50 protein-coding genes and 1 pseudogene are annotated in these 56,546 nt (G+C 72.0%); 21 read left to right on the plus strand and 30 right to left on the minus strand.

The annotated features are described in order from the left end of the window. Positions 1-141 precede the first annotated feature (141 nt). From ACGFYP_RS02985 to ACGFYP_RS03040, 12 genes are all read right to left on the minus strand, one after another. Positions 142-1,242, minus strand: a complete 1,101-nt coding sequence (locus ACGFYP_RS02985; RefSeq protein WP_393485691.1) for a polyprenyl synthetase family protein — start codon at positions 1,240-1,242, stop codon at positions 142-144. Next, on the minus strand, positions 1,239-2,639 hold the full coding sequence (hpnE, locus tag ACGFYP_RS02990) for a hydroxysqualene dehydroxylase HpnE (RefSeq protein WP_393485694.1): 1,401 nt from the start codon (positions 2,637-2,639) through the stop codon (positions 1,239-1,241). Before hpnE ends, ACGFYP_RS02985 begins: the two co-directional genes overlap by 4 nt. An 82-nt stretch (positions 2,640-2,721) precedes the next feature. Continuing rightward, a complete protein-coding gene (gene hpnD, locus ACGFYP_RS02995; protein WP_393485696.1) occupies positions 2,722-3,672 on the minus strand; it encodes a presqualene diphosphate synthase HpnD in 951 nt (316 codons plus the stop codon). Next, the gene (gene hpnC, locus ACGFYP_RS03000; protein WP_393485698.1) at positions 3,669-4,580 is read right to left on the minus strand and encodes a squalene synthase HpnC; all 912 of its coding nucleotides are present in this window, start codon (positions 4,578-4,580) and stop codon (positions 3,669-3,671) included. Before hpnC ends, hpnD begins: the two co-directional genes overlap by 4 nt. A gap of 299 nt (positions 4,581-4,879) precedes the next feature. Continuing rightward, positions 4,880-5,551: a TetR/AcrR family transcriptional regulator gene (locus ACGFYP_RS03005; protein WP_393485701.1), complete on the minus strand. Its 672-nt coding sequence runs from the start codon at positions 5,549-5,551 to the stop codon at positions 4,880-4,882. A 117-nt stretch (positions 5,552-5,668) separates the two neighbouring features. Further along, a complete protein-coding gene (locus tag ACGFYP_RS03010) occupies positions 5,669-6,454 on the minus strand; it encodes an ABC transporter ATP-binding protein (protein ID WP_361965894.1) in 786 nt (261 codons plus the stop codon). After that, on the minus strand, positions 6,447-7,376 hold the full coding sequence (locus ACGFYP_RS03015; RefSeq protein ID WP_361965892.1) for an ABC transporter permease: 930 nt from the start codon (positions 7,374-7,376) through the stop codon (positions 6,447-6,449). Before ACGFYP_RS03015 ends, ACGFYP_RS03010 begins: the two co-directional genes overlap by 8 nt. A 48-nt stretch (positions 7,377-7,424) precedes the next feature. Then, entirely contained in the window at positions 7,425-8,303 is an 879-nt protein-coding gene (locus ACGFYP_RS03020) for a glycosyltransferase (RefSeq protein ID WP_361965989.1), read from the minus strand. Positions 8,304-8,380: 77 nt separating this feature from the next. Beyond that, complete coding sequence (locus ACGFYP_RS03025) at positions 8,381-9,160, minus strand: CDP-alcohol phosphatidyltransferase family protein (protein ID WP_361965890.1); 780 nt, start codon at positions 9,158-9,160, stop codon at positions 8,381-8,383. After that, positions 9,138-10,199 carry an iron-containing alcohol dehydrogenase family protein gene (locus ACGFYP_RS03030; protein ID WP_393485704.1) on the minus strand — a complete coding sequence of 354 codons (1,062 nt, stop codon included), beginning with the start codon at positions 10,197-10,199 and terminating at the stop codon, positions 9,138-9,140. The genes ACGFYP_RS03025 and ACGFYP_RS03030 overlap by 23 nt, the downstream gene beginning before the upstream one ends. Continuing rightward, positions 10,187-10,924, minus strand: a complete 738-nt coding sequence (locus tag ACGFYP_RS03035; RefSeq protein ID WP_361965886.1) for a phosphocholine cytidylyltransferase family protein — start codon at positions 10,922-10,924, stop codon at positions 10,187-10,189. The genes ACGFYP_RS03030 and ACGFYP_RS03035 overlap by 13 nt, the downstream gene beginning before the upstream one ends. Beyond that, positions 10,921-12,747 (minus strand): DUF5941 domain-containing protein, encoded by a 1,827-nt coding sequence (locus tag ACGFYP_RS03040; protein WP_393486022.1) that lies wholly within the window; start codon positions 12,745-12,747, stop codon positions 10,921-10,923. Before ACGFYP_RS03040 ends, ACGFYP_RS03035 begins: the two co-directional genes overlap by 4 nt. Positions 12,748-13,174: 427 nt before the next feature. Between ACGFYP_RS03040 and ACGFYP_RS03045 the strand changes: the two genes are divergently transcribed. The 3 genes from ACGFYP_RS03045 to idi all read left to right on the plus strand — a co-directional run bounded on the left by ACGFYP_RS03045 (position 13,175) and on the right by idi (position 16,346). Then, positions 13,175-14,116 carry a cation diffusion facilitator family transporter gene (locus ACGFYP_RS03045; RefSeq protein WP_393485707.1) on the plus strand — a complete coding sequence of 314 codons (942 nt, stop codon included), beginning with the start codon at positions 13,175-13,177 and terminating at the stop codon, positions 14,114-14,116. A 225-nt stretch (positions 14,117-14,341) separates the two neighbouring features. Next, positions 14,342-15,595, plus strand: a complete 1,254-nt coding sequence (locus tag ACGFYP_RS03050) for a GNAT family N-acetyltransferase (RefSeq protein ID WP_393485709.1) — start codon at positions 14,342-14,344, stop codon at positions 15,593-15,595. A gap of 142 nt (positions 15,596-15,737) precedes the next feature. Next, complete coding sequence (idi, locus tag ACGFYP_RS03055; protein ID WP_361965877.1) at positions 15,738-16,346, plus strand: isopentenyl-diphosphate Delta-isomerase; 609 nt, start codon at positions 15,738-15,740, stop codon at positions 16,344-16,346. On the opposite strand, the gene ACGFYP_RS03060 is transcribed toward idi, so the two are convergent. Then, positions 16,312-16,848, minus strand: a complete 537-nt coding sequence (locus tag ACGFYP_RS03060) for an ATP-binding protein (RefSeq protein ID WP_361965875.1) — start codon at positions 16,846-16,848, stop codon at positions 16,312-16,314. The two genes, idi and ACGFYP_RS03060, sit on opposite strands and share 35 nt — an antisense overlap. Before the next feature lie 256 nt (positions 16,849-17,104). Between ACGFYP_RS03060 and ACGFYP_RS03065 the strand changes: the two genes are divergently transcribed. Continuing rightward, complete coding sequence (locus tag ACGFYP_RS03065) at positions 17,105-17,857, plus strand: enoyl-CoA hydratase/isomerase family protein (RefSeq protein WP_393485712.1); 753 nt, start codon at positions 17,105-17,107, stop codon at positions 17,855-17,857. Positions 17,858-17,884: 27 nt separating this feature from the next. Here the strand turns inward: ACGFYP_RS03065 and ACGFYP_RS03070 are convergent, their stop codons facing one another. Then, positions 17,885-18,523 carry a DJ-1/PfpI family protein gene (locus ACGFYP_RS03070; protein ID WP_393485714.1) on the minus strand — a complete coding sequence of 213 codons (639 nt, stop codon included), beginning with the start codon at positions 18,521-18,523 and terminating at the stop codon, positions 17,885-17,887. 16 nt (positions 18,524-18,539) lie between these two features. Continuing rightward, positions 18,540-19,535 carry a GlxA family transcriptional regulator gene (locus ACGFYP_RS03075; RefSeq protein WP_393485716.1) on the minus strand — a complete coding sequence of 332 codons (996 nt, stop codon included), beginning with the start codon at positions 19,533-19,535 and terminating at the stop codon, positions 18,540-18,542. 124 nt (positions 19,536-19,659) lie between these two features. On the opposite strand from ACGFYP_RS03075, the gene ACGFYP_RS03080 reads away from it, so the two are divergent. Then, on the plus strand, positions 19,660-20,523 hold the full coding sequence (locus ACGFYP_RS03080; RefSeq protein WP_393485718.1) for a hypothetical protein: 864 nt from the start codon (positions 19,660-19,662) through the stop codon (positions 20,521-20,523). Positions 20,524-20,631: 108 nt separating this feature from the next. Continuing rightward, positions 20,632-23,052 carry a Tex family protein gene (locus ACGFYP_RS03085; protein ID WP_393485720.1) on the plus strand — a complete coding sequence of 807 codons (2,421 nt, stop codon included), beginning with the start codon at positions 20,632-20,634 and terminating at the stop codon, positions 23,050-23,052. A 188-nt stretch (positions 23,053-23,240) separates the two neighbouring features. On the opposite strand, the gene ACGFYP_RS03090 is transcribed toward ACGFYP_RS03085, so the two are convergent. Both ACGFYP_RS03090 and ACGFYP_RS03095 read right to left on the minus strand, forming a co-directional pair. Further along, a complete protein-coding gene (locus ACGFYP_RS03090; protein WP_393485722.1) occupies positions 23,241-23,648 on the minus strand; it encodes a hypothetical protein in 408 nt (135 codons plus the stop codon). 115 nt (positions 23,649-23,763) lie between these two features. After that, positions 23,764-25,401 (minus strand): ABC-F family ATP-binding cassette domain-containing protein, encoded by a 1,638-nt coding sequence (locus ACGFYP_RS03095; RefSeq protein ID WP_393485724.1) that lies wholly within the window; start codon positions 25,399-25,401, stop codon positions 23,764-23,766. A gap of 73 nt (positions 25,402-25,474) precedes the next feature. On the opposite strand from ACGFYP_RS03095, the gene ACGFYP_RS03100 reads away from it, so the two are divergent. Continuing rightward, positions 25,475-26,431 (plus strand): NAD(P)/FAD-dependent oxidoreductase, encoded by a 957-nt coding sequence (locus ACGFYP_RS03100; RefSeq protein WP_393485727.1) that lies wholly within the window; start codon positions 25,475-25,477, stop codon positions 26,429-26,431. A 134-nt stretch (positions 26,432-26,565) separates the two neighbouring features. Here ACGFYP_RS03100 and ACGFYP_RS03105 read toward each other — a convergent pair whose 3' ends face one another. The 3 genes from ACGFYP_RS03105 to ACGFYP_RS03115 all read right to left on the minus strand — a co-directional run bounded on the left by ACGFYP_RS03105 (position 26,566) and on the right by ACGFYP_RS03115 (position 31,804). Then, positions 26,566-28,305 carry a BCCT family transporter gene (locus tag ACGFYP_RS03105; protein WP_393485729.1) on the minus strand — a complete coding sequence of 580 codons (1,740 nt, stop codon included), beginning with the start codon at positions 28,303-28,305 and terminating at the stop codon, positions 26,566-26,568. Between the two features lie 116 nt (positions 28,306-28,421). Then, positions 28,422-29,807, minus strand: coding sequence for a M14 family zinc carboxypeptidase (locus ACGFYP_RS03110; protein ID WP_393485731.1), 1,386 nt, complete (start codon positions 29,805-29,807; stop codon positions 28,422-28,424). Continuing rightward, positions 29,804-31,804, minus strand: coding sequence for a Xaa-Pro dipeptidyl-peptidase (locus ACGFYP_RS03115; protein ID WP_393485733.1), 2,001 nt, complete (start codon positions 31,802-31,804; stop codon positions 29,804-29,806). Before ACGFYP_RS03115 ends, ACGFYP_RS03110 begins: the two co-directional genes overlap by 4 nt. Positions 31,805-32,031: 227 nt before the next feature. Between ACGFYP_RS03115 and ACGFYP_RS03120 the strand changes: the two genes are divergently transcribed. The 7 genes from ACGFYP_RS03120 (at position 32,032) to ACGFYP_RS03150 (ending at position 40,779) form a co-directional block, all read left to right on the plus strand. Continuing rightward, entirely contained in the window at positions 32,032-33,624 is a 1,593-nt protein-coding gene (locus ACGFYP_RS03120) for a M1 family metallopeptidase (protein ID WP_393485735.1), read from the plus strand. A gap of 109 nt (positions 33,625-33,733) precedes the next feature. Next, positions 33,734-34,720 carry a hypothetical protein gene (locus tag ACGFYP_RS03125; protein WP_393485738.1) on the plus strand — a complete coding sequence of 329 codons (987 nt, stop codon included), beginning with the start codon at positions 33,734-33,736 and terminating at the stop codon, positions 34,718-34,720. A gap of 252 nt (positions 34,721-34,972) precedes the next feature. Next, positions 34,973-36,001 carry a LacI family DNA-binding transcriptional regulator gene (locus tag ACGFYP_RS03130; protein WP_393485740.1) on the plus strand — a complete coding sequence of 343 codons (1,029 nt, stop codon included), beginning with the start codon at positions 34,973-34,975 and terminating at the stop codon, positions 35,999-36,001. Positions 36,002-36,160: 159 nt separating this feature from the next. After that, positions 36,161-37,468 carry an ABC transporter substrate-binding protein gene (locus ACGFYP_RS03135; protein WP_393485743.1) on the plus strand — a complete coding sequence of 436 codons (1,308 nt, stop codon included), beginning with the start codon at positions 36,161-36,163 and terminating at the stop codon, positions 37,466-37,468. Positions 37,469-37,559: 91 nt separating this feature from the next. Beyond that, the gene (locus ACGFYP_RS03140; RefSeq protein WP_393485745.1) at positions 37,560-38,528 is read left to right on the plus strand and encodes a carbohydrate ABC transporter permease; all 969 of its coding nucleotides are present in this window, start codon (positions 37,560-37,562) and stop codon (positions 38,526-38,528) included. After that, positions 38,525-39,364 (plus strand): carbohydrate ABC transporter permease, encoded by an 840-nt coding sequence (locus ACGFYP_RS03145; RefSeq protein ID WP_361965845.1) that lies wholly within the window; start codon positions 38,525-38,527, stop codon positions 39,362-39,364. Before ACGFYP_RS03140 ends, ACGFYP_RS03145 begins: the two co-directional genes overlap by 4 nt. 47 nt (positions 39,365-39,411) lie before the next feature. Further along, positions 39,412-40,779, plus strand: a complete 1,368-nt coding sequence (locus ACGFYP_RS03150; RefSeq protein WP_393485747.1) for a GH1 family beta-glucosidase — start codon at positions 39,412-39,414, stop codon at positions 40,777-40,779. On the opposite strand, the gene ACGFYP_RS03155 is transcribed toward ACGFYP_RS03150, so the two are convergent. Together ACGFYP_RS03155 and ACGFYP_RS03160 are read right to left on the minus strand one after the other, a co-directional pair. Next, positions 40,754-41,641: an oxygenase MpaB family protein gene (locus tag ACGFYP_RS03155; RefSeq protein WP_393485749.1), complete on the minus strand. Its 888-nt coding sequence runs from the start codon at positions 41,639-41,641 to the stop codon at positions 40,754-40,756. The genes ACGFYP_RS03150 and ACGFYP_RS03155 overlap by 26 nt on opposite strands. A gap of 136 nt (positions 41,642-41,777) precedes the next feature. Continuing rightward, positions 41,778-42,266 carry a hypothetical protein gene (locus tag ACGFYP_RS03160; RefSeq protein ID WP_393485751.1) on the minus strand — a complete coding sequence of 163 codons (489 nt, stop codon included), beginning with the start codon at positions 42,264-42,266 and terminating at the stop codon, positions 41,778-41,780. 181 nt (positions 42,267-42,447) lie between these two features. On the opposite strand from ACGFYP_RS03160, the gene sph reads away from it, so the two are divergent. After that, positions 42,448-43,428 (plus strand): sphingomyelin phosphodiesterase, encoded by a 981-nt coding sequence (gene sph / locus ACGFYP_RS03165; RefSeq protein WP_393485753.1) that lies wholly within the window; start codon positions 42,448-42,450, stop codon positions 43,426-43,428. A gap of 86 nt (positions 43,429-43,514) precedes the next feature. Continuing rightward, a complete protein-coding gene (locus tag ACGFYP_RS03170; protein WP_393485755.1) occupies positions 43,515-43,898 on the plus strand; it encodes a VOC family protein in 384 nt (127 codons plus the stop codon). Between the two features lie 54 nt (positions 43,899-43,952). On the opposite strand, the gene ACGFYP_RS03175 is transcribed toward ACGFYP_RS03170, so the two are convergent. Continuing rightward, entirely contained in the window at positions 43,953-44,438 is a 486-nt protein-coding gene (locus tag ACGFYP_RS03175) for a hypothetical protein (protein WP_393485757.1), read from the minus strand. 287 nt (positions 44,439-44,725) lie between these two features. Here ACGFYP_RS03175 and ACGFYP_RS03180 point away from each other — a divergent pair, with 287 nt between their 5' ends. Further along, positions 44,726-45,472 (plus strand): MerR family transcriptional regulator, encoded by a 747-nt coding sequence (locus ACGFYP_RS03180; RefSeq protein ID WP_393485759.1) that lies wholly within the window; start codon positions 44,726-44,728, stop codon positions 45,470-45,472. A 158-nt stretch (positions 45,473-45,630) separates the two neighbouring features. Here the strand turns inward: ACGFYP_RS03180 and ACGFYP_RS03185 are convergent, their stop codons facing one another. Then, complete coding sequence (locus tag ACGFYP_RS03185) at positions 45,631-46,173, minus strand: GNAT family N-acetyltransferase (RefSeq protein ID WP_393485762.1); 543 nt, start codon at positions 46,171-46,173, stop codon at positions 45,631-45,633. A gap of 97 nt (positions 46,174-46,270) precedes the next feature. On the opposite strand from ACGFYP_RS03185, the gene ACGFYP_RS03190 reads away from it, so the two are divergent. Both ACGFYP_RS03190 and ACGFYP_RS03195 read left to right on the plus strand, forming a co-directional pair. Beyond that, entirely contained in the window at positions 46,271-46,408 is a 138-nt protein-coding gene (locus tag ACGFYP_RS03190; protein ID WP_361970060.1) for a hypothetical protein, read from the plus strand. Between the two features lie 194 nt (positions 46,409-46,602). Next, complete coding sequence (locus ACGFYP_RS03195) at positions 46,603-48,123, plus strand: UDP-N-acetylmuramoyl-L-alanyl-D-glutamate--2,6-diaminopimelate ligase (RefSeq protein ID WP_393485764.1); 1,521 nt, start codon at positions 46,603-46,605, stop codon at positions 48,121-48,123. 145 nt (positions 48,124-48,268) lie between these two features. Here the strand turns inward: ACGFYP_RS03195 and ACGFYP_RS03200 are convergent, their stop codons facing one another. From ACGFYP_RS03200 to ACGFYP_RS03215, 4 genes are all read right to left on the minus strand, one after another. Further along, positions 48,269-50,443 carry a 3-hydroxyacyl-CoA dehydrogenase NAD-binding domain-containing protein gene (locus ACGFYP_RS03200; protein WP_393485766.1) on the minus strand — a complete coding sequence of 725 codons (2,175 nt, stop codon included), beginning with the start codon at positions 50,441-50,443 and terminating at the stop codon, positions 48,269-48,271. A 62-nt stretch (positions 50,444-50,505) separates the two neighbouring features. Then, positions 50,506-51,723, minus strand: a complete 1,218-nt coding sequence (locus ACGFYP_RS03205) for an acetyl-CoA C-acetyltransferase (RefSeq protein WP_393485768.1) — start codon at positions 51,721-51,723, stop codon at positions 50,506-50,508. 81 nt (positions 51,724-51,804) lie between these two features. Beyond that, a complete protein-coding gene (locus ACGFYP_RS03210; RefSeq protein ID WP_393485770.1) occupies positions 51,805-52,947 on the minus strand; it encodes an acyl-CoA dehydrogenase family protein in 1,143 nt (380 codons plus the stop codon). Continuing rightward, the gene (locus tag ACGFYP_RS03215; protein ID WP_393486024.1) at positions 52,944-54,032 is read right to left on the minus strand and encodes a CaiB/BaiF CoA transferase family protein; all 1,089 of its coding nucleotides are present in this window, start codon (positions 54,030-54,032) and stop codon (positions 52,944-52,946) included. Before ACGFYP_RS03215 ends, ACGFYP_RS03210 begins: the two co-directional genes overlap by 4 nt. A 212-nt stretch (positions 54,033-54,244) precedes the next feature. On the opposite strand from ACGFYP_RS03215, the pseudogene ACGFYP_RS03220 reads away from it, so the two are divergent. After that, a pseudogene (locus tag ACGFYP_RS03220) lies at positions 54,245-54,436 on the plus strand (hypothetical protein); the annotation flags it as partial. Positions 54,437-54,527: 91 nt separating this feature from the next. Further along, positions 54,528-55,736 (plus strand): saccharopine dehydrogenase family protein, encoded by a 1,209-nt coding sequence (locus ACGFYP_RS03225; RefSeq protein ID WP_393485772.1) that lies wholly within the window; start codon positions 54,528-54,530, stop codon positions 55,734-55,736. 104 nt (positions 55,737-55,840) lie between these two features. On the opposite strand, the gene ACGFYP_RS03230 is transcribed toward ACGFYP_RS03225, so the two are convergent. Then, entirely contained in the window at positions 55,841-56,215 is a 375-nt protein-coding gene (locus tag ACGFYP_RS03230; RefSeq protein WP_361970079.1) for a VOC family protein, read from the minus strand. Continuing rightward, positions 56,212-56,346 (minus strand): morphogenic membrane protein MmpA, encoded by a 135-nt coding sequence (mmpA, locus tag ACGFYP_RS03235; protein WP_393485775.1) that lies wholly within the window; start codon positions 56,344-56,346, stop codon positions 56,212-56,214. The genes ACGFYP_RS03230 and mmpA overlap by 4 nt, the downstream gene beginning before the upstream one ends. Positions 56,347-56,546: the final 200 nt, after the last annotated feature.

A 56,546-nucleotide genomic window follows, 5' to 3' on the forward strand; every position in this document is an offset into this window, starting at 1 on the left:
GCGCCGCGGTGGCGGCGTCGCTCGAGCTGTTGACCTCACCCCTCTTATCAATTAATTTTCTTGCGGCCGCCGGGGGCGGGGGGGGCGGGGGCCGCCCCCCCCCCCCCCCGCGACCGCGCACTCATATCAGGGTGATGGTGATCATCTCTTCCGTACGACGACGAAGTCGGCGAGCGCGGTGAGCTGGGCCCGGACGCGCTCGGGCATGTCCACCTCGTGCAGGGCACGGACGGCGATGGCGTGCTGGCGGCGGGCCTCCTCCGAGGTCCACTCGCGCCCGCCCGCCTCCTCGATGAGGGCCGCGCGGGTGGCGAACTCCTCCTCGGAGAAGGTGTCGAAGTCGATGCTCTTGGCGTCGGCGGCGAGCAGCTCGCCGAGCCGCTCGGAGGCCGGGCCGCCGGCGGCGAGGGCGGCGACGACGGGCAGCGACTTCTTGCGCTGGCGCAGGTCGCTCCAGGTCTGCTTGCCGGTGGACTCCGGGTCGCCCCAGATGCCGAGCAGGTCGTCGATGGCCTGGAAGGCGAGGCCGAGGTGGTAGCCGTACTCCTCCAGCTTGTCGGCCGTGCGGTCGTCGGCGCCGCCGAGGACGGCTCCGATGGAGACGGCGCAGGCGAGCAGGGCGCCGGTCTTGTTGCCCTCCATCTCCAGGCACTCCTCGACGGTGACCCGCTCGCGGTGCTCGTAGGAGATGTCCTGGGCCTGCCCGTCGATGAGCTTGCGGGTGGCGGTGGTCAGGCGGCGGGTGGCACGGCCGGCCTCGACGGTCCCGAGTTCGAGCAGCAGCTCGTTGGCGAGCGCGAAGAGCGCGTCGCCGACGAGGATCGCCTGCGCGGGGCCGTGCACCTTCCAGACGGTGTCGCGGTGGCGCCGCTGCTCGTCGCCGTCCATCAGGTCGTCGTGCAGCAGCGAGAAGTTGTGGACCAACTCCACGGCGACGGCGCCGGGGACGCCGACCTCGGGGGCGACGCCCGCGGCCTCGGCGGAGAGCAGCGCGAGAGCGGGCCGTACGGCCTTGCCGCTGTCGCCCTCGGCGGGGTTGCCCTGGGCGTCGATCCAGCCGAAGTGGTAGGCGGCGACGGTGTCCATGGGCGGGGCGAGCCGGTCGACGGCCGCCCGCAGGACGGGGGTGGACAGGGCCCGCCCTCGCTCCAGCAGAGCGGTGACGTCCGCGGTGTCGACGGCCGGGTTCACCGGGGGCACAGTCGGCACGGTCTCTCCTCTTGTTCCAGTAGTCACACTCATGCCGCCTCCTGCAGCGGATGTTCATGGCGGCGGCCGAGGGCGGAGAGCGCGGCGCCCGCGGCGCTGAAACCACTGCGGACGGCACCCTCCATGGTCGCGGGCCAGCCGGTGGCGGTCCACGCGCCGGCCAGGTAGAGGCCGGGGGCGTGGGTGCGGGCGACGGGGCGGAGCCGGCCGACGCCCGGAGTGGGGGCGAACGTCGCTGTCCGCTCCCGCGTGACGAAGAAGTCGCGGATCCCGGCGCCGCGCGCGGCGGGCAGCAGGCGCTCCAGCTCCGGCAGGTACCGCTCCCGGAGGGCGGCGACGGGCGCGTCGATCTCGTCCTGGGCGGCGGACTGGGAGACGGCCAGGTACTGGCCGCCACCCTTGAGGCCTGAGGAGTCGGTGCGGTCGAAGACCCACTGCACCGGGGAGCCGAGCGCGGTGAAGAAGGGCTGCTTGAGCACCTTGCGGTCGTAGACGACGTGCACGTTGAGGATGGGCGCGGTGCCGATGTCGAGGAGCCGGTCGGGGTCGTCGAGGGCGCCGTCGGGGAGCAGTTCGCGGGTCTCGCGCTGCGGTACGGCGAGGACGACGGTGTCCGCCTCGATGGTCTCTCCCGGTACGTCGACGGCCCAGCGGCCGTCCTCGGTACGGGAGATCCGCTCGGCCTTGGTCCGCAGTTCGGTGCGGACGCCGAGGGAGTCGAGGGCCTTGCGGGCGAGGGTGTCGTGGAGTTCGCCGAGGGGGACGTGGGCCCAGCCGATGTCGGCGGCGCCGGGCTCGGAGAGCAGCCCGGTCTTGAAGACCATCGCGGCCAGGCCCATGGAGGCGTCGGGCGCGGTGGCGTTGAGGGTGGCGACGCCTACCAGGTCCCACAGGGCCTCGATGGCGCGCGGGGACTGGCCGTGGCGGCCGAGCCAGGTGGCGAAGTCGATGCCGTCGAGGGCCGGGTCGGCGGGGTCGAGGCGCTTGAGCGCGAGCGCGGCCCGGCCGACGCTCGCCCGCTCGGCGAGGGAGAGGTGCGGATAGGTCGCCAGGCTCTTGGCGAGGTGCAGCGGTACGGGCAGGTTGGTGCGGCGCAGCCGTCCGAGGCGGGGGCCCCGGGGGTGGGCGACGTCGAGGACGGGCACGTCGAGCCGGTTCTGGAGGGGCGCGAGGTGGGCGCCCTCGACCCGGTCGAGGAACCACCGGTAGGCGGTGCAGCAGCGCAGGTAGACGTGCTGGCCGTTGTCGACGGTGAGTTCGCCGCGGCGGAAGGAGAACGCGAGCCCGCCGAGCCTCGGCCGGCCTTCGAGGAGCGTCACGCGCAGCCCGGCGTCGGCGAGTTGGAGCGCGGCGGTGACGCCGGCGAGCCCGCCGCCGACCACGACCGCGTGCGAAGCGGCGCCGTCCCGGCCCGTCTCGCGCTCGTTCATGCCGTCTCCCCTCGGGTCGCCGCAGTCAGGGACGCCGTCGCGCGGCGTGGGGTTGCCCGGTGCCGGGCGGCGGACCGTCGCATCAGGCACGCCTCCTGACGGTCCGTCGGGAGATGTGGCGGGTGTCGAGGCCGGAGAGGCCGCGCACGGCGACGTACGCCTTCTCACGACCCGGGAGCGAGACGCGGCCGCGCAGCACCGCCTCCGGGTCGCGTTCGATCCGGTCGAGGAGGCGGCGGTAGATCCCGGCCATGGCGGCGACACACGCACCGCTGCGCCGGTCGAGCATGGGCAGGAGCCGGTACCCCTCGGCGAACAGGGCGCGGGCGCGGCGGACTTCGAAGTGGACGAGGCCGGTGAAGTCGGCTCCTGCGGGCGGGGTCTCGCTCCCGAAGCCGTCGCCGCAGCCGAACTTGGCGAGGTCGTCGGCGGGCAGGTAGGTGCGCCCGTTGCCGGTGTCCTCGCGGACGTCCCGGAGGATGTTGGTGAGCTGCAGGGCGAGGCCGAGCGTGTCGGCGTACTCCGAGGCGCGCTCCACTCCCTGCGCGCCCGGCTGTGTGCCGAACACGCCGAGCGAGAGCCTGCCGATGGCGCCGGCGACGCACCGGCAGTAGACCTTGAGGTCGTCCCAGGTCTCGTACGTCTCGCCGCGGACGTCCATGAGGACGCCGTCGATGAGCTCGTCGAGGCCGCCGAGCGGGATCGGGAAGCGCCGGGAGGCGTCGGCGAGGGCCACGGCGACGGGGTCGGTGTCGTCCTCGTCGACCTTGCCGTGCCTGACCCGGTCCAGGAGCGCGCGGGTGGCCTCAAGGCGCTCCCGCTTGGCCTCGACGGCGAGGGTGCCGTCGCCGATGTCGTCGACGCGTCGCGAGAACGCGTACAGCGCGGACATGGCCTGTCGCTTGTCGGTCGGCAGGAGCCGGATCCCGTAGGCGAAGTTGCGTGCCTGTTGTCCGGTGACGGCCTCGCAGTAGCTGTACGCGGCCTGTACCGGCGCGGACGTCTCCGTCTGTCCCTCCACGGTCCGGCTCACCTCTCTCTCCGCGCTCGCAGCAGGACCGTTCCCGCTTCACGCATCAGACTCGGTTTGGTGGGCTTGGGCGGCTTCGGCAGGACGTCGAACCCGGCGGCGGCGATCGCGTCGAGCGCGGCGAGGCCGCCGGCCGTGAAGCCGGCGAGGAGCAGACGCAGCCGGCCGCGCACACTGGCCACGAGCGGGGTGCCGTCGCCCAGCAGCGCGCGGGCGCGGTCGGCCTCGAAGGCGATCAGGGCGCGCACCGAGGCGTTCCCGGTCGGCCGGGCGAGGTCGTCCTCGGTGACGTGGAAGCGCTTCATGTCCTCGGCGGGCAGGTAGATCCGGTCCCGGCCGAGGTCCTCCGCGACGTCCTGGAGGTGCTCGACGATCTGCAGGGCGGTGCAGACCGCGTCGGAGCGGCGGACGCGCTCGGGGGTGGTGGTTCCGGTGATCCCGAGGACGAGCCTGCCGACGGGGTTGGCGGAGAGTTCGCAGTACGCGAGGAGGTCGTCGTACGTCTCGTAGCGGCGCACCAGCTGGTCCTGGCGGTTGGCGGCGATCAGGCCGAGGAAGGGCTCGGGGGTGAGCCCGCAACGCCGAACGGTCGGCTGGAGGGCGCAGAGCAGGGGGTGGCGGGGGGTTCCGTCGAAGACCCGCAGGAGGTCGGCCTCGAATGCGTCGAGCAGGGCGAGCCGGTCCTCGGCCCGTTCGGGGGCGACGCCGAGGTGGCGGGCGTCGGCTCCGCCGGGGGCGAGGTCGCCGTCGCCGATGTCGTCGACGAGCCGGGCGTAGCCGTAGACGGCCATGAGGTCGTCGCGCCAGGCGCGCGGCAGGAAGAAGGGGGCCACGGGGAAGTTCTCGTCCGCGGCCTTGTCGAGGGTGGTGCGCGAGGAGGCGTCGGGGCGCACCTGCCGGGTTCCCGTCACTGGCCGCTGCCCGACGCGGGGACGGCGACACCCTCGTGGAGCTGGAGATTTCGCGTCATGGCCGTCACATCTCCTGTTCTACACTGCCGATCCAATCCATCCTATTTCGGACACGCCACCGGTCCGCCCCGGAGGGCACACCGCCTGACGCCCGGGGATGCCTAGGGGTTATCGCCCCACTTGCCACGAATCAGCACCGGTACAGCTTACGTTGTACAACGCCGAGTGCCTCGTCGGGGTGCCGGGCGCCGCGCGAAAACCTCACCCGGTTCGTCAACCCTCCACAGGGGAGCGGAAGTTCAGCTTCCCGCCGACGCCCGGTCGGCGCGGACTCCGGAGACCACCAGGGCGAGGGTGGACTCGACGACGTCGGCCCGACGCTGCTCCGGGAGGCCGCCCAGGGGCCCGTCGAGGAGCAGAAGTGACAGTCCGTGCACGGCCGACCACGTGGCGGCCTCGGCGGCCGGCCGGGCGCGCCGCGGGATGCGGCCGGCCCCGGCCAGGGCGTTCAGGGCGTCCGTGAGCAGGGCGAACGCACGGAACTCGGGTTCGGGTTCGGCGGGGCGGCCGGGCGGCATCCAGGCGTCGCCGCAGGCCGCGCGCGGGGTGCAGAAGGCCGCCCGGTAGAGGCCGGGGTGGTCAAGGGCGAAGCCGACGTAGCCCCGGCCGAGGGCGGCGAGGCGCAGCTCGGCGGCGACGGTGGGGTCGTCCGCGCCGGGGACCCGCTCGGCGGCGCGCTCCATGGAGTCGGCGAGCGCCCGCTGGGCGTGCGTCTTGACGGCTCTGAGCAGCTCGCCCCGGCCGTCGAAGTGCCGGTAGGCGGCGGTGGGCGAGACACCGACCCGGCGGGCCGCCTCGCGCAGCACGACGCGTTCGGGACCGCCCTCGGTGGCGAGGTCGACGGCGGCACAGATCAGCGCGTTGCGCAGATCGCCGTGGTGGTAGGTCTTTCCCCCGGAGATCGCTGCCATGGGCTCATCCTGCCCGATGTTGACCGCATGAACATTCCAGGTGGCGGGCGCCGGTCCTGGCGCGGAACGCGAAGGCCCCCGCCGGCTCGGCGGGGGCCTTCGTACACGGCTCGGGAGCTACCTCGCGGTCTCGCGCTCGTACGCCCGCAGGACTTCCTCCGTGGGGCCGTCCATCAGGAGCTCGCCCTTCTCCAGCCACAGGACGCGGTCACAGGTGTCCCTGATCGACTTGTTGCTGTGGCTGACCAGGAAGACCGTGCCGGCCTCCTTGCGGAGCTCGCGGATGCGCTCCTCGGAGCGGATCTGGAACCTGCGGTCACCGGTGGCCAGGGCCTCGTCGATCATGAGGACGTCGTGGTTCTTGGCGGCCGCGATGGCGAAGCGGAGCCGGGCGCCCATGCCGGAGGAGTACGTGCGCATGGGGAGGCTGATGAAGTCGCCCTTCTCGTTGATGCCCGAGAAGTCGACGATGCCTTCGTAGCGCTCGCGGATCTCTTCCTTGCTCATGCCCATGGCGAGGCCGCCGAGGATGACGTTGCGCTCGCCGGTGAGGTCGTTCATGAGCGCCGCGTTGACGCCGAGCAGCGAGGGCTGGCCGTCGGTGTAGACCTTGCCGCTCTCGGTGGGGAGCAGGCCGGCGATGGCGCGCAGCAGGGTGGACTTGCCGGAGCCGTTGCTGCCGATGAGGCCGATGGCCTCGCCCCGGTAGGCGGTGAAGGTGACCCCGCGTACGGCGTGCACCTTGCGGACGCCGCGGGTGACCTCGGCCTTGCCCTTGCCGAGGATCCGGCTGAGGGCCGCGGTGGCGCTGCCCTTGCCGCCGCCACCGGTGTTGACCCGGTAGACGATGTGGACTTCGTCGGCGATGACGGTGGGAACGCGTCCCTGGGTGGTCTCAGCCACGGCCGTACCTCTCCTCGGCCTTCCAGAAGTAGACGAAGCCGCCGATGCCGGCCGCGAGGGCCCAGCCGAGGGCGGTCGCCCAGACGTGCGTGGGCAGGTTCTCGGCGCCGTAACCGTCGATCAGCGAGAAGCGGATCAGGTCCATGTAGACGGCGGCCGGGTTGTACATGAGCACATCGGCGATCCAGGCCGGCTTGTCCTCCAGCATGACCGGGATGGAGAACATGACGCCGGACGCGTACATCCAGGTGCGCATGATGAACGGCATCAGCTGGGCGAGGTCGGGCGTCTTGGAGCCCATCCTCGCCATGATCATGGCCAGTCCGACGTTGAACACGAACTGCAGGAAGAGCGCGGGGATCAGCAGCAGCCAGCTCAGCGAGGGGTAGCTGCCGAAGGCGATCACGATGGCGGCCAGCACGATCATGGAGTACAGCAGCTGCTGGAGCTGCTGGAGCGCGAACGAGATGGGCAGCGTGGCGCGCGGGAAGTGCAGCGCCCGGACGAGCCCGAGGTTGCCGGAGATCGCCCGCACACCCGCCATGACCGAGCTCTGGGTGAAGGTGAAGACGAAGATCCCGGTCACCAGGAAGGGGATGTAGACCTCGGTGGTCATGCCCCGGCCGGCTTCGAGGATCAGTCCGAAGATCAGGAAGTAGACCAGTGCGTTCAGCAGGGGCGTGGCCACCTGCCAGAGCTGGCCGAGCTTCGCCTGGCTGTACTGCGCCGTCAGCTTCGCCGAGGAGAAGGCGAGGATGAAGTGGCGCCGCCCCCAGAGCTGGCGGATGTACTCGAAGAACCCGGGCCGGGCACCGCTGACCGAGAGACCGTACTTGGTGGCCAGCTCGGCCGGGGTCAGGCGGTCGTCGACGGATGGCGGGGCGCTCGTCGCGACCGCACCGTCGTGGGTTGTCTCACTCACAGGTCGGAACTTTCGTATTCAGATGCGCGGCAGGTCAGGCACCACGTGTCAGACGACGGGCGGGCGTCCCAGTCGGGTCAGCCGCCACACCGTACGCCATTTCATGGGCCGGCGAGGTCCGCAGGGGGTGGCCCAGCCTTCCCGGAAACCGCCGAGCCACGCCTTGAGGGCGGGGCCCGAGGGACGCCGCGCGAGGGTCAGGAGCAGCCAGACACCGAGATAGACGGGAACCAGGAGTGCGGGGAGGTTTCGCCGGGCCAGCCATACCCGGTTGCGGGCCACGTTGTAGTGGTACGTCGCGTGCCGGGACGGTGGCGTGGTGGGGTGGAGCAGCACCATGTCGGAACGGTAGTCGATCATCCAGTTGGCGTCGAGGGCCCGCCAGGCAAGATCCGTTTCCTCGTGCGCGTAGAAGAACTCGTCGGGCAGGCCGCCGACTTCGGCGAGGACCTGGGTGCGCACGGCGTTCGCGCCGCCGAGGAACGTGGTGACGCGCGAGGACCGCATCGGGTCGGCCGCGCGCAGCCTCGGCACGTGCCGGCGCTGGGTGAGACCGGTCTCCGGGTCCGCGATCCGGAAGCTGATGATGCCGAGCCGGTCGTCGGCGGCGAACGCCTCGCGGACCAGCTCCGCGGTGTCGGCGCGTTCGAGGAGACCGTCGTCGTCCAGGAAGAGCAGGGCGTCGACGGGGCCGCAGGGGCCCTCGGGGCCGAAGGCCTCGATGCCGACGTTACGGCCGCCGGGGATGCCCAGGTTCTCGGGCAGGTCGATGGTGTGGACGCCCTCGGGCACCCCCGTGACGGGGGCGCCGTTGCCCACGACGACGACCTCGACCGGGTCGCCGTCCTGCTTGGCCACCGACTCGAGCAACGCGCGCAGGTCGTCGGGGCGGTTGCCCATGGTGATGATGACCGCGCCCAGCTTCATCGGCGTACTCACGCTCGTCCTCCCCCTGCTCGTCGTCATGTCGGTCGTCCGCCCGCTCCTGGCCATGTCAGCCGGCCTCACTTCAGTCGGCTCGACGCCAGGATCGAGACCAGGTGGAGCAGCGTCTGGAGGAGCGCGATGCCCGCGAGGACCGCGACACCGAGCCGGGTGAAGAACAGGTCGTCCCTGACCGCGTCGATGATCGCGAGGACCAGGATCAGCAGGGACGCCTCGATCCCGAGGACCAGGCGGTGGAACTTCAGCGCGCCTGCCGCCCGGCGGGCGAGGGCCATCCCGGAGGAGCGGGGCTCGCTCGCCGCCTCCTTGACCGGCGGCAGCCCGCCCTGGTGGCGGGCGACGCCGACGAGGTCGGTCTCCGCCTTGATCAGGATGGCGCCGAGCGCGGCGAGGGTGCCGAGGAAGGCCCACAGCCAGTCGATCCGGCCGCTGCCCCACAGGTCGGCGGCGCGCAGGCCGAAGCCGACCAGGACGGCCGCGTCGCACAGGTACGCGCCGACGCGGTCGAGGTAGACGCCGGAGAGCGAGAACTGCTTCTTCCAGCGGGCGACCTCGCCGTCGACGCAGTCGAGCAGCAGGTAGAGCTGGACCGCGACGACGCCGAGGACGGCGCCCCAGATGCCCGGCACGAGCAGGGCGGGGGCCGCGAGGACGCCGCAGAGCGTCATCACGTACGTCAGCTGGTTCGGCGTGATCCTGGTGGTGACCAGGTGCCTGGTGATGCGCAGCGAGATCTCGCGCATGTACAGGCGGCCGCCCCAGTGTTCGCCGCTGCGCCGGTCCTTCACACCCGCCGGGTGCACGACCGGGCGGAGCTCAGCTACCGATGGCTTTTGCATAGTCCGCGTACGCGTCCCTGATCTGGTCGTCGGAGAGGTCGAGATGTTCGAGGATCGTGAAACGGCCCGGACGCGTCTGCGGGGCGAAGGACACGGCCCGGACGAACTCGTCCACGCTGAAGCCCATCTCCTGGGGGGTCACGGGCAGGCCGTGGCGGCGCAGGGTCTCGACGATCTGGAGCGAGCCCTCGGCGGCACCGCGCAGGTGCATCGCGAAGGCCGCGCCGAGCCCGCACTGCTCGCCGTGGCTGGCGGCGCGCTCGGGGAAGAGCAGGTCGAAGGCGTGGCTGATCTCGTGGCAGGCGCCCGAGGAGGGCCGGCTGTCGCCGCTGATCGACATGGCGATCCCGGACATCACCAGGCCCTCGGAGAGGGTGACGAGGAAGTCGTCGTCACCGACGCCGCCGGGGTGGCGCAGGACCGCCTCGCCCGCGCTGCGGGCCATCGCCGCGGCGAGGCCGTCGACCGGCTCGCCGGTCTCCCGGTGCGAGAGCTCCCAGTCCGCGATGGCGGACAGGTTGGAGACCGCGTCGCCGATCCCGGAGCGGACGTAGCGCACCGGGGCGTCCCGGATCACGTCGAGGTCGACGACCAGCGCGATCGGGGTCGGCACACCGTAGGAGCCGCGCCCGTTGTCGTTGTCCAGGGTGGAGATCGGCGAGCAGATGCCGTCGTGCGACAGGTTCGTGGCGATGGCGACCAGCGGCAGGCCGACCCGGGCCGCCGCGTACTTGGTCACATCGATGATCTTGCCGCCGCCGAGGGCGACCACCGCGTCGTACCGCTTGCCGCGCATGGCGTCGGCGAGCTTGACCGCCGCGTCGATCGTGCCGCCCTCGACCGGGTACCAGTCGGCTCCGGGCAGCTCGGGCGCGAACTGGTCACGCAGCTTCAGCCCCGAGCCACCGCTGATCGCGACGGCGATCCGGCCGTTGCTGGAGATCCGCTGGTCGGCCAGGAGCGCCGAGAGGTCCTCCAGCGCTCCCCGGCGGATGTCGACGACGACCGGCGAGGGGATGAGCCGGGTCAGTACTGGCACGCGATGTCACGGCCCTTCGCCAGGTCGTCGTGGTTGTCGATCTCGACCCACTTGATGTCGCCGATGGGGGCCACGTCGATGGTGAAGCCGTCGTCGACGAGCTTCTGGTAGCCGTCCTCGTAGTAGAGGTCGGGGTCGCGCTCGAAGGTCGCCTTGAGGGCGTCGGCGAGCGCCTCCGCGGCCTCGGGCTCGATGAGCGTGACGCCGATGTACTCGCCGGTGGCGGTGGCCGGGTCCATCAGCTTGGTGATCTTCTGGACGCCCTTGCCCTCGGCGGTGATGACCTTCATCTCCTCGTCGGCGAGGGACTTCACCGTGTCGAGGGCGAGGATGATCTTCTGACCGTCGCCGCGCGCGGCGAGCAGGGTCTTCTCGACGGAGACCGGGTGGACGGTGTCGCCGTTGGCGAGGATCACACCGCGCTTGAGGACCTCACGGGCGCACCACAGGGAGTAGGCGTTGTTCCACTCCTCGGCCTTGTCGTTGTCGATCAGCGTGATCGACAGGCCGTACTGGGCCTCCAGGGCCTCCTTGCGCGCGTACACGGCCTCCTTGCGGTAGCCGACGACGATCGCGACTTCGGTGAGGCCGACCTCGGCGAAGTTCTTCAGCGTGAGGTCCAGGACGGTGGTGTCACCGTCGACAGGCACGAGGGCCTTCGGGAGCGTGTCGGTGTAGGGGCGCAGACGCCTTCCGGCACCGGCTGCCAGTACGAGGCCAATCATGCTGTTTCTCCTTCGTCATGTACGGCGGGTGCTCCGGAGGACACCCAGAAGCGGATGGACTCCACGAGCACCACGAGCGCGAGGGCGACCGCGAGGGCGGTCAGCGCCAGGGTGAAGTCGTTGCCCCGGCTCGCCAGGAGGGCGGCGAGGACCGTCACCAGCAACACGCGGCCCTCATGGCCGCCGATGGCGCGCACCAGCCAGGTCGGCGGGGCGCCGGTGCCGCCGCGGATGCGGTACACCGTGTCGTAGTGATGGTAGGCGACGGCCGCCACGAGCCCGTAAGCCGCGGGCAGGGCGCCGTTCACCTCGGAGCGGGCGGCGAGGATGAGGATCGTGCCGTATTCGGCGGCGCGGAAGAGCGGCGGTACGAGCCAGTCGAGAGGCCCCTTGAGGGGCTGCGCGAGGGCGAGGCCCGCGCACATGGCGTACGCCACTGCGGCCAGGACGACCCAGGGGCTGCCGAATTCTTCCTGGCGGCCCGCCGCCATCAGCAGCAGCACCGCTCCGAAGGCTGCGAGCGCCGGGGAGATCCAGGTGCTGCGGACCCTCCCGGCCGGCCCCGCCACGAGCTGGGCGAGGGGTCCGTTGTCGGCCAGCTCGGCGAGCGCCTGGGCGGCCCGGTCGGTCCGCTTCGCCTTGCGGGTCAGCGAGCGGAGCACGCGGCCGGCGGTGGTGTAGCAGGCGCCGAAGGCGCAGCCGACGATCAGCGCCCAGAAGGTGATCCGGGGGGTGGTGACGGCCGTGAGGACCGCGATCATCGCCCAGCGCTCGCCGATCGGCAGGATGATCATCCGGCGGACCCAGACGGTCCAGCCGACGCTGTCGAGCCGGCTGGAGAGGGCGGCGGTGGGGCTGGTGTTGGCCGTGGCGTCGTGGTTGGCCTCGTTGAACGAGAAGTCCACGACGTGGCGGCAGGTCATCAGGACCATCGCGCCGAGCGCGAGCGCCCACACGTCGTCCCCGTTGCGCGCGGCGCCGAGGGCGAGGCCCGCGTAGAAGGCGTACTCCTTGGCGCGGTCGAAGGTGGCGTCGAGCCAGGCGCCCATCGTCGAGTACTGCAGGGAGTAGCGGGCGAGCTGCCCGTCGGTGCAGTCCAGGACGAAGGAGACGAGGAGGAGCACCCCGGCGGCGATGTATCCGCCGCGCTCGCCGGTGGCGGCGCAGCCGGCCGCGATCAGGGCGGTGAGCAGCGAGGCCGTGGTGACCTGGTTGGGGGTGAGGCCGCGCCGTGCGCACCAGCGGGCGATGTAGCGCGAGTACGGGCTGACGCAGAAGGTGGTGAAGAAGCCGTCGTGGGCCTTGACGGCGGAGCGCAGCCGTACGGCCTCGTCGTCGACGGCGGCGACGGCGGCGCGGGCCGCGTGGCGGGCCTCCGCGTCGGTCGGCACGGCGGCGACGAGCGTGCCGAGCGCGGGCCGGTGCACGCCGACACCGTCGGCGTCGAGGGCGTCGGCGAGGGCGTCGGGCAGGCTCTCCCCGTCGGCGGCCGGTTCGGGCGCGGAGGGGGCGCCGGGCACCGAGGCGTACGCGTCGGTCAGCGCGCGGGCGAGCGCGGGGCGGGCCTCGGGCTGCGCGGTGATCGCGCCGGGCGCCGCGGCTGCCGGGAAGCGGGGGTCGGTCAGGGCCAGGCGCAGGGCGTGGAGGTGTCCGACGAAGCGCGGGTCGACGACGGCGACCCGCTCACCGGCCGGTACGGCGGCGAGCAGCGCTCCCGTGTCCTGCGGGCCCGAGGCGACCCGTACGTCGAAGCCGAGCGACCGCAGATCGCCGTCGAGCGATGATCCGGGTACCGGCGGACCGGTGAGGATGGCGGTCGACAGACGAACTCACTCCTTGGAGCTGACGGGCGGGCCCTCGGGGCTCATGGCGCGGCCCCGGGCACGGCGGCTCGGCCCGGCATCGGGCGGCGGCACGTCGGCTGAGGCTATCGGATGAACAAGGGCCCGAGTTCACCGAGCCTTTGCGGTGCGGACTCCCCCGGGCCCACTCGAATCCGTCCGAGTGCGCCATGCCCTACGGAGATCATCATGGGCGATCGACCCGCCGCCCCACAAACCGTGCCGGGCGGCCTTCCGGACCCACCCTCGCACGTCGTACCGCCGAACGCGCATCACCGCAGGTCAGATGATATGACAACGGTGTTCAGTGCCGTGTTGCACATACCCCCCACCCGTAGTTCACTGGCGATTCGAAGGGGCTCGAAGAGAGTCGAACACCGGGCACGCGACACGAGGGAGAGGCCACGTCATGGGGGCTGGACACGACCACGGGCACAGCCACGGCGGACCCCCGCCCACGGGGACCGCGGCAGCCGCGTACCGGGGCCGGTTGCGCATCGCGCTCGCGATCACGCTCTCCGTGATGGTCGTCGAGATCATCGGCGGCATCGTCTCCGACTCCCTCGCCCTGATCGCCGACGCGGCCCACATGGCGACCGACGCGGTCGGACTCGCCATGGCGCTGCTCGCGATCCACTTCGCCAACCGCCCGCCCACGGAGAACCGCACCTACGGCTTCGCCCGGGCGGAGATCCTCGCCGCGCTCGCCAACTGTCTGCTGCTGCTCGGCGTCGGCACCTACGTGCTGTACGAGGCGATCCAGCGGTTCATCGAGCCCGCCGAGACCAAGGGCGGACTGGCGATCATGTTCGCGCTGATCGGCCTGGTCGCCAACATGGTCTCGCTCTCCCTCCTGGTCCGCGGCCAGAAGGAGAGCCTGAACGTGCGCGGCGCCTATCTGGAGGTGCTCGCGGACGCGCTCGGCTCGGTGACGGTCCTGGTCTCGGCCGGCATCATCCTGGCCACCGGCTGGCAGTACGCCGACCCGATCGCCTCGATCCTGATCGGCCTGATGATCGTGCCGCGCACGGTCAAGCTGCTGCGCGAGACGCTGGACGTCCTCCTGGAGTCGGCACCGAAGGGCGTCGACATGGCGGAGGTCCGGGCCCACATACTGGCGCTGCCGGGCGTCGAGGACGTCCACGACCTGCATGCCTGGACGATCACGTCCGGCATGCCGGTGCTCTCGGCCCACGTGGTGGTGGACCAGGCGGCGCTCGACTCCGTCGGCCACGAGAAGATGCTGCACGACCTGCAGGGGTGCCTGGGCTCCCACTTCGACGTGGAGCACTGCACCTTCCAACTGGAGCCCGTGGGCCACGCCGAGCACGAGGCCAAGCTCTGTCTATGAGCCCTGTCCGTGAGCGCTGTTGGGCTTGATCGACACACGTTCGATCGGCGTGCGTGAGGTTCGTGGGTACGAGAGGAGCTGGGGTTGATGACCGTCGCGACGGAGGCTGCCCAGTGCGGCAGCGCCCGGTCCAGCTTCAGCTTCCGGGTCCTCGGCTGACCTGATCCCGGTTCTTCCGACCCGATCACCCGTCGGCCGGGGCCCTCTCACACAAGGGTTCCCACGTTGTCCGACAACAACAACGCACGTTACGACGCCTTCTTCGCCCTGCACCACGGCCTTCCGCGCCAGGGTCCGGGCTCCGACACCACCACCCGCCGCCTGCTCGCGCTCGCGGGACCGCTCCCCGAGCGGCCCCGTGTGCTCGACCTCGGCTGCGGTCCCGGTCGCTCCGCGCTGCTCCTGGCCGCCGAGGCCGGGGCGGAGGTGACGGCCGTCGATCTGCACCAGCCGTTCCTCGACGAACTCCGCGAGGCCGCCGACGCCCGCGGGCTCGGCGACCGGATCCGTACGCTCGACGCCGACATGGGCGAACTGCCGTTCCCCGACGGGTCCTTCGACCTCGTCTGGGCCGAGAGCTCGGCCTACGCCATCGGCTTCGACACCGCACTGCGCTCCTGGCGCCGGCTTCTGGCGCCCGGCGGCACCCTGGTGCTCACCGAGTGCGAGTGGACGGTGGACGGGCCGAGCCAGGAGGCCCGTGCCTTCTGGGACGAGCACTACCCGCTGCGCACCAGGTCCGCGAACACCGCGGCGGCGATCGAGGGCGGCTACCACGTCCTCGGTGTCGTCCCGCAGCCCGAGAGCGACTGGGACGCGTACTACGGTCCGCTCGCCGAGCGGGCCGACGCGGCCGACCCGGACGCTCCCGGGATGGCCGAGGCCCTCGCCGCGACCCGCGCGGAGCTCGCCATGCGCCGCGACCACGGCGGCGAGTACGGCTACACCGGATACGCCCTGCGGCCCGCCGACCCCCGGTGGCGGACGCGACCGGAGACCGCCGCCGACATCCGTTCCGTATGGGAGGTCAACGCGGCGGCCTTCGAGACGAGGGGAGAGGCCGATCTGGTCGACGCCCTCCGTGCGGACCCCGGGGCGTGGCTGCCCGGCCTCTCGTACGTGGCCGAGGCCCCGGACGGCTCGGTCGCGGCGCACGCGCTGATCACCCGCTGCCATGTCGACGGTGTTCCGGCGACGGCGCTCGCGCCCGTCGCCGTCGCACCGGAGTACCAGCGGCAGGGCGCGGGGGAGGCCGTCACCCGGGCCGTTCTCGACGCGGCGCGGCTGCGCGGGGAGCGGCTCGTGCTGGTCCTCGGCCATCCGGAGTACTACCCCCGGTTCGGGTTCGTACGGGCGTCTGAATATGGAATTCGGCCGTCCTTCGACGTTCCGGACGAGGCCATGAGGGCGCTCGCCCTGGACGGCTCCGACCCGGTCCCGTCGGGCACGATCCACTATCCGGCGGCATTCGGCGTCTGACGCCCCGCCCGCTCCCGCCGCACCGGTGTACTCCGGTGCGGTGGGAGCGGGCCATGTCCGGCCTCCCGAAGTACGGACAAGCGGCTTTTGTGCGGCAGACTGAGGGAGCCCCTCCGGGCCGAGACCGAAGCGAAGGACGGTTATGCCGACCACATCAGCCAGCGTGGCTCACACCTCGTCGAACGGTGTCCAGCCGACCGCAGCCCAGGCGTCGATCATGCTCGAACTGGTCGACGAGAACGGCATCACCATCGGTACGGCGGAGAAGCTCGCCGCGCACCAGGCCCCCGGGCAGCTGCACCGGGCGTTCTCCGTCTTCCTCTTCGACGAGTCCGGCCGGCTGCTGCTCCAGCGGCGCGCGCTCGGCAAGTACCACTCCCCCGGCGTCTGGTCCAACACCTGCTGCGGCCACCCCTACCCGGGCGAGGCGCCGTTCGCGGCCGCCGCCCGGCGCACGTACGAGGAGCTGGGCATCTCGCCCTCGCTGCTCGCCGAGGCGGGAACGGTCCGCTACAACCACCCGGACCCGGCGTCGGGCCTGGTGGAGCAGGAGTACAACCACCTCTTCGTCGGCATGGCGCAGGCCGAACTGCGGCCGGACCCGGAGGAGGTCGAGGAGACCGCCTACGTGACGGCGGAGGAGCTGATGGAGCGGCACGCGAGCGCGCCGTTCTCCGCCTGGTTCATGACCGTCCTTGACGCGGCGCGTCCGGCGATCAAGGAGCTGACGGGTCCCGCCGGGGGTTGGTGATCCCGGGCACGGCCGGGGGGAGCGCCGTCGGCGCCTCCCCCGGTGCCACGAGCCCCGGGGTCAGGGGCAGCGCGGCCCAGATGATCTTCCCGCCGGTCGCGGTGTGCTCCACGTCGCAGGCCCCGCCGGACTCCAGCGCGATCTCGCGGACCAGGAGCAGTCCGCGGCCGCCCGTCTGCCCGTAGTCCGCCTCCAGCGCCTTGGGTCGGTACGGATGGTTGTCCTCGACGGACACCCGGATCCACTCCGCGCCGATCGCCACCTCCACCGCCACTTCGGGGGAGAGCAGCGCCGCGTGCTTGACGGCGTTGGTGACCAGCTCCGAGACGATCAGGAGCAGGCCCTGGACCGTGTCGTCGTGGACGGGTACTCCCTGACGGACCAGCAGGTCACGTACGGCATGCCGGGCCTGCGGAACGGAGACGTCGACCGCGGGAGCGGTGAAGCGCCAGACCCCTTCGTAGGACGGTGGCCGTGCGGGGACGCTCCCGCGGCTCTCCATAGTCCGGCTCCCACCCTCGTGCTCGATTGTCGCCACGAGTCGAGTCTTGGTAATCCGCAGGTCCGGACCGGGCTACTGACCAGAAGTCGACACTTATCGACTGCATTTTGATCGGGTGAGTATGCCAACGTCAGTTGTTCGACCGCTCCTGATCCTCTGTTGACCCCTTCGGAGGGCTGCGGCGGGCGGGGTGACCCGACGGACCGGCAGACCCTTACCGATCGTACGATCGGGTCTCCCGGATAGCATCCGGCCCATGGAGTCCACCGAGCCGCAGCTGAAGGTCGTCGTCGCCGACGCGGTCGCCACCGTCGTCATCTCGAACCCGGCCAAGCGCAACGCGATGACGGCCGCGATGTGGCGGTCCCTGCCGGGACTGCTCGCGCCGCTCGCCGCCGACCCCGCGGTCCGCGCGCTGGTGCTCACCGGCGAGGGCGGCACCTTCTGCGCCGGAGCGGACATCTCGACGCTGCGGGAGCCGGGCGACGAGCAGCAGTCGCTCGCCGTGGTGGCCGAGGAAGCGCTCGCCACCTTCCCCAAGCCGACGCTCGCCGCCGTCCGGGGCTACTGCGTGGGCGGCGGCAGCCAGCTCGCCACGGCCTGTGATCTGAGGTTCGCCGAGGAGGGCACGCGGTTCGGGGTCACCCCGGCGAAGCTCGGAATCGTCTTCCCGTCCGCCTCGACACGGCGGCTGGCCGCCCTCGTGGGGCCTTCCGCGACCAAGTACCTGCTGTTCTCCGGCGAGTTGATCGACTCCGAGCGGGCGCTGCGCACCGGGCTCGTCGACGAGGTCCTGCCCGAGGGCGAACTCGACAAGCGGGTGAGCGAGTTCACGCGGGTGCTCGTCGCGCGCTCGCTGCTCACCCAGGCGGCGGCGAAGGAGTTCGCGGACGGCCGCACGGACCGGGACGCGCACTGGGCGGAGCAGGCGCGCGGCAGCGGCGACACCGCCGAGGGCGTCGCCGCCTTCCTGGAGCGCCGCGCGCCCCGCTTCACGTACGGCATCTGACACCTCGCGCGCGCGGCCTCGGCGAGGTCAGCCGTCGACGAGGTCCTTCGGGTCCGTGCCACGCCAGTGGGCGACGATCGCGGCCGGGGCCTTCTCCGGCGAACCCGCGTCGTACGGCGGCTGCGGGTCGTACTCGGTCAGCAGCTGGATGGTCTGGGCGGTCTCGTCGCCGGCGATCCGGCCGAGCAGGTGCAGCGCCATGTCGATGCCGGAGGAGACCCCGGCGGCGGTGACGTACTTGCCGTCGAAGACGACGCGCTCACCGGTCGGTTCGACGCCGAGCGCCCGCAGCTCCTCGTACGCGAGCCAGTGCGTCGTGGCCCGGCGGCCGGTGAGCAGCCCCGCGGCGCCGAGGATCAGCGAACCGGTGCAGACGGAGGTGGTCCAGGTGCTGGTCTCGTCGGCGGTACGGAGCCAGGCGAGGATCTCCGGGTCGGTCATCTCCCGGGAGCCGGGGCCGCCGGGGACGAGGACGATGTCGGGGTTCGGGACCTCGGCGAGGGCCTTGTCGGCCACCAGGGCGAGGCTGCCCTGGTCGTTGCGGACCGGACCCGCCTCCTTGGCGACGAAGACGGTCTCGGCTCCGGGGAGCCGGGCGAGCAGCTCGTAGGGGCCGACGGCGTCGAGGGTGGTGAAACGGTCGTAGAGCAGCACGGCGATCTGCATGGGATCCCTTCCGGGGTCAGTGGGTGGACCGTGGAGCGCGAGGCGCGGGTCGTACGGGTGCGTGGAAGCGGCGGCGGTACTCCGCCGGGGCGGTGCCCATGGCTTTGACGAAGGCCCTGCGCATGCCCTCGGGCGTGCCGTAGCCGGAGGCGCGGGCGACCTCCTCCACCCCGTCGGTGGTCTCCTCCAGGAGCCTGCGCGCGTGTTCGAGCCGGACCCGGTCCACGTACCGGCCCGGGGTCGTACCGGTGTCGGCCTGGAACGCCCGGGCGAAGTGCCGCGGCGACAGGCGGGCGCGGGCGGCGAGAGCCTCGACGGAGAGGTCGCCCTCGGGATGCTCGGTGATCCACTGCTGGAGGTCGCGCAGCGGTGCCCGGCGGGCCGTCTGGGCGGAGAGCTGGGCGCTGAACTGCGCCTGGTTGCCGGGGCGGCGCAGGAACACGACCAGGTGGCGGGCGACGGTGAGCGCGGCGTCCCGTCCCATGTCCTCCTCGACGAGCGCGAGCGCGAGGTCGATGCCCGCGGTGACCCCGGCGGAGGTGGAGAGGCTGCCGTCCCTCACGAAGATCGGGTCGGGGTCGACGTCGACGGTCGGATAGCAGCGGGCGAGGTGGTCGCAGGCGATCCAGTGGGTGGTGACCCGGTGGCCGTCGAGAAGGCCCGCCTCGGCGAGCAGCAGGGCGCCGGTGCAGACGGAGACGAGCCGGTCGGCGCGCGGGGCGTGCTCGCGCAGCCAGTCGATCAGGCGCGGGTCGGGGCGGCGGGTGCCCTCGCCGCCGGGGACGACCAGGGTGTGCGGGCGGTCGGCGTCGGCGAGCGTGGTGTCGGGGAGCAGCCGCAGTCCGCTGTGGGAGCGCACCGGGCCGCCGTCCAGCGAGGCGGTACTGATCGGGTACGTACCGCCGCCTCCGCCACCGAAGCGGTCGGCACCGGCGAACACCTCCAGCGGTCCGGTGACGTCCAGGCTCTGCACTCCGTCGAAGAGGACGAAGAGCACGGGTCGTTTCGTCATGGGTCCCATCCTTCGGTGGCCGCCGGGCGGCCGCAATGACGAGCACCCCACCTTTCCTGCCATGGGAACGGGGAGGCGTCCCCCGGGGTTCCGGTCGTACCGACCAGTCGGTAACGTTCTGGCCATGACCTCTCTTCCGCCCCGCGCCGGCCGCCGCTGCCACCACATGCTGAACCCGATGCACTCCACGGTGTACTTCTCGCCGGACCTGGACACCGAGTTCCAGGCGCTCGGCTTCGAGGACCCTTCGGCCATGCGGCTCGCCTCGCGCAGCGCCGCCATGGGCGCCGTCGGCGCCGGAACCGTCGCCGCCGCGTTCTACAACTACAACGTCGAGCTGCTGGCCCGGCACCTGCCCGCCGTCTGGGACATCGCCTCCCCCGCCGAGGTCGGAGCCGCACGGCTGCGGGCCGTGGACACCACGCTGCGCCGGCTCCTCGGCGAGGAGGCGATCGCATCGGCCGAGATGGCGGAGGCCGCCGAGCTCGCCCTGCGCGCCACCGAGGCCTGCACCCGGCACGCCCGGCCGCTCTACTCGGCCCACGCCGACCTGCCGGTCCCCGAGGCCCCGCACCTGCGGTACTGGCACGCCGCGACGCTGCTGCGCGAGCACCGGGGCGACGGCCACCTGGCGGCCCTGCTGACCGTGGGCCTCGACCCGCTGGAGGCGATGGTCAGCCACACGGCCACGGGCCTGGGCATGAACCCGCGCTGGGCCCTGGGCACCCGCGGCTGGGGGCGCGCCGACTGGGACGCCGCCGCCGAGCGGCTGCGGGACCGCGGGGTGATCGACGCGGAGGGCGAGCTGACCGCCGAGGGCAAGGCGCTGCGCGAGACCCTGGAGGAGCAGACGGACCGCCTGGACACCGCCCCGTACGAGCACCTGGGCGCGGCGGGGGTCGAGCGCCTCACGGAGCTGGGCAAGGCCTTCCGCAACGCCGCGTTCCTGGCCGGGGCCTTCCCTGCGGACCTCGGCGACAAGAGCTGACCGAGACCGGCCGGACACGGCGGGGCCGGGGCGCGTGCGGGGTTCCGGAGGGGAAGACGGCACAATGCACTCGCAAGCTTGAGGCACGAGAAGGCGAGTCGGGACACCGTGACGACGTCCATCGAAGGCAGGATCGCCGAGGAACTCGGCGTACGTGAGCGACAGGTGAGGGCGGCCGTCGAGCTGCTCGACGGCGGCTCGACCGTGCCGTTCATCGCGCGCTACCGCAAGGAAGCGACGGAGATGCTCGACGACGCGCAGCTGCGCACGCTCGAGGAGCGGCTGCGCTATCTGCGGGAGCTGGAGGACCGGCGGACCGCCATCCTCGACTCCGTACGGGAGCAGGGCAAGCTGACGGCCGAGGTGGAGGCCCAGCTCAGGGCCGCCGACACCAAGGCCCGTCTTGAGGACATCTATCTGCCCTTCAAGCCCAAGCGCCGCACCAAGGCGCAGATCGCCCGCGAGGCCGGTCTCGAACCGCTGGCGGAGGCGCTGCTCGCCGACCCGTCGGTGGAGCCGGCGGCGGCCGCCGCGGCCTTCGTGGACGCCGACAAGGGCGTCGCCGACCCGGCAGCGGCCCTGGAGGGCGCCCGCGCCATCCTCACCGAGAAGTTCTCCGAGGACGCCGACCTGATCGGTGAGCTGCGGGAGCGGATGTGGAGCCGGGGCCGGCTGGCGGCGAAGGTGCGGGACGGGAAGGAGGAGGCCGGCGCGAAGTTCGCCGACTACTTCGACTTCGCGGAGCCCTTCACCGCGCTCCCCTCGCACCGGATCCTCGCGATGCTGCGCGGCGAGAAGGAGGACGTCCTCTCCCTGGAGCTCGAGCCGGAGGAGCCGTCCAACGTGCCCGGCCCGTCCGCGTACGAGTCCATGGTCGCCTCGCGCTTCGGTGTGGCCGAGCGGGGCCGGCCGGGCGACAAGTGGCTTCAGGACACGGTCCGTTGGGCCTGGCGGACCCGGATCCTGGTCCACCTCGGGATCGACCTGCGGCTGCGGCTGCGGACGGCCGCCGAGGACGAGGCGGTCCGGGTCTTCGCGGCGAACCTGCGCGACCTGCTGCTCGCCGCCCCGGCGGGGACGCGGGCGACGCTGGGCCTGGACCCCGGTTTCCGTACGGGTGTCAAGGTGGCCGTGGTCGACGGCACCGGCAAGGTGGTGGCCACCGACACGATCTACCCGCACGTCCCGGCGAACAAGTGGGACGAGTCGCTGGCGAAGCTGGCGCGGCTCGCGAAGGAGCACGCGGTCGAGCTGGTCGCCATCGGCAACGGCACAGCCTCCCGCGAGACGGACAAGCTGGCCGGTGAACTGATCGCCAAGCACCCGGAGTTGACGCTCACCAAGGTGATGGTCTCGGAGGCGGGCGCCTCGGTGTACTCCGCGTCGGCCTTCGCCTCGCAGGAACTGCCGGGCCTGGACGTCTCGTTGCGGGGTGCGGTCTCGATCGCGCGGCGGCTGCAGGACCCGCTGGCCGAGCTGGTGAAGATCGACCCGAAGTCGATCGGTGTCGGCCAGTACCAGCACGACCTGTCCGAGGTGAAGCTCTCGCGTTCGCTGGACGCGGTGGTCGAGGACTGTGTGAACGGTGTCGGTGTCGACGTCAACACCGCGTCCGCGCCGCTGCTTTCTCGGGTGTCGGGCATCGGCGCCGGCCTCGCGGAGAACATCGTGGCGCACCGCGATGCCAACGGGCCCTTCCGGTCGAGGAAGACGCTGAAGGACGTGGCGCGGCTCGGACCGAAGGCGTACGAGCAGTGCGCGGGCTTCCTGCGCATCCGGGGCGGTGAGGACCCGCTGGACGCGTCCTCGGTGCACCCGGAGGCGTACCCGGTGGTGCGGCGGATGGTGAAGACGACGGGCGGCGAGGTCGCCTCGCTGATCGGCAACACCGGGGTGCTGCGGTCGCTGCGGGCGGACGCGTTCGTGGACGAGACCTTCGGTCTGCCGACGGTCACCGACATCCTACGCGAGCTGGAGAAGCCGGGACGGGACCCGCGGCCGGCGTTCAAGACGGCGACCTTCAAGGAGGGCGTCGAGAAGCTCGGCGACCTGGTGTCGGGGATGGTCCTGGAGGGCGTGGTCACGAACGTGGCGGCGTTCGGGGCGTTCGTGGACATCGGCGTGCACCAGGACGGGCTCGTCCACGTGTCGGCGATGTCGAAGACCTTCGTCAAGGACCCGCGGGATGTCGTGAAGCCGGGTGACGTGGTCCGGGTGAAGGTCCTGGACGTGGACATCCCGCGCAAGCGGATCTCGCTGACGCTGCGGCTCGACGACGAGGCGACGGCGGACGCGGAGGCCGCTCCTCAGCGGGAGCGTCGCGACCGGGGCGGTCGCGGAGGCCGTCCGCCGCAGCAGCGGCGCGAGCAGGGCCAGGGGCAGGCCCAGGGACAGCGACAGGGACAGGGCCAGGGGCAGGGTGGGCGTTCGGCCTCGGCTCCGGCGCCCGCCAACAGCGCGATGGCGGACGCCCTGCGCAAGGCGGGGCTGCTGAACGAGGGCAGCGGCGGCAAGCGGCGCGGCCGCTGACGTGGTGCGGGCCCGGCCTTGCGGCCGGGCCCGTTTCTTCGTTTCCCACCCGCACCACCCGTGCCACTGAGTAAGCAGAGATGCGGGTCGTCCTGTGGGTGGCGATCGCCGTCGGCGACTGCCGGCCATGGGCGGCGGACGTCGGCAGCCCAGGTCGGACCGGTGCACGCCGGGCGAGCCGGCGTTCGCTACGCGTTCGGCAGGAAGCGCAGGGCCCATTCCGCGCGGTTGGCGACCGTCAGGTCGTCGTCGTCCGTCAGGGGCTGGAGGAGGGCGCGGGAGCGCTCCGGGTCGGCCTGGACCAGGTCGACGATCTCCGCCGCCAGGGAGTCCTGGTCGTCGCCGAGGTCCACGGAGGAGGCCCGCAGGAGCGCCGGCAGGGCGTCCGGGCCGCCGATCGCGGCGAGGACACCGCCGAGGAGCTCGCGGGCGTAGGCGTTGCGCTCGACGAGGGCCCGGTCCAGTTCGGCCTGGAGCCGGGGCAGGAGCGCCGCGTCGCCCGAGGCGGCGATCTCGTCGGCGAGGTCGATGGTCTCGTCGACGTCGGCGTCGAGGTCGTCCAGCATCTCGGTGAGCCGGGTCAGCAGGTCGGTCATGGTGTCTCCTGGAATGCGCCGTCCCTCAGGACGGGGACGGCCGTACTCGTACAGTTCACGCCCCGCTGGGCAGCGGCGCAGCTCCGCCGCGGGTTCTCGCCGAACGGGACAGCCATCAGAGCTCGGTCACCTTGCCCGCCGCGACCTCGATGCGACGGGTGGTGCGGACCGCGTCCAGCATGCGCCGGTCGTGGGTGACCAGCAGGAGCGTGCCGGTGTAGGAGTCGAGCGCGGACTCCAGCTGCTCGATGGCCGGCAGGTCCAGGTGGTTCGTCGGCTCGTCGAGGACGAGCAGGTTGACGCCCCGGCCCTGGAGCAGGGCGAGCGCGGCGCGGGTCCGCTCGCCCGGGGAGAGCGTGGTGGCGGGGCGCAGCACGTGCGCGGCCTTGAGCCCGAACTTCGCGAGCAGCGTCCGCACCTCCGCCGGCTCCGTCTCGGGGACGGCGGCGCAGAAGGCGTCGAGCAGCGACTCCGAGCCGTGGAAGAGCTTGCGGGCCTGGTCGACCTCGCCGACGACGACACCCGAGCCGAGCACGGCGTCGCCCGCGTCGAGCGGGAGGCGGCCGAGGAGCGCGGCGAGAAGCGTCGACTTGCCGGCCCCGTTCGCGCCGGTGATCGCGACCCGGTCGGCCCAGTCGATCTGGAGGGTGGCGGGCCCGAAGCGGAAGTCGCCGCGCCGGACCTCGGCCTCGCGCAGGGTCGCCACGACCGATCCTGAGCGCGGGGCGGAGGCGATCTCCATCCGCAGCTCCCACTCCTTGCGGGGCTCCTCCACGACGTCGAGCCGCTCGATCATCCGCTGCGTCTGGCGGGCCTTCGCGGCCTGCTTCTCGCTCGCCTCGCCGCGCAGCTTGCGGCTGATCTTGTCGTTGTCGGTCGCCTTGCGGCGGGCGTTGCGGACGCCCTTGTCCATCCAGTTGCGCTGCATCAGGGCGCGGCCTTCGAGGGCTGCCTTCTTGTCGGCGAACTCCTCGAACTCCTCGCGTGCGTGCCTGCGGGCGGTGTCCCGCTCGTCCAGGTACGCCTCGTAGCCGCCGCCGTAGAGCGTGATCTGCTGCTGGGCGAGGTCGAGTTCGAGGACCTTGGTGACCGTACGGGTGAGGAACTCGCGGTCGTGGCTGATGACGACCGTGCCGGCGCGCAGCCCCTGGACGAAGGCTTCGAGCCGCTCCAGACCGTCGAGGTCGAGGTCGTTGGTGGGCTCGTCGAGGAGGAAGACGTCGTAGCGGGAGAGGAGGAGGGAGGCGAGCCCCGCGCGGGCGGCCTGGCCGCCGGAGAGCGAGGTCATCGGCTGGTCGAGGCCGACGGTCAGGCCGAGGGAGTCGGCGACCTCCTCGGCCCGCTCGTCGAGGTCGGCGCCGCCGAGGTCGAGCCAGCGCTCCAGGCTCACGGCGTACGCGTCGTCGGCGCCGGGCGCCCCGTCGACCAGGCCCTGGGTGGCCTCGTCCATGGCGGTCTGCGCCGCCGCCACGCCCGTACGGCGGGCCAGGAACGCGCGGACCGTCTCCCCTTCTCGCCGCTCCGGCTCCTGCGGGAGGTGGCCGACGGTGGCGGTGGGCGGCGAGAGCTTCAGCTCGCCCTCCTCGGGGCTTTCGAGGCCGGCGAGCAGCCGCAGCAGCGTCGACTTGCCGGCGCCGTTGACGCCGACGAGGCCGATGACGTCGCCGGGGGCGACGACGAGGTCGAGGCCGGCGAAGAGGGAGCGTTCGCCGTGGCCGGCGGCGAGATCCTTGGCGACGAGAGTGGCAGTCATCAGGGGATGAATCGTATGCCACCGGCTCGACGCACCGTGGTGCGCCCGGACGGGGTGCCGGTACCGTCCGTCCATGAGCGACGAGGTGATCGTGGTGGGCGGCGGGGTCATCGGTCTGACGACGGCCCTGACGCTGGCGGAGCGCGGCCTTCGGGTACGGGTCTGGTCCCGGGCCCCGGTGACGGGGACGACCTCCGCGGTGGCGGGGGCGCTGTGGTGGCCGTACCGGATCGAGCCGGCGGCGGAGGTGGGTGACTGGTCGCTGGAGTCGCTGCGGGTGTACGAGAAGCTCAGCGCCGATCCGGTGGCGACGGGGGTGCGTGTCGTGCCCGGCGTCCACGCCGACGTGGCCCTCGCCGACCTGGGCGACTGGGCGCGGGAGGTCTCGGGGCTGCGGCAGCTCGCGGGGCCCGAGGTGCCGGGGCCGTCCGGGACGGGTCTCGCGGCGCGGCTGCCGCTGATCGACATGCCGGTCCACCTGGAGTGGCTGCGGGGACGCCTTGAAGCGGCCGGTGGGGTCGTCGAGCGGCGGGCCGTGACCGGTTTCGCCGAGGCGGCGCGGTCGGCACGGGTGGTGGTGGACTGCGCGGGGCTCGGCGCCAGGGAGCTCGTACCGGACGCGGGACTGCGCCCGGTACGGGGGCAGCTGGTCCTTGTGGAGAACCCGGGCATCGAGGAGTGGTTCACGGCGGCCGATGCCGCGTCGAGCGAGACCACGTACTTCTTCCCGCAGCCGGGTCGGATGATCCTGGGCGGGACCGCCCAGGAGGGCGACGAACGGCTCGATCCCGATCCGGCGACGGCGGCCGAGATCGTGGCGCGGTGCGCACGGATCCGGCCGGAGATCGCCGACGCGCGGGTCCTCGGCCACCGGGTCGGCCTGCGGCCCGCCCGGGTCGGCGGTGTCCGGATCGCCGCCGAGCCGCTGCCGTCCGGCGGCCGCCTGGTCCACAACTACGGCCACGGGGGCGCGGGCGTCACGGTCGCCTGGGGCTGTGCCCGGCGGGCGGCGGACCTGGTCTGCGCGTGAGCGTGGGGGGACGGGCGCGGGCCGGGTGACCCGTGCGGGCCGCGGGCCCCGGAGCACGGAGCGGACGCGCCCGCCGGGGCGCCGCCCCGTGTGCCCCGGGTGGGCACACGGGGGCGCGGCGGTCCTCCCGTCGATCAGCCCGGGCCGTCGCCCGCCGAGCTCGTGCCGGGGCCGATGCGGAGTTCGAAGTCGCCGTCGTACTTCTCGTGGCCCGCGATCACCGCGAGTTCGATGACCTCCTCGCCCACCTCGCCCCGGACGATGAGCGGGTCCTTGCGCAGGTCCCGCATCAGGGCCACGCACATGCCGATCATCACGAGGACGAACGGCGCGGCCACCAGGATCGTGAGGTTCTGCAGACCCGCGAGCGCGTCGCCCTGGCCGTCGCCGATCAGGAGCATGATCGCGGCGACGGCTCCGGTCACCACGCCCCAGAACACGACCACCGGACGGGTCGGTTCGAAGGTGCCGCGCTGCGAGAGCGTGCCCATGACGATCGACGCGGCGTCCGCGCCGGACACGAAGAAGATGCCCACGAGGATCATCACGAGCAGGCTCATCGCCCCGGCGATCGGGAACTCCTGGAGCACGCCGAAGAGTTGCCCCTCGGGCGTGGTCTCCTCCGCAAGGCGGCCCTCCTCGCTGAGCTTCATCGCGGTGCCGCCGAAGACGGCGAACCAGACCAGACTCACCACGCTGGGCACGAGGATGACCCCGCCGACGAACTGGCGGATGGTCCGGCCCCGGCTGATACGGGCGATGAACATGCCGACGAACGGCGTCCAGGAGATCCACCACGCCCAGTAGAAGACCGTCCAACTGCCCAGCCAGGCATGGATGTCGTCGCCGCTGGTCGCCTCGGTCCGGCCGGCCAGCTGAGGCAGGTCGCCGAGGTAGGCGAAGATCGAGGTGGGCAGCAGGTCGAGCACGATGATGGTGGGGCCCGCCACGAAGACGAAGACGGCGAGGACCAGCGCGAGCACCATGTTCGTGTTGGACAGCCACTGGATGCCCTTCTCGACGCCGGAGACGGCGGACAGGACGAAGGCGACGGTCAGGACGGCGATGATGCCGACGAGCAGTCCGGTGCCGGTCGCCTCCAGCCAGCCCAACTCCTCGACGCCGCTGCCGATCTGGAGGGCGCCGAGCCCCAGCGAGGCGGCCGAGCCGAAGAGGGTCGCGAAGATCGCCAGGATGTCGATGACCCGGCCGGGCGCACCGTAGGCCGCCCGCTTGCCGATCAGCGGGACGAAGACGGCGCTGATGGTCTGGCGTCGGCGGCGCCGGAAGGTGGAGTACGCGATCGCGAGGCCGACGACGGCGTAGATCGCCCACGGGTGGAGGGTCCAGTGGAAGAGGGTGGTGGCCATCGCGGTCTGCATCCGCTCGGCCGAGTCGGCGGGGTGGGTGCCGGGCGGCGGGGTGCCGTAGTGGGCGAGCGGCTCACTCACTCCGTAGAACATCAGGCCGATGCCCATGCCCGCGCTGAACATCATCGCGATCCACGACACGGTCCTGAACTCCGGGCCCTCGCTCTCGTGGCCGAGCGTGATCCGCCCGTACCGGCTGATGGCGAGCCACAGCGCGAAGACGACGAAGCCGGAGGCGGCGAGCATGAACGCCCAGCCTCCGTTGCGGATCAGCCCGTCGAGGAGCTTGCTGGAGACGCTCTCCAGGCTGTCCGTGGCCGCGGCCCCCCAGACCACGAAGGCGAGGGTGAGGACGGCGGTGACCCCGAACACGATCCGGTCCGTCCGGGCCTTGGGATGGTGTCCGGGGCGGCGCGGGAGGTCCGCCGTCACCGACAGCCCCTCCCGGCCTCCCCGGCCACCACCGCTCCCGGGTTCCCCCGCTCTCTGATCTTCCTGCGACACAGGTGCACCTTTCACGGCGTTACGGGACAAACTCACTCCGTAAGGCAGCAGTACCACAGGTGACGCGTCAGTTCCGGGACCAACTCAGCCCGTCGGCCCGTCAGCCCGTCAGCCCGTCAACAGGCCTCCACCGGCCGCCCGCTGGTGAGCCGGTACTCCGCCCGGCCGTCGAGCAGCAGGGGGACCAGCGCGCGCCGCGACTGGCGCAGGGGTACGAACACCCCGTCGCCGTCCCGCCGGACCGTGACCCCGTGCAGCGCCAGCTCGTCGCCGAACTCGGCGTACTGCGCGGCGTCCAGGCGGTAGCCGCAGGGCGGGTCCTGGAGGGTCTCGGCGGGCTCGGCCGGGTCGTTGTCGGCGCCACCGATCAGGACCGGACCCCGGTCGGCGAAGCCCGTGTGGCGGGCCGCCGCCGTGGCCGCGCCGAGGAGCCCGCGCCGCTCGTCGACGTACGCGAACGCGCCCTTGAGCGCGACGAGTTGGGTGGTCACCCGGCGTCGCCGGTTGCGTGCGTCGTCGTCGGCCTCGGCCTGGGTGAGCGCCTCGATCCGGGTCTCGACGAGCAGGCCGACGGAGTGCTTGACGCCGGCCGTGTTGCGCAGGATGCGCTCCTGACCGTCGCCCGCGACCTGCTTGAGGGGCTGCCCGGTGTGGGGGTCGGTCCAGATGCCGTAGATCCCGCTGCTGAAGCCGGAGATCCCGGCGGCCCTCCGGACGTAGGACTCCGACAGGGTGCGGGCCTCGTCGTGCACATGGGCGTCGGTGTTGAGGTTGCGCGGCCAGAGGGCGAGCAGGTCCTTGTCGTAGTACGGCGAGGTGCCGTCGTACTCGTGCAGGTCGTAGACCAGCTCGGCGCGCCGGTCACGGATGAGCGCGGCGAGCGCCCGGCCCTCGGCGGTCCGGAGGGCGAGGTGGTCGCGGTTGACGTCGATCCCGTCGGCGTTGCCCCGGGTGTCGGCCTCGCGCCCGTCCGGATTGGCGGTGGGGACGACGAGGACGGTCGTACGGGCCAGGAAGCGCAGGGTCTCCTTGTCCCGCGCGTACGCCAGGTCGCGCACGGTGGTCAGACAGGCCTCCCGGCCCGACGGTTCGTCACCGTGCTGAGTGCAGACGAGGAGCACGGTGGTGGCGGCCGAGGCCGGGCCTGCCGAGCCGGGGGCCGCAGAGCCCGGGCCGGACGCGCCCTGGCTCGCCGTGCCCCGGCCGGACGCGTCCCGGCCGATCGTGGCGAGCCGGATCGGGCGGCCCTGCTTCGTCGTGCCGACGGTCCGTACCCCGACCCGGTCGCTCGCCCGGTCGACGGCGGCGAGGAAGGAACCCTCCTCGGCCTCCGTCGTCCACCGGGCGCCGTTGCTGGTCTCGAAGCCGGTCCGTGGGGGCGCCGGCGGGGCCGCTCCGCCGTGCGCCTCCGCGGGCACGGCGACGAGCGGGAGGCCGAGGGCGGTGACGCCCGCGACGAGGGCGAGCGTGCGCCGCGCGGGGCGGCGGGGTGCGCGGGTCATCGGGCCTCACCCGGGACGGGGATGCCCGGGCGTGCGGGCCCGACACCCGAGAACGGCCGCCCGGCCTGCGCCGAGCGTGCGTCGACCGTACCGGCCGTCGCCCGCGCGAAGGCCTCGGCCCCGCCGACGAACGGGAGTTTCGCCGACGTCCTGGCGAGGTCGAGGGTGAGCGTCGGGGTCGTCGACGGAGGGTCCAGAAGGTCCTTGTCCGTGCCGCCGACGATCAGGGCGAGCCGGTGGCCGGCCGGGACGACGTGGTCGGTGGCCGCGAGCTTCAGCGTGATCGTGTACGCCCTGCCGGGGGTCAGGGGCCGGCCCTTGCGGGGGTCCGCCCAGGTGCCCAGGTCCGCCCAGCCTCGGCTGACGACCGTGTGCCCGACGTCCGCCGTCCGGGCCTTCGTCTCCTTGAAGCAGGCGGAGTCGCCGGCGGTGCTCGCGCCCCAGCAGGACCGTTCGGTGAGCGTGGTGATGCCCTCGCCCGCCGCCGCGTAGTCCCGGATGGTGTCGGGGCCGAGGTCGACGAGTACGGCCGTGAGATGCGCGGTCGCGGTCGTCGGGGTGGCGGTGACGGTCACCGTGGAGGAGCCGGAGAGCCGCAGGTCGCGGGCGAGCGGCCGGGTGGTGAAACCGGCCTGGGCGGGCGTCGGCTCGTCGATCCGCGCCGCCCAGTCGGTCTCGCCGAGGGCCGGGTCGTCGGTGAAGGTCTCCGTGGTGCCGGGCGCGGCGGGGGTCCTGCCGAGGGTGCCGGCGCGGGGCGCGGGGCCCGTGCCGGGGCGCAGGGTGGTGGGCTCGGTGGCGCGCGGCGGCCAGACGCGGTCGGTGGTCCAGCGGTCCGGGGCCCGCTCGATGTCGGCCATCGGCTCGCGGTCGATGCCGTTGTCGTAGCCGAGGAGGTGGTGGTCGAACCAGCGGTGCAGGGTGCGGACCCAGTCGGCGCGCCGGAAGTCGAAGGGGTCGACGTGGCCGGTCTGGGAGAGCCAGATCTTGCGCTCGACCCCCTGGGCGGCGAGGGCGTCCCACCACTGACCGAACTGGTTGGCGCGGACGTTGAGGTCCTGCTGCCCGTGCACGACGAAGACGCTGGCCTTCACCTTCCGGGCGTCCGGGACGTGGTTCCGCTCGCTCCAGGCGGGGGTCCAGTCGCCGCTGTACGGCGTGCCTGCGGTGACCCGGTCCTGGACGGCGCCGCAACGGGCGGCCGCGTCGGGGCTGTTGACGTACTCGGAGAGCCAGCTGGGGTTGGCGTTGTAGAGCGGGGCGCCCTGGGAGTGGAAGTAGTCGTACCAGGAGGAGATCGCCCCGATCGGGACGATGGTCTCCAGGCCCTCGACTCCGGTGGCGGCGACGCCGTTGGCGACGGTGCCGTCCCAGCTCTTGCCGATCATGCCGACCTTGCCGGTGGACCAGGTGGTGGCCTTGGCCCGCTCGGAGCCTGTACGGGTCGTGTAGCCGCGCGCGCGGCCGCCCAGCCAGTCGACGACGGCCTTGGCGGACTGGACGTCGGAGCGGCCGCCGACGTCGTCGCAGCCGTCGGAGCGGTTGGTGCCGGCGAGGTCGACGGCGACGAAGGCATAGCCGCGGGGCACGAAGTAGTTGTCGTAGAAGAGCGGGAACTGGACCGGGTTCCCGGCAGCGTCGTAGGTCTTCTTCTGGCTCTCGTTGCCGCGTCCGCAACAGGCGTAGTACGGGCTGGCGTCCATGATGACCGGTATCTTCCGGCCGGTGGCCGCGGCCTCGCGAGGGCGGACCAGGTCGACGGCGACCCGGTCGGTGCGGCCGTCGCCGTCGCCGTCGAGACCGGTGTCCACCCAGACGGACTCGCGTATCGCGTCACCGTAGGAGTACACCGGCCGGGACTCCCGTACCGCCGATTCGGCGGCCTGCGCCGAGGCGCCGGACGGGGGGACGAGGGCGGACATGAGGGCGGCCGTGGCGGCCACGGCGAGGGTTCTGCAGGACAGACGGGCTCCGCGGGTTCTCCGCACACGTATCGCCATGGGGCGGAACGTACCCCCGTCAACTCCCGTGCAAAAGGGTGCCGTCGGGAGAACGGGCGGGGCGGCAGGGGCCGGAGGGTCCGTTTCGGCCGAATGGCGATCATGTGAAAGGAGGTGCTCTGGACGTGACGGGGCGTCGGGTGCTGAATAGCGTCGGCAAGGACCGAACACCCTTCGGGCTTCTTACCGACAGTCCTGACCGACTCTTCTCACCGACTGGAGCTCTCGTGCACCGCAGACTTGTCGTTCCGAGCGCACTCGCGGCCTCTCTCCTGCTGGCGATCCCGGCATCGGCCGCCGACTACGTTCCGGGCGCATCGGGCATCGGCGATCCCTACTACCCGGCCAGTGGCAACGGCGGTTACGACGTCTCCCACTACGACCTGCGGCTGACGTACCAGCCCGCGACCGACCTCCTGGAGGGCACGGCGACGATCCTCGCCACCACGAAGCAGAACCTCTCCCGCTTCAACCTGGACCTCGGACTGAAGGTCAGCGAGGTGCGGGTGAACGGCAGGAAGGCGACGTTCACCACCAGCGGCGAGCAGGAGCTGCAGATCACCCCGGCGACCCCACTGGAGAAGAACCGGACGATCTCGGTGGTCGTCCGGTACGCGGGCAAGCCCTCCGAGGTGAAGATCGGCGGCTGGACCGCCTGGCACCGCACGCCCGACGGAGGCGTGGCCGCCCAGGAGCCGGACTCGGCCGCCTGGTGGTTCCCGTCCAACGACCACCCCCTGGACAAGGCCACCTTCGACGTCTCGGTCTCCGTGCCGGACGGATCCCAGGCCATCAGCAACGGTGTCCTCCAGTCGCAGTCCTCGCGGCTCGGCTGGACCCGCTTCAACTGGCGCTCGAACAAGCCGCAGGCGACCTATCTGGCCACGCTCGCGGTGGGCAAGTTCGACATCACGACCGACAAGACGGCGAACGGGCTCCCGGTCCTCAACGCGTACAGCAAGGACCTCGGCGACAACGCGGGCGCGGCGCGGGCCTCGATCGAGCGGACGGGCGAGGTCGCGGAGTGGCTGGAGGGGGTCTTCGGTCCGTACCCCTTCAACGCGCTCGGCGGGTACGTTCCCAATGTGACCAGCGGATACGCGCTGGAGACGCAGACCCGGCCGTTCTACAGCCCCCGGCAGTTCGCCAACGGCGCGAACGTGTCCGTGGTCGTCCACGAGCTGGCGCACCAGTGGTACGGCGACAGCGTCTCGGTCGACCGCTGGAAGGACATCTGGGTCAACGAGGGCTTCGCCCGCTACAGCCAGTGGCTGTGGTCGGAGAAGGAGGGCGAGGGCACGGCCCAGGAGCTGGCGGACTACGTCTACGAGACCCGTGCCGCCGACGACCCGTTCTGGACGGTCAAGCCGGGCGACCCGGGCCCGGACAACCAGTTCCACATCGCCGTCTACGACCGGGGCGCGCTGGCGCTCCAGGCGCTGCGCAACGAGATCGGTGACGAGGACTTCTTCGCCATCCTGAAGGGCTGGCCGACGGAGTTCGCGTACGGCAACGCCAAGGTCAAGGACTTCGTGAAGTACGCGGAGCGCGTCTCGGGCAAGCCGCTGGCCGCGCTCTTCGACACCTGGCTGTACGAGCCGGTGAAGCCGGCCACGTCGACGGCGGCCGAGGCCGGCCTGTCGACGCGGACGGCACGGTCGGCGGCGGCCGGGCCCGCTGCCGCGCCCGCTGCCGGGCCGGGGCAGCCGGTTCGGTCGCCGAAGCCCGTGAAGCCGGTGCAGCCGAAGTCCTGGAAGAAGATCGCGGAGACGAACACGATCCACGAGCACGAGGGCCGCGAGGGTCACGGCGGTCACTGAGCCTCGGCGGTACGCGCCCCGCTTCCGCCCCCCTGGGGTGGGGCGGGGCGCGTCCGCGCGCGGTGGGTAGGCTCGCCCGCTGTACGGATCCGAAAGGCGGGAGCGGACGGTGGCGGTGCAGACGGAGCGGTACGGCGACCCGGCGGTACGGGAGGCCGTCGCGCTACGGGTGGGCGAGGAGTGGGGGCTCGAACTGCCCGACTCCTTCTTCCGGTTCGCGGACCTCCTGGCCGCGCTCGGTCCCGTCGAGCGGCGGGCATTCGAGGATCTGGAACTCTCGCCGTACGGCGTGACGGACCTGTTCGCCGACCCGTCGGCGCTCCCCCGCGAGGGTCTCGACATCCGGGTCCACGGGCGGTACTACCGCGATCCGCCGGAGTTCCTCACCTTCCTGCACGGCGGTTCGGGTGGACTGCATTTCGGCCTCTGGTCCGACGACGGGCGCGTCTGCGACGGCGTCGCCTCGTACTACACCGACGACGGCGAAGCGATCGAGCGGCGCCACCGCACGCCGCTGGAGGCCGTACGGGACCGGATCGAGGCGGTCCACCGCGATCTCGCCGACTACGCGGCCGACGGGGACGAGGAGGAGCTCGCACGTCTTGCCGACCTGGGGCGGCTGCGGACGCTCCTGACCGGCATCGAGACCGGGGAGCGTACGGAGACGGGGCTCGCGTACTCCACGGCGTACGGGTACCGGCGGGCGCCGGTCGACGCCACCCGGATCACGACCATGGACGGCGCCGGGGCCCTGGTCTCCGGGGCGACGGCGCTCGACCGTCCCCCGCTGGGCGCGGCCGACGACCACCGCTTCGGCACCTTCATGGAGAAGCTCTTCGAGGACGCCGAGGCGGTGCGGGCGGCACGCGACGAGGCCCTTGCGCGGGCGGCGGCGGGCGATCCGGCCGAGGCGCTGGTGCTCGGCCGCGACCTGCACCGGGCCTCGTACGGCAGGGCGGAGCACGAGGCGTACGCCGCCGAGCTGCTGGCCGTGGCCTACCGCGAGCTCGGCCGCCCGGCGCTCGCGGGAGTCGCGGCGGCCCATCACCTCCACCGGGCGCTGCCGAACGTGGACGTGCTGCGGGCGGCGCGCTGAGGCCCGGGAGGGGCGGGAGCGGCGCGGGGCGGAGTGCGGGCGGGAGGAGCGGGGAGGAGCTGAGCCCCGGGAGGAGCGGCGAGCGCGGAGGAGCTGAGCCCCGGGAGGAGCGGCGAGCGCGGAGGAGCTGAGCCCGAGGCCGAGAGGGCGAGAGCTGAGAGCGCTTTCGCCATCCGCCCTCGCCCGCCCCACCAGGCGTTACCCTCGACGCTGTCAGCACCGTCGCAGCACCGTGCCCGTGGGGAGCCAGCCTTGAGCGAAACGACGTCCGGGACGCGCCCGACCCTGGAAGCCGTCGCCGCGCGCGCCGGGGTGTCCCGGGCGACGGTGTCCCGTGTCGTCAACGGCGGTGCCGGGGTCCGCGACGCGCTCGCGGAGAAGGTGCGCGAGGCCGTCGAGGAGCTCGGCTACGTCCCCAACCACGCGGCGCGCACCCTGGTGACCCGGCGCAACGGCGCCGTCGCCGTGATCATCGCCGAGCCCGAGTTCCGGATCTTCTCCGACCCGTTCTTCGAGCAGCAGGTGCGCGGGATCAGCCGCGAACTGACCGCTTTCGACGCGCAGTTGGTCCTGCTGTGGGTGGAGGGCCCGGGCGACCACGAGCGGATCGCGCGGTACCTCGGCGGCGGGCACGTCGACGGGGCGCTCGCCTTCTCGCTCCACAACGACGACCAGCTCCCGGAGATCGTCCGGCGCGCCCAGGTGCCGACGGTCTTCGGTGGGCGGCCCGGGTGGACGGGGCCCGCGGGCGACCCACCGGTGCCGTACGTCGACTGCGACAACAGGGGCGGGGCGCGGGCCGCCGTGCGCCATCTGCGCTCGCTCGGGCGCCGGAACATCGCGCACATCACCGGCCCCGGCGACCAGACCTCCTCGCTGGACCGGCTCGACGGATACCGTGACGAACTGCCGGATGCCGGGCCTGAGCTGGTGGCCGAGGGGGCGTTCACGGAGGAGAGCGGGGCTCGCGCGATGACCGAACTCCTGCGCCGCCGCCCCGATCTGGACGCCGTCTTCGCCGCCAACGACCTGATGGCCTCGGGCGCGCTGCGCACCCTGCGCGAGCACGGCCGGCGGGTCCCTGAGGACGTGGCGCTCGTCGGCTTCGACGACATGCTCCAAGTGGCCGAGGCGACCGACCCCCCGCTCACGACGGTCCGTCAGGACATCGAGGGAATGGGCCGGTTGATGGTGCGGCTCCTCATGGGCACCCTCGACGGCGCGGGTGTGCCCGAGCCCGTGATCACGGCCACCGAACTGGTCCGCCGGGCCTCCGCCTGACCCTTCTCCCCGCCCGGATTCGCCGCGTACGGTTCCTGAAGCGCACGGACAAGTACCGGCGTAGGCCGAGCTGTTACGCGTTCGACTCTTGACGGGAACCTCGACCGGGAGGCACGCTCCAGACGCATTCCTGAGAGCGCTCTCAACCGGAGGCTTCCCATGCGCACTGCCCGAGCCGCCAGAACGACCGCCGCCGTACGGATCGGCGCGGTCGTCCTCAGCGGGGCCCTGCTCGCCGCCTGCGGATCCGGCGGATCCGACGGCACGTCCGACAGCGCGGGCGGAAAGGTCACGATCACCGTCGACCTCTTCGGCTCGTTCGGCTACAAGGAGGCCGGGCTCTACGCCGCGTACGAGAAGCTCCACCCCGGCGTGACGATCAAGCAGTCCGACACCGAGGACGAGCAGGACTACTGGAAGTCGCTCCAGACCCGCCTTGCCGGCGGGGGCGGGCTGGCCGACGTCCAGGGCATCGAGGTCGGCCGGATCGCGTCCGTCACCCAGCAGCAGTCGGACAAGTTCGAGGACCTGACGAAGTACGGCGCGGACGCGCTGAAGGGCGAGTTCGCCGACGCCAAGTGGTCCGCCGCGACCACCAAGGACGGCAAGGTCCTCGGCCTCGGCACGGACGTCGGCCCGGAGGCGATGTGCTACCGCACCGACCTCTTCAAGCAGGCCGGACTCCCCACGGACCGGACCGAGTTGGCGCAGAAGTGGTCCACCTGGGACGGCTACCTGGAGCTCGGCAAGCAGTACAAGGCCAAGGCCCCGGCCAAGAGCGCCTGGGTGGACAGCGTCGGCAGCCTCTACGCGGTCATGATCGGCCAGGAGAAGGAGCGGTACTACGACGCTTCGGGCAAGCTCATCTACGCCGAGAGCCCCGCCGTGAAGACCGCGTGGGACGCCTCGACGAAGGCCGCGCAGGAGGGGCTGAGCGCCAAGCTCGACCAGTGGTCCCCGCAGTGGAACCAGGCCTTCTCCACCGGCTCCTTCGCGACGCTCCCCTGCCCGGCGTGGATGCTCGGCTACATCAAGGGCCAGGCCGGTGACGCTGGCAAGGGCAAGTGGGACATCGCCAAGCTGCCCGGCGGCGCCGGGAACTGGGGCGGTTCCTACCTCTCCGTACCGCGCGCGGCGAAGCACAAGAAGGAGGCGTACGAGCTGATCAAGTGGCTCACCGCCCCCGAGCAGCAGTCCACGCTCTTCCAGAAGCAGGGCAACTTCCCGTCCTCGACCGGCGCCATCTCCAAGGTCGCGACCGCGACGGACCCGTACTTCTCCGGTGCGCCGATAGGGCAGATCTTCGGAGACGCGGCCAAGGCCGCCCCGGTGCAGGTGCTCGGCGTGCACGACAAGAACGTCGCCGACCAGATCACCAACGCGCTGAGCGAGGTCGAGCGCAAGGGCACGGCGCCGGACAAGGCGTGGTCCAACGCGCAGAAGGGTGTCGACAACGCCGTCGGCTGACGCCCGGGGCGGGGTCCGGTCTGCCGGTCCCCGCCCCCCGCTATGGGGTCCACCCCCGCACACCCGCTCATCCGACCCGAAGGGCCGCACCGTGACCCTGACCGCCTCCGGGCCGACGGCGGCGCCCGTCCCGCCGTCGTCGGCCCGGTCCTCCGGACCGGCGCGCCGCCGCAGACGGTCCGCGCTCGTCCCGTACGCCTACATCGCCCCGTTCTTCACCCTGTTCGCGGCCTTCGGCCTCTTCCCGCTGCTCTACACCGCCTTCGTCTCGCTCTACCGCGTCGAGCTGCAGACCCCCGGCGACATGGAGTGGCGCGGCTTCGGCAACTACACCGCGCTGCTCACCGACGAGTTCTTCTGGACCGCGCTGGGCAACACGTTCACCATCGGGGTCCTGTCGACCGTGCCGCAGCTCGCCATGGCGCTCGGCCTCGCCCATCTGCTCAACTACAAGCTCCGTGGCCGGACGTTCTTCCGTACGGCGATGCTGCTGCCCTACGCCACCTCCGTCGCCGCCGCCACGCTCGTCTTCGCCCAGCTCTTCGGGCGGGACTTCGGGCTCGTCAACTACGCGCTCTCGCTGGTCGGTTTCGGTCCTGTGGACTGGCAGAACAGCACGTTCGCCTCGCAGATCGCCGTCTCCTCGATCGTCGTCTGGCGTTGGACGGGGTACAACGCCCTGATCTACCTCGCCGGCATGCAGTCCATCCCCTCCGAGCTGTACGAGGCCGCGGAGATGGACGGGGCCTCCCGCTGGCGGCAGTTCGTCCACGTCACGCTGCCCGGACTGCGGCCCACGATCGTCTTCACCACGGTCGTCTCGACGATCGGCGCGACCCAACTCTTCGGTGAGCCACTGCTCTTCGAGGGATCGATCTCGGGCGGCATCTCGCACCAGTACCAGACGCTCGGGCTCTATCTGTACGAGCAGGGCTGGGGCTTCTTCCATCTCGGCCGCGCCGCCGCCATCGCCTGGCTGATGTTCCTGCTGATTCTCGTCCTCGTCGGGGTCAACGCCCTGATCGTGCGGCGCCGTTCGCGGAAGGAGGGCCGCGCGTGACCACGCGTGTCGCCGGCCGTACGGGGCGCGGGGGCCGGATCACGTACGCGATCCTGATCCTCGCCGTCCTCGTCTCGGCCTTCCCGTTCTACTGGACGATCGTCGCCGCCAGCCGCTCCAACGCCGATCTCGCACAGGTGCCGCCGACGCTGCTGCCCGGCCCCAACCTCTTCCGCAACTTCGAGGCGGTGATGGAGGAGGCGGACATCGGGAAGGCCCTGGTCAACTCGTTCATCGTCTCCGGGTCCATCACCGTCGGCACGGTGCTCTGCTGCACCCTGGCCGGCTTCGCCTTCGCCAAGCTGCGGTTCCGGGGCCGGGGCGCGCTGCTCGCCCTCACGGTCGGCACGATGATGATCCCGCCGCAGCTCGGGGTGATCCCGCTCTTCATGCTGATCGCCGAACTGGGCTGGGTGAACCAGCTGCAGTCGGTGATCCTGCCGGGTCTCGTCTCGGCCTTCGGGGTGTTCTTCATGCGCCAGTACCTGGTGCAGTCGCTCCCGGACGAGCTCATCGAGGCGGCCCGGGTCGACGGGGCCTCCTCGGCGCGGATCTTCTGGTCGATCGTGGTGCCCGTGGCCAGGCCCGGCATGGCGGTGCTCGGGCTGCTCACCTTCATGGCCGCCTGGAACGACTTCTTCTGGCCGATCATCGCGCTGTCCTCGCAGGAGCCGACCGTGCAGGTCGCCCTCCGCCAGCTCGGCGGCGGATACGTCCACGACCAGTCCGTGATCATGGCGGGCACCCTGCTCGGCACGCTGCCCGTGCTGCTCGTCTTCGGCCTGCTCGGCCGGCAGATCGTCGGCGGCATCATGCAGGGCGCCGTCAAGGGCTGAGTCCGTGGTCGACCGTACCCTCTCCCTCTCACAGGAGTTCTCCCTCCATGAACGCTCTCTTCCCTGACGGCTTCCGCTGGGGCACGGCCACCGCCGCCTACCAGATCGAGGGGGCCGCCGCCGAGGACGGCCGCACCCCCTCCATCTGGGACACCTTCAGCCGTACCCCGGGCAAGGTACGCAACGGCGACACCGGTGACATCGCCGCCGACCACTACCACCGCGTGCGCGAGGACGTGGCCCTGATGAAGGAGCTGGGCCTCACGGACTACCGCTTCTCCCTCTCCTGGTCCCGGGTCCAGCCGACCGGACGCGGCCCGGCCGTCCAGAAGGGCCTCGACTTCTACCGCGGCCTGGCCGACGAGCTGCTGGAAGCCGGGATCCGGCCGGTCGCCACGCTGTACCACTGGGACCTGCCCCAGGAGCTTGAGGACGCGGGCGGCTGGCCGGAACGGGTGACGGCGGAACGCTTCGCCGAGTACGCGGCGATCGCCGCCGAGGCGCTCGGCGACCGGATCGCCACCTGGACGACCCTCAACGAGCCCTGGTGCGCGGCCTTCCTCGGCTACGGCTCCGGGGTGCACGCCCCGGGCCGTACGGACGACGCGGCCGCCCTGCGCGCCGCCCACCATCTCAATCTGGCCCACGGCCTGGCCGCCCGGGCGCTGCGCGCGGCCGTGCCCGCCTCCGCGGAACTCTCGCTGACCCTCAACCTGCACGCGATCAGGGCGCTGTCGGACTCCCCCGAGGACAAGGACGCGGCCCGCCGGATCGACGCCGTCGGCAACCGGATCTTCCTCGACCCGGTCTTCCACGGCCGCCTCCCGGCCGATCTGGTCGAGGACACGGCGCGGATCACGGACTGGTCCTTCGTCCGGGACGGCGATCTGGAGGTGACCTCCACGCCGATCGACTCGCTCGGCATCAACTACTACGCGCCCACCGTCGTCGGCGCCGGCGTCTCGGAGTCCCCGTCGCCCTGGCCGGGCGCGCCGGACCGGGTGCGGTTCGAGCCCGCGCCGGGGCCGCGTACGGCGATGGACTGGCCGGTGGACGCGGACGGCCTGTACGAGCTGCTGGTCCGGCTGCGCGACGAGCTGCCCGAGGTACCTCTGGTGATCACCGAGAACGGCGCCGCGTACGACGACTACGCCGACCCGGAGGGCGGGGTCCACGACCCCGAGCGGGTGGCGTACCTCGACGCCCACCTGGCGGCCGCGCACCGCGCGCTCGCCGACGGCGTCGATCTGCGCGGCTACTTCCTCTGGTCGCTCCTGGACAACTTCGAGTGGGCCTACGGCTACGGCAAGCGGTTCGGGATCGTCCATGTGGACTTCCCGAGCCAGCGCCGTACGCCGAAGGACAGCGCGCGCTGGTACGCCGAGGTGATCAGGCGCGGCGGTCTGTCGCGCTGAGCCCGGTCCCGCGCGCTGCGAGTCTGGCCTCGCGGCGGGCGTTCCGCGCGAGGGGCAGGTAGCGCAGTCGTTCGGGGAGTACGGGCACCACGGCCCGTACGACCCGGGCGAAGCGGCGGAGCCGGCGCTCCTGCTCGTCGGTCCACTCCAGGCCGAGGGCCTCGCGGGCGTCCGCGGGCATCAGGCCCACGGTGACGAAGGCGCGGAAGCGGGCGAGGCGGGGAAGGATCACCGGCCAGACCGCTCGGAGCAGCAGCCGCAGGAGCAGGGGGCCCCGGTCGGGCGGCGGGACGGGCTGGTCGGTGGCGACCAGCTCGCGCAGCACGACGGTGGCCTCCAGCTCGCCGAGCATCTTGCGGTAGTACGGCCAGAACTCCTCGACCGTCTGGGGCATGTCCCGGTCGTGGATGCCGAGGATGCGGCCGACCTGGAGCCACTCGGCGTACAGCTGCCGTTCCTGGGCCTCGCTGAGCGGCCGGTGGAGCAGGCTCAGGCCGCGCTGGTAGACGGGGAAGCCGGTGGCGTGCACCCAGGCGTAGTGGGACGGGGTGAGCGCGTGATAGCGGCGGCCGTGGGCGTCGATCCCCTGGATGTCCCGGTGGAGCCTGCGGAGCCGGCGCCCCTCCTCGACCGCGGCCTCGCCGCCGTACACCCAGAGCTGTACGGAGCGCAGTGAGCGCTCGCCCCGGCCCCAGGGGTCGGTGCGGAAGACGGAGTGCTCGTCGACGCCCGCGCCGACGGCGGGGTGGGCGACCTGGAGGGCCAGGGCGGAGGGCAGCATGAGGAGCCCCCGGACGTCCCCTGCGACGCTCCAGAGGACGCCTCCGACGGGAGGCGGCTGGGGCGGGCGCGGCTCGGTCATGCGGGTGTTCTCCTCACGTTCTCAGCCTGCCCCGTTCCAGACCTTTCCGACAATGAGGGCAAGAGTCGGGGCCGCGTCCCGGGCATCGGCCCGGGGCACGGCCCCGATCTCGGTACTGCGTGGTGCGCGGTGCGCGTCAGCCGCGGTCGGCGCCGACCGGCTCGCCGACGATGCGGCCGGCCAGGGCGCGGGCCCAGGCCTCGACGTCCTGGTTGAGCTCGCGCTCGGCGGCGTCGCGCTCGGCGGCGATGCGCTCGGCACCGGCGGCGAGGATCGCCTCGCGCTCGCGGACGCCCTCGGCACGGGCGGCGGCGATGGCGGCCGCGCCCTCCTCGGTGGCCTGCGAGCGGATGCGGGCGGCCTCGTGGCGGGCCTCGGCCAGCTCGGCCTCGTACTGCTCACGGATCTGCGTGGCCTCGGCGCGCAGGTCCTCGGCGCGCCCGGTGCCACCCGCGATGGCGTCCTCGCGCTGGGCGAGGGTACGGCTGATCTTCGGCAGGATGCCCTTCGCCAGGATCAGGAAGGTCAGGGCGAACAGCACCACGCCAAGGATGAGCTCAGCCGTGACGGGGTTGAGCGGACCGAGGTCCATGTCGAAGATCGTCGAATTCTGCGCGAGGGTCATGCGCGCATCTTACCTGGTCGAAGAAGCGACAATTCCGGCATCAGGAGGAGAGTTGACGGCAGAGTTGGCATGTTCGTGCCGGGCTCGCAAGATTCCCGGCATCCAACGGCTACCGGAAGGTAACTAGGGCTGATTGCATGTGCGTCGCTGGACGAACCCCCACCCAGAATCGGGAGATCCTGTGTCGCCGCTCGCCCCGCTCCACCGTAGATTCCTCGGCGCCGCCGTGTCCGGCGCGCTCGCCGCCGCGACCCTGGCCGCGACCGCCCCCACGGCGTCCGCCGCCGAGACGCCCCGCCTGAAGGTGCTCTCGTACAACGCCTTCCTCTTCAGCAAGACGCTCTACCCCAACTGGGGCCAGGACCACCGGGCCAAGGCGATACCCGCCGCGTCCTTCTACCAGGGCCAGGACGTGGTCGTGGTCCAGGAGGCGTTCGACAACTCCTCCTCGGACGCGCTCAAGGCGAACTCGTCCGCCCAGTACCCGTACCAGACCCCGGTCATGGGCCGCAGCAAGACCGGCTGGGACGCCACGAGCGGGGCGTACTCCGCCACGACGCCCGAGGACGGCGGCGTGACGATCCTCAGCAAGTGGCCGATCGTCCGCAAGGAGCAGTACGTCTACAAGGACGCCTGCGGCGCGGACTGGTACTCGAACAAGGGCTTCGTCTACACCGTCCTCAACGTGAACGGCACCAAGGTCCACGTCGTCGGCACGCACGCCCAGTCCACGGACCCGGGCTGCTCGGCGGGCGAGGCGGCGCAGATGCGCAGCCGCCAGTTCAAGGCGATGGACGCCTTCCTCGACGGCAAGAACATCCCGGCGAACGAGCAGGTCATCGTGGCCGGCGACATGAACGTCGACTCGCGGACCGCCGAGTACGGCACGATGCTCGCCGACGCGGGCCTGGTGGGCGCGGACGCCCGCACCGGCCACGCGTACTCCTTCGACACCGAGCTCAACTCGATCGCCTCCGAGCGCTACCCGGACGACCCGCGCGAGGACCTCGACCACGTCCTCCACCGCTCGGGCCACGCGCGCCCGGCGAACTGGACGAACAACGTGGTCCTGGAGAAGAGCGCGCCCTGGACGGTCTCCAGCTGGGGCACGCAGTACACGTACACGAACCTCTCGGACCACTACCCGGTGACAGCGTACTGACCGTACGGACCGGCCTGATCCGAACAGTGCGGCCGGGTCTCGAGGACGAACCGTCCTCGAGACCCTGCCGCCGTAAACTGACCGCCATGGCATGCCGCATCAGTGAGCTCATCCTCAACTGCGCCGACCCCGAGCGGCTCGCCGCCTTCTGGACCGAGGTGCTCGGCTACGTCGAGATCGGCCGTGAGGACGACGGAAGCATCGAGATCGGGCCGCCCGACGTCGGCTTCGGCGGTGCGCGGCCCACCCTCGTCCTCAGCCCCAGCAGCGATCCCAGGACCGGGCCGCTCCGCCTGCACATCGACGTCAACCCCACCGACCGCGACCAGGACGCCGAACTGGAACGCCTGCTCGCACTGGGCGCCACGCCCGCCGACGTCGGCCAGACCGGCAAGGAGGCCTGGCACGTCCTGGCCGATCCGGAAGGCAACGAATTCTGCCTCCTGCGCCCCCGGATCCAGCCGGTCTGACCCCTATGGCCGGGCTGCGGTCGCGTCCGTCCCCCCGGACCACCGTCTCCTTACTCAGTACCCGGACGTACCGAAGACGCTGTAGGCCCACAGCCCCACGACACCGGCGACGCATATCAGCACCACCCACGAGCCGAGGCTCGTGTGCCGGCTCTTACGGGGCCGGGGGGCCTTACCCTCGCCCTTGGGTCTGCCCCTACCTCTGTCCTTGGCAGGACGCTCGGTTCGGGCCCGGGACGGCCGGGTCTCCGCGGCGGCGACGTCGGCGAGCAGGCGGCGGCAGACGGCGGCCAGTTCGGCCGTCCCGACGGAGAGGTCGACCACGACCTCCGAGCGGGCCGGTGCCGTGGTTCCGCCGTCCAGGAGACGGCCCGCGCGCAGCCGCGCCTGGTTCCTGCCGCCGGTCGGGGCCAGACTGATCCAGCGCTCCACGTGCTCCCCCCGGATCACGACACCACCGCCGCGCTCCCGGTACACGGTGTGTTCCCGCCACAGGACGCCGGCCAACTCCGTGGCCGTCTCCCTGAGTTCCGTGTACATGACCCTCCCCTGTCGACAAACCCCGTATTCGAACAAGCACGTGACTCTAGCGGCAGGTACACGACACAGGCCCCGCGGGTGGGCTCACGCCCCGAAGTCGTACACGGTGACGGGTATCTCCCGCGCGGTCAGCCGCTGGACGACCAACGGCTCGACGCGCGCCCACGTCCCCTGGGCACCTCTGACAAGCCCGGGTGGAGCCGATTCCTTTTACATCCGTGGTGAGACAGCAATACTGTTCCACCGAGTGAACGGCACAGCCGGTACCGGAAAGCGAGGCGTCTCAGGTGGCCACCGAGAGCGAAGATCCGTCGTTCACCGTCGACGAGTTGGCCGCCCGTGCCGGTGTCACCGTGCGGACCGTGCGGTTCTACGGGACCAAGGGGCTGCTGCCGCCGCCCGTCATCGGGGCGCGGCGGGTCGGGCACTACGGGGCCGGGCATCTGTCGCGGCTCGCGTTGATCGAGGAGCTCCAGCGGCAGGGGATGACGCTCGCCGCCATCGAGCGCTACCTGCACCAGCTGCCGCCCGACCTCAGCGAGCGGGACCTCGCCGTGCACCGGGCCCTGGTCGCCGCCTGGGCGCCCGAGTCCGCCGAGGAGATCACGCGGCGCGAGCTGGAGCGGCGTGCCGGGCGGGCGCTCGGGGACGAGGACGTCGACCGGCTGGCGGCGATGGGGGTGCTCGACAAGGGCGCCGAACCGGACGTCTTCCGGCTCGACGCCTCGCTGCTGCGGCTCGGCGTCGAACTGCTCGACGTACCCATCGCGCACGAGACGATCCTCGCCTCCCGCACCGTCCTCCTGGAGCACGCGCGCGTGGCGGCGCAGGAGTTGTCCCGGCTCTTCCGCGAGGAGGTCTGGAACCCGTACCGCGAGAGCGCCGAGGACCCGGACCACCTGGCAGCCATGAAGTCGCTCTCCGCGCACATGCAGCCGATGGTGATCCAGGCCCTCGTCACGGCCTTCCAGCGGTCCCTGAGCGAGGAGCTGCGGACCGCGTTCCGGACGGACAACCCGGACGGACAGCCCTAGGGCCTTTCGTTTGGATCAGGCCGGGTCAGGGAGCGGGGTCTGGTGCCGTGGATCGCAAGGCGGAGGAGGGAGTCAACGCGGAGCGTTGGCGACCGACGACAACGCGGCGAGGCGCGGTGCCAGGGCCCGCGAGCCCGGCATGATCCAAACGAAAGGCCCTAAGGCCTCTCGCGTGACCGCACGCCGAACCACTGCTCCGCGCCGTGCTCCTCGAACCGCTCCACCTCCGTGAAGCCCAGCTTCGCCGCGAGGCGCATCGCGCGCTCGTTGGCGGTCCGGGTGCAGAGCACCACCGGCTCGCCGGGAAGCGTGTCGGCGAGCCAGTCGAGTGCCGCCGCGCACGCCTCCGCGGCATACCCGCGCCCCCAAGCCTCCGGCAGGACCATGTAGCCGAGCTCGGCCTCTCCGGCATCCGGTCGGACGTGCCCGGGACGCTCCGCGCCGCGCCGATCGAGCGTGATCATGCCGATCATCGCTCCGTCGAGTTCGATCACGAAGAGGCCGGGGCGCCTCCCGGGCACCTCGGGCACCGCGCGTTCGAGTGCGTCGCGCGGCTGCGGGCCACCGACGTAGGTGCCCACGTCCGGCGAGGCGAACAGCTCGATGAACGCCGCACGGTCCCGGGCCTCGGACTCGCGGAGCACGAGCCGTTCGGTCCGTATCGGGGCAGGCGGCCAGGCGACTTGTCCGAGTCCGGTCATGACGGCAACCTATCGCGCTCCCGTGAGAGTGATCCGAGGAGAACGACCGGCGGGCGATGTGGGCGGCGGGCGTCCGGAACGGCCATACACTCGCTCCATGGGTCGCACGCGTTCGACGAGGCAGTGCCTGCGGCAGGCCGCGTCCGGAGTGCGTCCGGCCGTCGTCGACCCGGCCACCGCCGCCGACGTCGAGGCGCCCAGGATCCGCCGCATCGCGCTGCACGGCCACGGCTAGCGATCCTCTCCCCCGGCGCGCCGCTCTCCATGCCGTACGCCGGGCCTCTCACCGGCCGAGCCCGTCCCGCCCCGTCTGTCGCCGGGCGGTCTCCGCCCCCGCTCCACGTCACCACAGCAGCCTTCCGGCACTCGCCGGCGCTGCCGCCTGGCTGTGGCCGCACGATCGGGCCCGGCCACCTCGAAGGGATCATTGTGAAGCTGAGCGATTTGCTGGCCGGGCAGGAGCACCACGTACTCGAGGGTGACCCGCGCAGGACACTGATCACCGCGGGGACGACCTTCGACGTGGAGCGGGTGACGCCGGGCCGCCTGTTCATCGCCGTGCCCGGACACCAGGAGGGCGGGCCCGACTCCGTGGCGCCCGCGCTGGCCCGTGGAGCGGCCGCCGTGCTCGTCGACGCGACCGAACCGGAGCTGCCGCCCTCGGTGTGGCCGCCGGGCACGTGTGTCGTGCGGGTGCCGGACATCCGGAGGGCGGCCGCGATCGTGACCTCCCGCTACTTCGGCGAACCGGGGCGGCAGATGGACGTGGTGGCGATCACCGGCACCAACGGCAAGACATCGGTCTCGTACATGGTCGAGTCCGCCCTGCGGATCGCCGAGGGCGCGAAGGTGGGGGTCATCGGGACGGCCGGCAGCCGGATCGGCGACGAGCTGATCCCGATGCCACAGTCGGTGCTGACCACTCCGGAGTCGCCGGACCTGCAGTATCTCCTGGGGTGCATGCGCGACCGCGGGACCGGCAGTGTGGTCCTCGAGGCCACGTCGATGGGTCTGCTGACGCACCGGGTGGACCGTACGTTCATCGACGTCGGGGTCTTCACCAACCTGACGCAGGACCACCTCGACGACCACGGAACGATGGCGAACTACCGGGACGCCAAGCTCCGTCTCTTCCGGGGGCTGTGCCGGCGCGCGGTGGTCAACGCCGACGACCCGGTGGGCGCCGGGATCGTGGCGATGATGCCGGGCGCGGTGGTCACGTACGCCCTCGACGCACCGGCGGACTACCGGGCGACCGACCTCGTCGTCAGCGCGTCCGGCACGCGGTTCACCCTCCATCACGGCGGGCGTACGTATCCGGCGTCGATCCCGGTCCCCGGCCGGTTCTCGGTGGCCAACGCGCTCGCCACCCTGGCCGCCTGCCACGTCCTCGGACACGAGCTGGGCGCCCTCGTCTCGGCGCTCGACCTGATGCCGCCCGTCCCCGGCCGGTTCGAGCGCTTCGAGGCCCCCGGCGGTACCTCCGTGATCGTGGACTACGCCCACTCCCCGGACTCCTTGGACAAGGTCCTGACCACCATCCGGGGTTACGCGCGAGGCCGGGTGATCACCGTATTCGGCTGCGGCGGTGACCGGGACACGACGAAGCGGGCCGACATGGGGCGGATCGCCGGGGCCCACTCCGACCTGTGCGTCCTCACCTCGGACAACCCGCGCAACGAGAACCCACAGGCCATCCTGGACCAGATCGCCCCCAGCCTCGCCGCGACCGGCACACCGTTCGAGCGGATCGCCGACCGCCGCGAGGCCATCGCGTTCGCCCTGTCCGCGGCGGGACCGCGGGACACCGTCCTGATCGCCGGCAAGGGCAGCGAGCCGCACCAGATCGTCGGCGAGGAGCTGCTGCCCTTCAGCGACATGGCGACCGTGCGTGAACTCGCCCTGGAACGGACGGCCGCCTTCTCCGGCGTCCCTCGGACCGCCGCCTGATCCGTGCGGGGCGGCGGGGACCGGTGAGCCACGCTCACCGGCCCCCGCCCGCCCCGCACCGCGCCGTGCCGGGCGGCGGCCGCGACGAACCGCGCCGTACCGGGCGGCAACCGCGACGACCGGTGCCCCGACGAAGAGACCCCCGCTAGTCCGTGAACACCTCGCCCCGCTCCGCCTTCTCCACCAGCAGCGCCGGCGGCTGGAAGCGGTCGCCGTACTTTTCCGCCAGCTCACGCGCGCGTGCCACGAAACCGGGCAGCCCGCCCTCGTAACCGTTGATGTACTGGAGCACGCCACCGGTCCACGCCGGGAAGCCGATGCCCATGATGGAGCCGATGTTGGCGTCGGCGACCGAGGTCAGGACGTTCTCCTCCAGGCAGCGGACCGAGTCCAGCGCCTCGGAGAAGAGCATCCGCTCCTTCATGTCCTCGAAGGGGATCTCCACGTCCGCGCGCGTGAAGTGCTCACGCAGCCCCGGCCAGAGGCCGAGCCGCTTGCCGCTCTCGTCGTACGCGTAGAAGCCCGCGCCGCCGCTGCGTCCCGTACGCCCGAACTCGTCGACCATCCGGTCGATGACCGCGTCCGAGGGGTGCCCGGCCCAGGTGCCGCCGGCCTCCTCGATCGCGCGCCGCGTCTCGTTGCGGATCTTCCGGGGCAGCGTGAGGGTCAGCTCGTCCATCAGGGAGAGCACCTTGGCCGGGTAGCCGGCCTGCGCCGCCGCCTGCTCGACGGAGGCCGGTTCGACGCCCTCGCCGACCATCGCGACGCCCTCGTTGATGAACTGGCCGATCACCCGGGAGGTGAAGAAGCCGCGCGAGTCGTTGACGACGATCGGGGTCTTCTTGATCTGGCGTACCAGGTCGAAGGCGCGCGCCAGCGCCTCGTCGCCGGTGCGCTCGCCCTTGATGATCTCCACCAGCGGCATCTTGTCGACCGGCGAGAAGAAGTGCAGACCGATGAAGTCCTCGGGGCGGGAGACCCCCTCGGCGAGCACCGTGATGGGCAGCGTCGAGGTGTTGGAGCAGAGCAGCGCGTCCGGCTCGACGACGTCCTGGATCTCCTCGAAGACCTTGTGCTTGAGCGCGGTGTCCTCGAAGACGGCCTCGATCACGGCGTCGCAGCCCGCCAGACCGGCGGGGTCGGCGGTCGGGGTGATCCGGGCGAGGAGTTCGTCCGCCTTCGCCCGGGTGGTGCGGCCCCGGGAGACGGCCTTGGCGCAGAGCTTCTCCGAGTAGGCCTTGCCCTTGGCCGCCGCCTCCGCGGTGACGTCCTTGAGGACGACCTCGATCCCCGCGCGGGCGCAGGAGTACGCGATCCCGGCGCCCATCATGCCCGCGCCGAGGACGGCGACCTTGCGGACAGGGCGCGGCTCGACGCCCTGGGGACGGTTGGCGCCGGAGTTGACGGCCTGGAGGTCGAAGAAGAAGGCCTGGATCATGTTCTTCGCCGTCTGGCCGGTGACCAGCTCGGTGAAGTAGCGGGCCTCGATGGTCAGCGCGGTCTCGAAGTCGACCTGCGAGCCCTCGACGGCGCAGGCGAGGATGTTGCGCGGGGCCGGGTAGGGCGCGCCGCCCAGCTGCTTCTTCAGGTTGGCGGGGAAGGCCGGCAGGTTGGCGGCGAACCGCGGGTTCGACGGGGTGCCGCCGGGGATCTTGTACCCCTTGACGTCCCAGGGCTGCTGCGACTCGGGGTGCGCGTCGATGAAGGCGCGCGCCTGCGCGAGCATCTCCTCCGGCGTGGCGACCACCGCGTGGACCAGCCCGTTCTCCAGCGCCCGCTGCGGGGAGTACTGGGTGCCCTGGAGCAGCACCTTCAGGAGGGCGTCGGCGATGCCCATGAGGCGTACGGTACGGGTGACGCCGCCGCCCGCCGGGAGGAGGCCGAGGGTGACCTCGGGCAGGCCGATCTTGGAGCCGGGCGCGTCGAGCGCGATCCGGTGGTGCGAGGCGAGGGCGATCTCGTAACCGCCGCCGAGCGCCGCCCCGTTGATGGCGGCGACGACGGGCTTGCCGAGGGTCTCGATGCGGCGCAGTGAGCGCTTGATCTCGGTGCCGGTGTCGAAGGCGAGCCGGGCGTCCTCCGGCCGCAGCCGGACCATCTCCTTGAGGTCGCCGCCCGCGAAGAAGGTCTTCTTCGCGGAGGTGTAGATGATGCCGCGGATGGAGTCCTTCTCGGCCTCCGCGCGGTCGGCGATGGCCTTGATGGAGTCCTTGAACGCCTGGTTCATGGTGTTCGCGGACTGGTCGGGGTCGTCGAGGACGAGGGTGACGACGCCGGTCTCGTCCTGCTCCCAGCGGATGGTGGTGCTCTGGCTGCTCATTGCTGCTTCTCCGTAAGGCTGCTGAAGGCCGGTGAAGGCTCGTGGAGGCTGGGGACGGACGGTCAGACGCGCTCGACGATCGTGGCGATGCCCATGCCGCCGCCGACGCACAGCGTGGCCAGGCCGTAGCGCTTGTCCTGGCGCTCCAGCTCGTCGACGAGGGTGCCGAGGATCATCGCGCCGGTCGCGCCGAGCGGGTGGCCGAGGGCGATCGCGCCGCCGTTGACGTTGACCTTGTCCAGGCTGATGCCCATGTCCTTGACGAAGCGGAGCACGACACCCGCGAAGGCCTCGTTGATCTCGACCAGGTCGATGTCGTCCATCGTCAGGCCTGCCTTGGCGAGCGCCTTGCGGGTCGCGGGGGCGGGTCCGGTGAGCATGATCGTGGGCTCGGAGCCGGAGACGGCAGCGGCGACGATCCGGGCGCGCGGGGTCAGGCCGTACCGCTCGCCGACCGCCTTCGAGCCGATGGCGACGAGCGAGGCGCCGTCGACGATGCCGGAGGAGTTGCCGGCGTGGTGGACGTGGTCGATCTTCTCCACCCAGTGGTACTTCTGCAGCGCGACGGCGTCGAAGCCGCCCATGTCGCCGATGGCGGCGAAGGAGGGCTTGAGGGCGGCGAGCGAGTCGGCGGTGGTGCCGGGGCGCATGTGCTCGTCGTGGTCGAGGACGACGAGGCCGCTGTGCCGGTCCTTGACGGGGACGACGGAGCGGTCGAAGCGGCCGTCCTTCCAGGCGGCCGCGGCCCGCTCCTGGGAGAGCGCGGCGTACTCGTCGACGTCGCGGCGCGAGAAGCCCTCGATGGTGGCGATGAGGTCGGCGCCGATGCCCTGGGGCACGAAGCCGGTCTCGAAGTTGGTCATCGGGTCGGCGAACCAGGCGCCGCCGTCGGAGGCCATCGGGACGCGCGACATGGACTCGACGCCACCGGCGAGGACGAGGTCCTCCCAGCCCGAACGGACCTTCATCGCGGCCATGTTGACGGCTTCGAGGCCGGAGGCACAGAAGCGGTTCTCCTGGACGCCCGCGACGGTGTCGGGCAGGCCGGCGGCGATGGCGGCGATCCGGGCGATGTCGGAGCCCTGGTCGCCGACCGGGCCGACGACGCCGAGGACGATGTCGTCGATCGCGGCCGGGTCGAGTCCGGGGAAGCGGTCACGGAGTTCGTGGATGAGTCCGACGACCAGGTCGATGGGCTTGGTGCCGTGCAGGGCCCCGTTGGCCTTGCCCCGACCGCGCGGGGTGCGGATCGCGTCGTACACGTACGCTTCGGTGCTCACGAGAAGCCTTTCAACGATTTCAGCGATTCAACGAATTCAACGAATTCAACGAATTCAACGATGAGGGTGGAGAGGGACGGGCTAGCCCAGCAGGGAACGTCCGATGATCTCCTTCATGATCTCGGTCGTTCCGCCGTAGATGGTCTGGATACGGCCGTCCGTGAACGCCCTGGCGACCGGGAATTCCGCCATGTAGCCGTACCCGCCGTGGAGTTGGAGGCAGCGGTCCGCGACCCGCTTCTGCAGCTCGGTCGCCCACCACTTCGCCATCGAGGCGTGGACGGCGTCCAGTTCCCCGTTCGAGTGATCGACGATGCACCGGTCGAGGAACGTACGGGTGACGGCGCACTCGGTCGCCATCTCGGCGATCTCGAAGCGGATGTGCTGGAGCTTGGACAGCGGGCGCCCGAAGGCCTCCCGTTCCTTCACGTACCGGGTGGTGATCTCCAGGAGGTGTTCGGCGGCGGCGATGCCGGCCACGGCGATGGCCATCCGCTCCTGGGCGAGGTTGGTCATGAGGTGGACGAAGGCGCCGTTGAGCTCGCCGAGGAGGTTCTCCTTGGGGACACGGACGTCGTGGAAGAAGAGTTCGGCGGTGTCCTGCGACTTCTGGCCGATCTTGTCGAGATTCCGGCCGCGCTCGAAGCCTTCCGTGCCCCGCTCGACGACCAGCAGTGAGAGCCCGTGCGCCCCGCCCTCGGGCGTCGTCCGCGCGACCACGATCACCAGGTCGGCGAGGATGCCGTTGGAGATGAAGGTCTTGGAACCGTTCAGCACCCAGTGGTCGCCCCGGTCCTCCGCGCTCGTCCTGATCCCCTGGAGGTCGGAGCCGGCGCCGGGCTCGGTCATCGCGATGGCGGTGATCAGCTCGCCCGTGCAGAAGCCGGGCAGCCAGCGGCGCTTCTGCTCCTCGGTGGCGAGCGAGGTGAGGTAGGGGCCGATGATGTCGTTGTGCAGGCCGAGCGCCATGCCGGGCGCGCCGGCCCGGGTGAACTCCTCCGCGAGGACGGCGCTGTAGCGGAAGTCGGGGTTGCCGCCGCCTCCGTACTCCTCGTCCACGGCGAGGCCGAGCAGCCCCTGACGCCCGGCCGCGCGCCAGGCCTCGCGCGCGACGATGCCGTCCTTCTCCCACTGCTCGTAGTGGGGCAGCACCTCCTTGGCGAGGAAGGTGCGGACGGTCGCGCGGAAGGCCTCGTGGTCGGCGGTGTAGAGCTGGCGCTTCATGCCTGCTGGCCTTTCAGGGAGGGGACGGCCCAGTCGCGGGCGATCTCGTCGGTGTCGGCGCCGGGCAGCGCGGGTCCTGTCCGGACGGTGCCGGGGGTTGCGGAGAAGCGGGGCGCGGGGGCCGGCTGGGTGAGGCCGCCGTGCTCGACGAAGGTGGAGCGGGCGGCGAGGTGTGGGTGGGTGGGGGCCTCACGGAGCGAGAGGACCGGTGCCACGCAGGCGTCGGTCCCCTCGAAGACGGCGGTCCACTCCTCGCGCGTACGGGTGCGGAAGCGCTCGGCGACGGCGGTACGGAGTTCGGCCCAGCGCCCGAAGTCCCGACGGGCCGGGGCGACGTCCTCGATGCCGAGGAGCCGGACGAACTCGTCGTAGAACTGCTGCTCCAGTGCGCCGACGGCCATGTACCGGCCGTCCGCGGTCTCGTACGTGCCGTAGAAGGGGCAGCCGCCGTCCAGCAGGTTCACGCCGCGCCGGTCCTGCCAGCCGCCGGCCGCGAGCATGCCGTGGATCATGGTGGCGAGGTGCGCGGCGCCGTCCACGATGGCCGCGTCGACGACCTGGCCCTCGCCGTGCGCGCGGGCGTGCTGGAGCGCGGCGAGGACGCCGACGACGAGGTAGAGGGAGCCGCCCGCGTAGTCGCCGACGAGGTTGGCGGGGACGGTGGGCGGGCCGTCCGGGTCGGGACCGATCATGCCGAGGGTGCCGGTGATCGCGAGGTACGCGATGTCGTGTCCGGCGGTCGCGGCGAGCGGCCCGTCCTGGCCCCAACCGGTCATCCGGCCGTAGACGAGCTTCGGGTTGCGGGCGAGGCAGGCGTCGGGGCCGACGCCGAGGCGTTCGGCGACTCCGGGCCGGTAGCCCTCGATCAGGATGTCGGCCCGCTCGACCAGGTCGAGGACGGTCGCGGGACCGCCGTCGGCCTTGAGGTCGACGAGGGCGGAGCGCTTGTTGCGGTTGGTGAGGTCACGCGCGGGGTCGATGCCGAGTCCCGGCCCGCCCGGCCTGTCGACGCGTACGACATCGGCGCCGAGGTCGGCGAGGAGCATGGCCGCGAACGGGCCGGGCCCGATCCCCGCCAGCTCCACCACCCGTACCCCGGAGAGCGGCCCGTCCGAGGTGGTGCGGTGCGTCGCCGTCGTCGCCGCCATCGAGCCCCCAGCTATGTGTGACACCAATGATGTAACACCGGTGATGCTAGGAACGTGTTCCACTCCGCACAAGACCCCTGGCCGAGCAAGCGCTTGGAATTTCGCCGCTGAGCCTGCCAGGGCCTGACCTGCGCCGGATAGGGTCCGCCGGGCCCGAGCTGGTGCGGGACGCCTTCGCCGGGCTGCAGGCCACGCTCAACGACAGCTGCGCCGCCGACTGCGCGTACTTCCTGGGCCGCGTCCACGAGGAGCTCGACGGGCTCGACCACCAGACCCTGCTGATCTCCACCCGGGACCGGATCAACACCTGGATGCGGGGCCACCCCGACGACTACCGCTGACGGACCCCGACGGAGCTACCGCTAGGCTCCGCGCTCGCAGGGAAGCAGGGAAAGTCGCAGGGAAGCCGCATAGGGGAAGGCGAGGGGCCGCATGGAGAGCGGGAACGGTGTGGGGCGGGACACGGCGGAGCGGGCGTACGACGTCGTGCTCTTCGGGGCGACGGGGTTCGTCGGCGAGCTCACCGCGGAGTATCTGGCCGAGCACGCGCCGCCCGGGTTCCGGTGGGCGCTCGCCGGGCGCAGCCGCGCCAAACTGACCGCGCTGCGGGAACGGCTCGCGGCACGGTGGCCCCGGTGCGCCGAGCTGCCGCTCGCCGTCGCGGACTCCACCGACGCGGCCGCGATGCGCGAACTGGCCGCGTCCACGCGGGTGGTGGCCACCACGGTCGGTCCGTACGTCTGGTACGGCGAGAGTCTCGTGGCGGCGTGCGCGGAGAGCGGCACGGACTACGTGGACCTCACCGGCGAGCCGGAGTTCGTCGACGAGATGTACGTACGCCACGACGCGCGCGCCCGGGAGACGGGCGCACGGATCGTGCACGCGTGCGGCTTCGACTCCGTACCGCACGACCTGGGCGTCTACTTCACCGTCCAGCAGCTGCCGAAGGACGTGCCGCTGCGGATCGACGGCTTCGTGCGCGCCGGCGCCATCTTCTCGGGGGGCACGTTCGCGTCCGCCCTGACGGCGATGGGGCGCGGCCGGGAGACGATGCGCGCCGCGCGCGAACGGCGGCTGTACGAGCCCCGGTTGGTCGGCCGCAGGGCGCGCGCCCCGATCGGCGGACCGCGCTTCAGCCGGGAGACCGGCACCTGGGCGCTGCCGCTTCCGACCATCGACGCCCAGGTGGTGGCCCGTTCGGCGCGGGCCCTCGAGGCGTACGGCCCCGACTTCGTCTACCGGCACTACGCCTCGGTCAAGACGCTCCCGATGGCGCTCGGCGGCTCCGCCGTGGTCGGCTCCGGCCTTGCGGCGGCCCAACTGGCGCCCGTACGGCGCTGGCTGATGAGCCGTTACGAGGCCGGGCAGGGCCCGAGCGCGGAGCGGCGCGCGCGGAGCTGGTTCACCGTGCGCTTCGTCGGCGAGGGCGGCGGGCGGCGCGTCTTCACCGAGGTCTCGGGCGGCGACCCGGGGTACGACGAGACGGCGAAGATCCTCGCCGAGGCGGCGCTCTGTCTCGCCCTGGACGACGACCTGCCGAAGACCTCGGGACAGGTCACGTCGGCCGTCGCGATGGGCGACGCGCTGCTCGACCGGCTGCGGGCGGCCGGCATCCGCTTCCGGGTGGCGTACAAGGGCTGACGCCCGGCCGGGGTGCCGTGGACCCGGTCCCGGCCCCGGGGTGCCGTGGACCTGGCCCCGGCCCGGTGCCGTACGGCTGCCGCCGGCCCCGGGTGCCGGGGGCCTCAGTGGCGTACGAGACAGAAGGGGTGGCCGGCCGGGTCGGCGTAGGTGCGCCAGGCCCGGTCGCCGCCCCCGTCGTCGAGCAGCGAGGCCCCGAGCGCGAGCACCGCGTCATGGGCGGCCTCCAGGTCGGCGACCCGCACGTCGAGGTGGAACTGCTGCTCGGGCGCTCCCCAGACGGGCGGGCGGTGGTCTGCCACGCCCTGGAAACAGAGCACCGGCGCGCCGGAGGCGTCGTGCAGGGTGGCCCAGGCGTCGCCGAGGGCCCACTGCCCGTCGGGCCGGTTGATCTCACCGCCCAGGACCTGCTGGTAGAAGACGGCGAGCTCCATCACGTCGGTGCAGTCCAGGACGACGCACTGGAGCGTGCCGATCATGCCGACACCCAGGCGGCGACGACGTAGACCATGGCACAGACCCAGGCCAGGGCCAGGAGCCCGGCCCCGGCAAGCAGGGTGTGCATGCCACGGCCGGCGGTGCGCGGAGGTGCGGAGACGGGGGATGTCATGCGCCCCAGCCTGCCGCGCGTGATCACACCCCGCCATCCGTACGCGTACTCAGTCACGCTACTCATCCCCCACCCCGTCCGCCCCTAGGGCCTTTCGTTTGGATCATGCCGGGCTCGCGGGCCCTGGCACGCCCGCTCGCCGCGTTGTCGTCGGTCGCCAACGCTCCGCGTTGACTCCCTCCTCCGCCTTGCGATCCCAC

This window comes from Streptomyces sp. NPDC048370 (assembly GCF_043200825.1).
Classification (GTDB): Bacteria; Actinomycetota; Actinomycetes; order Streptomycetales; family Streptomycetaceae; genus Streptomyces.

Bases quoted from the DNA above. Each gene is read 5' to 3' on its own strand.
- ACGFYP_RS03005 (WP_393485701.1), bottom strand. From the start codon at position 5,551: ATGGCAGCGATCTCCGGGGGAAAGACCTACCACCACGGCGATCTGCGC.
- ACGFYP_RS02985 (WP_393485691.1), bottom strand. From the start codon at position 1,242: ATGAGTGTGACTACTGGAACAAGAGGAGAGACCGTGCCGACTGTGCCC.
- ACGFYP_RS03090 (WP_393485722.1), bottom strand. From the start codon at position 23,648: ATGACCGACCTGCTGACCCGGCTCACCGAGATGCTGGACGACCTCGAC.
- ACGFYP_RS03065 (WP_393485712.1), top strand. From the start codon at position 17,105: ATGGAGTCCACCGAGCCGCAGCTGAAGGTCGTCGTCGCCGACGCGGTC.
- ACGFYP_RS03200 (WP_393485766.1), bottom strand. From the start codon at position 50,443: ATGAGCAGCCAGAGCACCACCATCCGCTGGGAGCAGGACGAGACCGGC.
- ACGFYP_RS03170 (WP_393485755.1), top strand. From the start codon at position 43,515: ATGGCATGCCGCATCAGTGAGCTCATCCTCAACTGCGCCGACCCCGAG.
- ACGFYP_RS03135 (WP_393485743.1), top strand. From the start codon at position 36,161: ATGCGCACTGCCCGAGCCGCCAGAACGACCGCCGCCGTACGGATCGGC.
- ACGFYP_RS03070 (WP_393485714.1), bottom strand. From the start codon at position 18,523: ATGCAGATCGCCGTGCTGCTCTACGACCGTTTCACCACCCTCGACGCC.
- ACGFYP_RS03075 (WP_393485716.1), bottom strand. From the start codon at position 19,535: ATGACGAAACGACCCGTGCTCTTCGTCCTCTTCGACGGAGTGCAGAGC.
- ACGFYP_RS03185 (WP_393485762.1), bottom strand. From the start codon at position 46,173: ATGACCGGACTCGGACAAGTCGCCTGGCCGCCTGCCCCGATACGGACC.
- ACGFYP_RS03190 (WP_361970060.1), top strand. From the start codon at position 46,271: ATGGGTCGCACGCGTTCGACGAGGCAGTGCCTGCGGCAGGCCGCGTCC.
- ACGFYP_RS03035 (WP_361965886.1), bottom strand. From the start codon at position 10,924: ATGATTGGCCTCGTACTGGCAGCCGGTGCCGGAAGGCGTCTGCGCCCC.
- hpnE (WP_393485694.1), bottom strand. From the start codon at position 2,639: ATGAACGAGCGCGAGACGGGCCGGGACGGCGCCGCTTCGCACGCGGTC.
- ACGFYP_RS03115 (WP_393485733.1), bottom strand. From the start codon at position 31,804: ATGGCGATACGTGTGCGGAGAACCCGCGGAGCCCGTCTGTCCTGCAGA.
- ACGFYP_RS03100 (WP_393485727.1), top strand. From the start codon at position 25,475: ATGAGCGACGAGGTGATCGTGGTGGGCGGCGGGGTCATCGGTCTGACG.
- mmpA (WP_393485775.1), bottom strand. From the start codon at position 56,346: ATGACATCCCCCGTCTCCGCACCTCCGCGCACCGCCGGCCGTGGCATG.
- idi (WP_361965877.1), top strand. From the start codon at position 15,738: ATGCCGACCACATCAGCCAGCGTGGCTCACACCTCGTCGAACGGTGTC.
- ACGFYP_RS03230 (WP_361970079.1), bottom strand. From the start codon at position 56,215: ATGATCGGCACGCTCCAGTGCGTCGTCCTGGACTGCACCGACGTGATG.
- ACGFYP_RS03110 (WP_393485731.1), bottom strand. From the start codon at position 29,807: ATGACCCGCGCACCCCGCCGCCCCGCGCGGCGCACGCTCGCCCTCGTC.
- ACGFYP_RS03060 (WP_361965875.1), bottom strand. From the start codon at position 16,848: ATGGAGAGCCGCGGGAGCGTCCCCGCACGGCCACCGTCCTACGAAGGG.
- ACGFYP_RS03045 (WP_393485707.1), top strand. From the start codon at position 13,175: ATGGGGGCTGGACACGACCACGGGCACAGCCACGGCGGACCCCCGCCC.
- ACGFYP_RS03020 (WP_361965989.1), bottom strand. From the start codon at position 8,303: ATGAAGCTGGGCGCGGTCATCATCACCATGGGCAACCGCCCCGACGAC.
- ACGFYP_RS03095 (WP_393485724.1), bottom strand. From the start codon at position 25,401: ATGACTGCCACTCTCGTCGCCAAGGATCTCGCCGCCGGCCACGGCGAA.
- ACGFYP_RS03225 (WP_393485772.1), top strand. From the start codon at position 54,528: ATGGAGAGCGGGAACGGTGTGGGGCGGGACACGGCGGAGCGGGCGTAC.
- ACGFYP_RS03150 (WP_393485747.1), top strand. From the start codon at position 39,412: ATGAACGCTCTCTTCCCTGACGGCTTCCGCTGGGGCACGGCCACCGCC.
- ACGFYP_RS03175 (WP_393485757.1), bottom strand. From the start codon at position 44,438: ATGTACACGGAACTCAGGGAGACGGCCACGGAGTTGGCCGGCGTCCTG.
- ACGFYP_RS03025 (WP_361965890.1), bottom strand. From the start codon at position 9,160: ATGCAAAAGCCATCGGTAGCTGAGCTCCGCCCGGTCGTGCACCCGGCG.
- ACGFYP_RS03155 (WP_393485749.1), bottom strand. From the start codon at position 41,641: ATGACCGAGCCGCGCCCGCCCCAGCCGCCTCCCGTCGGAGGCGTCCTC.
- ACGFYP_RS03080 (WP_393485718.1), top strand. From the start codon at position 19,660: ATGACCTCTCTTCCGCCCCGCGCCGGCCGCCGCTGCCACCACATGCTG.
- ACGFYP_RS03160 (WP_393485751.1), bottom strand. From the start codon at position 42,266: ATGACCCTCGCGCAGAATTCGACGATCTTCGACATGGACCTCGGTCCG.
- ACGFYP_RS03210 (WP_393485770.1), bottom strand. From the start codon at position 52,947: ATGAAGCGCCAGCTCTACACCGCCGACCACGAGGCCTTCCGCGCGACC.